The organism is Klebsiella sp. JB_Kp031 (assembly GCF_040064295.1).
Taxonomy (GTDB): domain Bacteria; phylum Pseudomonadota; class Gammaproteobacteria; order Enterobacterales; family Enterobacteriaceae; genus Klebsiella; species Klebsiella quasipneumoniae.
On record NZ_JBEAJW010000039.1, the window covers coordinates 230,687 to 279,863 of the forward strand.

47 protein-coding genes and 1 other annotated feature (1 of these 48 only partly in view) are annotated in these 49,177 nt (G+C 57.8%); of the genes, 12 read left to right on the forward strand and 35 right to left on the reverse strand.

Annotated elements, in window-relative coordinates; all coding sequences use genetic code 11:
• The 3 genes from nhaA to dnaK all read right to left on the reverse strand — a co-directional run.
• Positions 1-748, reverse strand: the 5' portion of a protein-coding gene (gene nhaA, locus ABLV64_RS19595; RefSeq protein WP_017901221.1) for a Na+/H+ antiporter NhaA. The gene continues 428 nt to the left of window position 1, outside the view; only the first 748 of its 1,176 coding nucleotides appear in the window; the start codon lies at positions 746-748; its stop codon lies beyond the left edge, outside the window.
• 176 nt (positions 749-924) lie between these two features.
• On the reverse strand, positions 925-2,058 hold the full coding sequence (gene dnaJ / locus ABLV64_RS19600) for a molecular chaperone DnaJ (protein ID WP_002887955.1): 1,134 nt from the start codon (positions 2,056-2,058) through the stop codon (positions 925-927).
• 87 nt (positions 2,059-2,145) lie between these two features.
• Entirely contained in the window at positions 2,146-4,062 is a 1,917-nt protein-coding gene (gene dnaK, locus ABLV64_RS19605) for a molecular chaperone DnaK (protein ID WP_004204234.1), read from the reverse strand.
• 396 nt (positions 4,063-4,458) lie between these two features.
• Here dnaK and ABLV64_RS19610 point away from each other — a divergent pair, with 396 nt between their 5' ends.
• The 3 genes from ABLV64_RS19610 to satP all read left to right on the forward strand — a co-directional run bounded on the left by ABLV64_RS19610 (position 4,459) and on the right by satP (position 6,296).
• Positions 4,459-4,863, forward strand: coding sequence for a DUF2541 family protein (locus ABLV64_RS19610; protein WP_049093221.1), 405 nt, complete (start codon positions 4,459-4,461; stop codon positions 4,861-4,863).
• A gap of 28 nt (positions 4,864-4,891) precedes the next feature.
• Complete coding sequence (gene msyB / locus ABLV64_RS19615; RefSeq protein ID WP_004204232.1) at positions 4,892-5,641, forward strand: acidic protein MsyB; 750 nt, start codon at positions 4,892-4,894, stop codon at positions 5,639-5,641.
• Positions 5,642-5,729: 88 nt separating this feature from the next.
• Entirely contained in the window at positions 5,730-6,296 is a 567-nt protein-coding gene (satP, locus tag ABLV64_RS19620) for an acetate uptake transporter (RefSeq protein WP_004204231.1), read from the forward strand.
• Positions 6,297-6,352: 56 nt separating this feature from the next.
• Here satP and ABLV64_RS19625 read toward each other — a convergent pair whose 3' ends face one another.
• The 3 genes from ABLV64_RS19625 to tal all read right to left on the reverse strand — a co-directional run bounded on the left by ABLV64_RS19625 (position 6,353) and on the right by tal (position 9,414).
• The gene (locus ABLV64_RS19625; RefSeq protein ID WP_004204230.1) at positions 6,353-7,654 is read right to left on the reverse strand and encodes an MFS transporter; all 1,302 of its coding nucleotides are present in this window, start codon (positions 7,652-7,654) and stop codon (positions 6,353-6,355) included.
• Between the two features lie 119 nt (positions 7,655-7,773).
• On the reverse strand, positions 7,774-8,361 hold the full coding sequence (gene mog / locus ABLV64_RS19630; protein ID WP_004204229.1) for a molybdopterin adenylyltransferase: 588 nt from the start codon (positions 8,359-8,361) through the stop codon (positions 7,774-7,776).
• Positions 8,362-8,460: 99 nt separating this feature from the next.
• Positions 8,461-9,414, reverse strand: coding sequence for a transaldolase (gene tal, locus ABLV64_RS19635; protein WP_004204228.1), 954 nt, complete (start codon positions 9,412-9,414; stop codon positions 8,461-8,463).
• 202 nt (positions 9,415-9,616) lie between these two features.
• Between tal and ABLV64_RS19640 the strand changes: the two genes are divergently transcribed.
• The gene (locus ABLV64_RS19640; RefSeq protein WP_004204227.1) at positions 9,617-11,047 is read left to right on the forward strand and encodes a sodium:alanine symporter family protein; all 1,431 of its coding nucleotides are present in this window, start codon (positions 9,617-9,619) and stop codon (positions 11,045-11,047) included.
• 77 nt (positions 11,048-11,124) lie between these two features.
• Positions 11,125-11,898, forward strand: coding sequence for a peroxide stress protein YaaA (gene yaaA / locus ABLV64_RS19645; RefSeq protein WP_009309177.1), 774 nt, complete (start codon positions 11,125-11,127; stop codon positions 11,896-11,898).
• A 48-nt stretch (positions 11,899-11,946) separates the two neighbouring features.
• Here the strand turns inward: yaaA and thrC are convergent, their stop codons facing one another.
• The 6 genes from thrC to yjjY form a co-directional block, all read right to left on the reverse strand.
• A complete protein-coding gene (gene thrC / locus ABLV64_RS19650; protein ID WP_217325121.1) occupies positions 11,947-13,227 on the reverse strand; it encodes a threonine synthase in 1,281 nt (426 codons plus the stop codon).
• A gap of 3 nt (positions 13,228-13,230) precedes the next feature.
• A complete protein-coding gene (gene thrB / locus ABLV64_RS19655) occupies positions 13,231-14,160 on the reverse strand; it encodes a homoserine kinase (RefSeq protein ID WP_002887853.1) in 930 nt (309 codons plus the stop codon).
• Between the two features lies 1 nt (position 14,161).
• Positions 14,162-16,624, reverse strand: a complete 2,463-nt coding sequence (gene thrA / locus ABLV64_RS19660) for a bifunctional aspartate kinase/homoserine dehydrogenase I (RefSeq protein WP_004204224.1) — start codon at positions 16,622-16,624, stop codon at positions 14,162-14,164.
• 25 nt (positions 16,625-16,649) lie between these two features.
• Positions 16,650-16,767 (reverse strand) — a sequence feature (Thr leader region).
• Positions 16,706-16,774, reverse strand: coding sequence for a thr operon leader peptide (gene thrL / locus ABLV64_RS19665; protein WP_004222578.1), 69 nt, complete (start codon positions 16,772-16,774; stop codon positions 16,706-16,708). Its footprint overlaps the feature before it by 62 nt.
• 211 nt (positions 16,775-16,985) lie before the next feature.
• On the reverse strand, positions 16,986-17,672 hold the full coding sequence (locus tag ABLV64_RS19670; protein ID WP_004204223.1) for a tRNA/rRNA methyltransferase: 687 nt from the start codon (positions 17,670-17,672) through the stop codon (positions 16,986-16,988).
• Between the two features lie 397 nt (positions 17,673-18,069).
• Positions 18,070-18,210, reverse strand: coding sequence for a protein YjjY (yjjY, locus tag ABLV64_RS19675; RefSeq protein WP_004146984.1), 141 nt, complete (start codon positions 18,208-18,210; stop codon positions 18,070-18,072).
• A 95-nt stretch (positions 18,211-18,305) separates the two neighbouring features.
• On the opposite strand from yjjY, the gene arcA reads away from it, so the two are divergent.
• On the forward strand, positions 18,306-19,022 hold the full coding sequence (gene arcA, locus ABLV64_RS19680; protein WP_002887843.1) for a two-component system response regulator ArcA: 717 nt from the start codon (positions 18,306-18,308) through the stop codon (positions 19,020-19,022).
• A gap of 63 nt (positions 19,023-19,085) precedes the next feature.
• Here arcA and creD read toward each other — a convergent pair whose 3' ends face one another.
• The 4 genes from creD to creA are packed head-to-tail and all read right to left on the reverse strand — an operon-like array spanning position 19,086 to position 23,097.
• A complete protein-coding gene (gene creD, locus ABLV64_RS19685) occupies positions 19,086-20,438 on the reverse strand; it encodes a cell envelope integrity protein CreD (protein ID WP_217325122.1) in 1,353 nt (450 codons plus the stop codon).
• A gap of 59 nt (positions 20,439-20,497) precedes the next feature.
• On the reverse strand, positions 20,498-21,922 hold the full coding sequence (gene creC / locus ABLV64_RS19690; RefSeq protein ID WP_017901225.1) for a two-component system sensor histidine kinase CreC: 1,425 nt from the start codon (positions 21,920-21,922) through the stop codon (positions 20,498-20,500).
• A complete protein-coding gene (creB, locus tag ABLV64_RS19695; protein ID WP_217325124.1) occupies positions 21,922-22,611 on the reverse strand; it encodes a two-component system response regulator CreB in 690 nt (229 codons plus the stop codon). The genes creC and creB overlap by 1 nt, the downstream gene beginning before the upstream one ends.
• 12 nt (positions 22,612-22,623) lie before the next feature.
• A complete protein-coding gene (gene creA / locus ABLV64_RS19700; protein ID WP_004204218.1) occupies positions 22,624-23,097 on the reverse strand; it encodes a protein CreA in 474 nt (157 codons plus the stop codon).
• 209 nt (positions 23,098-23,306) lie between these two features.
• On the opposite strand from creA, the gene robA reads away from it, so the two are divergent.
• Positions 23,307-24,176: an MDR efflux pump AcrAB transcriptional activator RobA gene (gene robA / locus ABLV64_RS19705; RefSeq protein ID WP_004204217.1), complete on the forward strand. Its 870-nt coding sequence runs from the start codon at positions 23,307-23,309 to the stop codon at positions 24,174-24,176.
• On the opposite strand, the gene gpmB is transcribed toward robA, so the two are convergent.
• Complete coding sequence (gene gpmB / locus ABLV64_RS19710; protein ID WP_004204216.1) at positions 24,173-24,820, reverse strand: 2,3-diphosphoglycerate-dependent phosphoglycerate mutase GpmB; 648 nt, start codon at positions 24,818-24,820, stop codon at positions 24,173-24,175. The two genes, robA and gpmB, sit on opposite strands and share 4 nt — an antisense overlap.
• 113 nt (positions 24,821-24,933) lie before the next feature.
• Here gpmB and yjjX point away from each other — a divergent pair, with 113 nt between their 5' ends.
• Complete coding sequence (gene yjjX, locus ABLV64_RS19715; protein ID WP_004204215.1) at positions 24,934-25,449, forward strand: inosine/xanthosine triphosphatase; 516 nt, start codon at positions 24,934-24,936, stop codon at positions 25,447-25,449.
• Here the strand turns inward: yjjX and trpR are convergent.
• A complete protein-coding gene (gene trpR / locus ABLV64_RS19720; RefSeq protein ID WP_004204213.1) occupies positions 25,436-25,765 on the reverse strand; it encodes a trp operon repressor in 330 nt (109 codons plus the stop codon). The genes yjjX and trpR overlap by 14 nt on opposite strands.
• Positions 25,766-25,853: 88 nt before the next feature.
• Positions 25,854-27,791 carry a murein transglycosylase gene (gene sltY / locus ABLV64_RS19725; protein ID WP_004204212.1) on the reverse strand — a complete coding sequence of 646 codons (1,938 nt, stop codon included), beginning with the start codon at positions 27,789-27,791 and terminating at the stop codon, positions 25,854-25,856.
• A 228-nt stretch (positions 27,792-28,019) separates the two neighbouring features.
• On the opposite strand from sltY, the gene ettA reads away from it, so the two are divergent.
• The gene (ettA, locus tag ABLV64_RS19730; RefSeq protein WP_004204211.1) at positions 28,020-29,687 is read left to right on the forward strand and encodes an energy-dependent translational throttle protein EttA; all 1,668 of its coding nucleotides are present in this window, start codon (positions 28,020-28,022) and stop codon (positions 29,685-29,687) included.
• Positions 29,688-29,862: 175 nt separating this feature from the next.
• On the opposite strand, the gene nadR is transcribed toward ettA, so the two are convergent.
• From nadR to serB, 3 genes are read right to left on the reverse strand one after another with little or no spacing between them, the layout of a single operon-like run.
• Positions 29,863-31,095: a multifunctional transcriptional regulator/nicotinamide-nucleotide adenylyltransferase/ribosylnicotinamide kinase NadR gene (gene nadR, locus ABLV64_RS19735; RefSeq protein WP_004886547.1), complete on the reverse strand. Its 1,233-nt coding sequence runs from the start codon at positions 31,093-31,095 to the stop codon at positions 29,863-29,865.
• A gap of 21 nt (positions 31,096-31,116) precedes the next feature.
• Positions 31,117-32,499, reverse strand: a complete 1,383-nt coding sequence (gene radA / locus ABLV64_RS19740) for a DNA repair protein RadA (protein WP_002887800.1) — start codon at positions 32,497-32,499, stop codon at positions 31,117-31,119.
• A gap of 9 nt (positions 32,500-32,508) precedes the next feature.
• Positions 32,509-33,480: a phosphoserine phosphatase gene (gene serB / locus ABLV64_RS19745; protein ID WP_004886545.1), complete on the reverse strand. Its 972-nt coding sequence runs from the start codon at positions 33,478-33,480 to the stop codon at positions 32,509-32,511.
• A gap of 104 nt (positions 33,481-33,584) precedes the next feature.
• Here serB and ABLV64_RS19750 point away from each other — a divergent pair, with 104 nt between their 5' ends.
• Positions 33,585-34,232 (forward strand): YtjB family periplasmic protein, encoded by a 648-nt coding sequence (locus tag ABLV64_RS19750; protein ID WP_017901229.1) that lies wholly within the window; start codon positions 33,585-33,587, stop codon positions 34,230-34,232.
• On the forward strand, positions 34,232-35,248 hold the full coding sequence (lplA, locus tag ABLV64_RS19755) for a lipoate--protein ligase LplA (RefSeq protein WP_043522288.1): 1,017 nt from the start codon (positions 34,232-34,234) through the stop codon (positions 35,246-35,248). Before ABLV64_RS19750 ends, lplA begins: the two co-directional genes overlap by 1 nt.
• A 90-nt stretch (positions 35,249-35,338) precedes the next feature.
• Here lplA and deoD read toward each other — a convergent pair whose 3' ends face one another.
• The 13 genes from deoD to ABLV64_RS19820 all read right to left on the reverse strand — a co-directional run bounded on the left by deoD (position 35,339) and on the right by ABLV64_RS19820 (position 47,821).
• Positions 35,339-36,058, reverse strand: coding sequence for a purine-nucleoside phosphorylase (gene deoD, locus ABLV64_RS19760; protein WP_004886539.1), 720 nt, complete (start codon positions 36,056-36,058; stop codon positions 35,339-35,341).
• A 103-nt stretch (positions 36,059-36,161) separates the two neighbouring features.
• Positions 36,162-37,385: a phosphopentomutase gene (deoB, locus tag ABLV64_RS19765; RefSeq protein ID WP_004886536.1), complete on the reverse strand. Its 1,224-nt coding sequence runs from the start codon at positions 37,383-37,385 to the stop codon at positions 36,162-36,164.
• A 52-nt stretch (positions 37,386-37,437) separates the two neighbouring features.
• Positions 37,438-38,760 carry a thymidine phosphorylase gene (gene deoA, locus ABLV64_RS19770; RefSeq protein WP_032455525.1) on the reverse strand — a complete coding sequence of 441 codons (1,323 nt, stop codon included), beginning with the start codon at positions 38,758-38,760 and terminating at the stop codon, positions 37,438-37,440.
• A 109-nt stretch (positions 38,761-38,869) separates the two neighbouring features.
• Complete coding sequence (deoC, locus tag ABLV64_RS19775; RefSeq protein ID WP_017901231.1) at positions 38,870-39,649, reverse strand: deoxyribose-phosphate aldolase; 780 nt, start codon at positions 39,647-39,649, stop codon at positions 38,870-38,872.
• Positions 39,650-40,064: 415 nt separating this feature from the next.
• Entirely contained in the window at positions 40,065-41,342 is a 1,278-nt protein-coding gene (locus tag ABLV64_RS19780; RefSeq protein ID WP_004886527.1) for a NupC/NupG family nucleoside CNT transporter, read from the reverse strand.
• A 129-nt stretch (positions 41,343-41,471) separates the two neighbouring features.
• Positions 41,472-42,266: a metal-dependent hydrolase gene (locus ABLV64_RS19785; protein ID WP_017901233.1), complete on the reverse strand. Its 795-nt coding sequence runs from the start codon at positions 42,264-42,266 to the stop codon at positions 41,472-41,474.
• Complete coding sequence (locus tag ABLV64_RS19790; RefSeq protein ID WP_004886521.1) at positions 42,263-43,336, reverse strand: patatin family protein; 1,074 nt, start codon at positions 43,334-43,336, stop codon at positions 42,263-42,265. Before ABLV64_RS19790 ends, ABLV64_RS19785 begins: the two co-directional genes overlap by 4 nt.
• 153 nt (positions 43,337-43,489) lie before the next feature.
• Positions 43,490-43,651: a DUF1328 family protein gene (locus ABLV64_RS19795; protein WP_002887716.1), complete on the reverse strand. Its 162-nt coding sequence runs from the start codon at positions 43,649-43,651 to the stop codon at positions 43,490-43,492.
• 129 nt (positions 43,652-43,780) lie between these two features.
• Positions 43,781-44,401 carry a molecular chaperone OsmY gene (osmY, locus tag ABLV64_RS19800; protein ID WP_017901234.1) on the reverse strand — a complete coding sequence of 207 codons (621 nt, stop codon included), beginning with the start codon at positions 44,399-44,401 and terminating at the stop codon, positions 43,781-43,783.
• Positions 44,402-44,620: 219 nt separating this feature from the next.
• Positions 44,621-46,210 (reverse strand): peptide chain release factor 3, encoded by a 1,590-nt coding sequence (gene prfC, locus ABLV64_RS19805; RefSeq protein ID WP_004886513.1) that lies wholly within the window; start codon positions 46,208-46,210, stop codon positions 44,621-44,623.
• A gap of 90 nt (positions 46,211-46,300) precedes the next feature.
• On the reverse strand, positions 46,301-46,978 hold the full coding sequence (yjjG, locus tag ABLV64_RS19810) for a pyrimidine 5'-nucleotidase (protein ID WP_004886511.1): 678 nt from the start codon (positions 46,976-46,978) through the stop codon (positions 46,301-46,303).
• A 14-nt stretch (positions 46,979-46,992) separates the two neighbouring features.
• Positions 46,993-47,439, reverse strand: coding sequence for a ribosomal protein S18-alanine N-acetyltransferase (rimI, locus tag ABLV64_RS19815; protein ID WP_004886508.1), 447 nt, complete (start codon positions 47,437-47,439; stop codon positions 46,993-46,995).
• Positions 47,408-47,821, reverse strand: a complete 414-nt coding sequence (locus ABLV64_RS19820) for a DNA polymerase III subunit psi (RefSeq protein ID WP_004886506.1) — start codon at positions 47,819-47,821, stop codon at positions 47,408-47,410. The genes rimI and ABLV64_RS19820 overlap by 32 nt, the downstream gene beginning before the upstream one ends.
• A gap of 102 nt (positions 47,822-47,923) precedes the next feature.
• Here ABLV64_RS19820 and rsmC point away from each other — a divergent pair, with 102 nt between their 5' ends.
• On the forward strand, positions 47,924-48,952 hold the full coding sequence (rsmC, locus tag ABLV64_RS19825) for a 16S rRNA (guanine(1207)-N(2))-methyltransferase RsmC (RefSeq protein ID WP_032455519.1): 1,029 nt from the start codon (positions 47,924-47,926) through the stop codon (positions 48,950-48,952).
• Positions 48,953-49,177: the final 225 nt, after the last annotated feature.

Sequence of the window (49,177 nt, forward strand, 5' to 3'; positions counted from 1 at the left end):
CTTTGGCCGGGGATTTACCCTGCTTTTCCTGTAACGGAATCATAAAGCCGACGATGACTCCGGCAAGCGTCGCGTGAACGCCGGACTTCAGCACCGCCGTCCACAGCACCGCGCCGACCAGAATATAGATCCCAGTGCGCCGCACGCCGCTCAGATTCAGGGCCACCAGCACCGCAATCGCCGCCGCCGCCACGCCCAGCGAGAGCATTGACAGGTCGTGGGTATAAAACAGCGCGATAATCACGATAGCCCCCAGGTCATCAATGATCGCCAGCGCCATCAGGAAAATCTTTAGCGCCGTCGGGACGCGGCTGCCTAACAGCGCCAGCACGCCAAGGGCAAAGGCAATATCCGTCGCTGCCGGGATCGCCCATCCCTCTCTGGCGACAGGATCCTGAGCGTTAAAGGCCAGATAGACCAGCGCCGGGACGATCATCCCGCCGAGCGCGGCAATCACTGGAAAGACCGCCTGACGACGACTCGCCAGCGAGCCCTGAATCAGCTCGCGTTTGACCTCGAGGCCAATCAGCAAGAAGAACACCGCCATCAGGGCATCATTGATCCAGAGCAGCATATTCTTGTTGATCTCCAGCGCCCCCACCCGCAGCTGTACAGGCGTATCAAGGAAGGAGTGATACAGACCGCTGGTCACGCTGGTATTGGCCATGACCATCGCCAGCACCGCGGCGATGATTAAGACAATGCCGCCGGAAGCATCGCTACTGAAGAATCGTTGCAGATGTTTCACTTTTACTTTCATCCTGTTGGTGAATAACTCGATAAAAGCATAATACACAAACTGATAACTCGAAAAAATCAGATTTAAGTTGAGTAAACATTCGATTTTTACGAATCAAAGAGGAGCGATAAGACAAAAAAAGCCCGGGCAGCAAAGGCCCGGGCCAGGAGTCAGCGAAAGCGGAATTAGCGGGTCAAATCGTCGAAGAACTTCTTCACACCGTCGAAGAAGCTTTTCGAACGCGGGCTGTTGTTTTCCCCGGTCGGGCCGCCGAAGCTTTCCTGCAGCTCTTTCAGCAGCTGCTTCTGCTTCTCGTTCAGCCCCACCGGCGTCTCCACCACCACCCGGCACAGCAGATCGCCCTGCGCGCCGCCGCGAACGGATTTCACGCCTTTGCCGCGCATGCGGAACAGTTTGCCGGTCTGGGTTTCGCCCGGAATCTTGAGATTGACGCGGCCGTCGAGCGTCGGGACCTCAATCTCGCCGCCCAGCGCTGCCATGGTGAAGTTGATCGGCACTTCGCAGTACAGGTTATTGCCTTCACGCTCAAAGATAGCGTGCTGCTTCACCTGAACCTGAACGTACAGATCGCCTGCCGGTGCGCCATGCTCGCCGGCTTCACCTTCACCCGCCAGACGGATCCGGTCCCCGGTATCCACGCCCGCCGGGATTTTAACCGACAGGGTTTTGGTCTTCTCAACGCGGCCGTGACCATGACATTTATTGCACGGATCTTTAATCAGCGTACCGCGTCCCTGACAGTGCGGACAGGTCTGCTGTACCGCAAAGAAGCCCTGACGCATCTGGACCTGGCCTGCGCCATGACAGGTCGGACAGGTTTGCGGTTTGCTGCCAGCTTTGGCGCCGCTGCCGTGGCAGACGTCGCACTCTTCCAGCGTCGGAATACGGATCTCTTTGGTGACGCCACGTACCGCTTCTTCCAGCGTCAGCTCCATGTTGTAACGGAGATCGGCGCCGCGCGCCGCGCGCTGCCGGCCACGTCCGCCGCCAAAGATATCGCCGAAAACATCGCCAAAGATATCGCTGAAGTCCGCACCGCCGCCAAAACCGCCGCCGCCGCCCATGCCGCCCTGCTCAAAGGCCGCGTGGCCGTACTGATCGTAGGCCGCACGCTTCTGGGCATCAGTCAGGATTTCATACGCTTCTTTGATTTCTTTAAATTTGGCTTCGGCCTCTTTATCACCCTGGTTGCGGTCCGGGTGATACTTCATGGCCAGGCGCTTATAAGCCTTTTTGATTTCACGCTCTTCCGCTGTTTTGGAGACGCCTAAAATCTCGTAGTAATCTTGCTTTGCCATCGGTGTTTTTCAGCCCCTTAACATGCGTGCACGGGCGGAGAGGAAACCTCTTCGCCCGTGCCAGTGTTTTACCCGTTCAAAGGGCGATTATTTTTTATCTTTCACTTCTTCGAACTCAGCGTCGACAACATCGTCGTCTTTCGCGTTGCTCGCCTGAGCGTCAGCGGAACCCGCCTGCTGCTGAGCATGCTGCTGCTGGGCGATTTCCATCAGCTTCTGGGAAGCCTGCGCCAGCGCCTGCATTTTCGCTTCGATGTCCGCTTTGTCTTCACCTTTCAGCGAAGTTTCCAGCGCGGTCAGCGCAGACTCGATGGCAGTTTTGTCGTCAGCCGGCAGTTTATCGCCTGCTTCTTCAACCTGCTTGCGAGTGCTGTGCAGCAGATGGTCGCCCTGGTTGCGGGTCTGTACCAGCTCTTCGAACTTACGGTCAGATTCGGCGTTAGCTTCCGCTTCGCGAACCATTTTCTGAATTTCTTCTTCATTCAGACCGGAAGAGGCTTTGATGGTGATCTTCTGCTCTTTACCGCTGTTTTTGTCTTTCGCGGAGACGTGCAGGATACCGTCAGCATCGATGTCAAAGGTCACTTCGATCTGCGGCATGCCGCGCGGCGCCGGGTTGATACCATCCAGGTTAAACTGACCCAGAGATTTGTTATCAGACGCGCGTTTACGCTCACCCTGCAGCACATGGATGGTGACCGCAGACTGGTTGTCTTCAGCGGTAGAGAACACCTGGCTGTGCTTGGTCGGGATGGTGGTGTTTTTGCTGATCAGCGCAGTCATCACGCCGCCCATGGTTTCGATACCCAGCGACAGCGGGGTCACGTCGAGCAGCAGAACGTCTTTCACATCACCAGTCAGTACACCGCCCTGAACGGCAGCACCGATCGCCACGGCTTCATCCGGGTTAACGTCTTTACGCGGTTCTTTACCAAAGAACTCGGCCACTTTCTTCTGCACCATCGGCATACGAGTCTGACCACCAACGAGGATCACGTCGTTGATATCGGAAACGGACAGACCGGCATCCTGCAGGGCTACTTTCAGCGGCTCGATGGAACGGTTAACCAAGTCTTCTACCAGGCTTTCCAGTTTCGCGCGAGTCACTTTGATGTTCATGTGTTTCGGACCGGTCGCATCTGCAGTGATGTACGGCAGGTTAACGTCGGTCTGCTGAGCAGAAGACAGTTCAATCTTCGCTTTCTCAGCGGCTTCTTTCAGACGCTGCATCGCCAGCGGGTCGTTGCGCAGGTCAATGCCCTGATCTTTCTTAAATTCATCAACGAGGTAGTTGATCAGACGGGTATCGAAGTCTTCGCCGCCCAGGTGGGTGTCACCGTTGGTCGCCAGTACTTCGAAGGTTTTTTCGCCATCCACTTCGTCGATTTCGATAATAGAGATATCGAAAGTACCACCACCGAGGTCGTAAACCGCGATAGTACGGTTGCCCACTTCTTTATCCAGACCGTACGCCAGCGCGGCCGCGGTCGGTTCGTTGATGATACGTTTGACTTCCAGACCGGCGATACGGCCAGCATCTTTGGTGGCCTGACGTTGCGCATCGTTGAAGTAAGCCGGTACGGTGATAACCGCTTCAGTTACCGGTTCACCCAGGTAATCTTCAGCCGTTTTCTTCATTTTTTTCAGCACTTCAGCAGAGATCTGCGGCGGTGCAGTTTTGGTGCCTTTCACATCCAGCCATGCGTCGCCATTGTCTGCGGCAACAATTTTGTATGGCATGATAGAAACGTCACGCTGAACTTCTTCGTCCTGGAAGCGGCGGCCAATCAGGCGTTTAATCGCAAACAGGGTGTTTTGCGGGTTTGTCACTGCCTGACGTTTAGCCGGCTGACCAACCAGAGTTTCACCATCCTGGGTATAGGCAATGATAGAAGGCGTGGTGCGATCGCCTTCGGCGTTCTCCAGCACGCGTGCAGTAGTGCCATCCATAATCGCTACACAAGAGTTGGTAGTACCCAGGTCGATACCAATAATTTTACCCATCTAAACGTCTCCACTAAAAATTCGATCAACATGTGGTTGTGAACCTGTAATAAGGGCGAAACCTGCGGTTTCAACTGCCCAGACATCATTTTTTTTCAGGTTCTTCACTGCGGTTGACTACAAGATGGGGTCGCCCACTCCGGCATCAAGGGGCAAGTAGAAAAATTTTTTGCCGGGGACCAGCCGACGCCCTCGCCCCCTGTCGCCGATGGCTCAGCAAAGGATATTGCCGGGCGGCAAAAAAGATGGCGAATCACCCATACAAATAGCGAATAAAAAAACCAAATATATTCATAATATCATTGACATAAAACGCAATACTTGTGCGCTAAAAGCCCCGTTTTCGCAGTGATAAGATCCCCGCCCTCGCACTTTACTTATTCAGGGGACAGATTAATGAAATCACTATTCCGGCTTTCAGCGGGGCTTATCCTTAGCGTGTCAGTTATCACCTCGGCGGCCGCCAACGACCATAAGATCCTCGGCGTGATCGCCATGCCGCGCAATGAGACCAACGATCTGACGCTGAAGCTCCCCGTCTGCCGGGTGGTCAAACGTATTCAGCTCAGCGCCGAGCGCGGCGATATACAGCTCTTCGGAGCAACCGTCTACTTTAAGGCCAGCCACGGCGCCAGCCACACGCTGAACGTACCCGCCGGGATCAAAGAGGGCAACACCACCGGCTGGATCACCCTCAACAGCGATAACGACAACAAGCGCTGTGTGAAAAAAATCGCCTTCTCAGGCCACACGGTCAATTCCTCAGATATGGCCTCACTGAAAATTATCGGCGACGACTAACGTCGTCCCCTGCCCGAGAGAAAACGTTATGCGTATTAATTATCTGGATGATGACGATCTCGCCTTTCTGCCTGAGTGCAGCGAGGCGCATCTGGAAGCGTTTACCCGTATTCTGACCCACGGGGAAAATGGCAAACCCCGTCTCTCCAGTACGCTGCTGCGCAACGAAACCTTTCTGTCTATGGAGGGCCACCCGGAGCGCTATCGCCGCAACTGGCAGTTGATCGCCGGCGAGCTACAGCATTTCGGCGGCGACAGCATCGCCAATACGCTGCGCCGCCATGGCAAATTTTATCGCGCCATCCTGCTGGATGTGTGTAAGAGGCTGAAGGCAAAGGTCGATAAACAGATGACGACGCCGCAGATCGAGCAACAGTTGTTGACGCATTTTCTGCAGCACAGCTGGAATAAGCTGGATGCGGAACAAAAAACGCAGTTTCTCGCCGCGGTGGAGTGCCGGAGTCTTGAGCTGGAAAGCCTGCTGCCCCATCTGTTGAGACGCCGCAAGCTGAGTGAAGGCGTTGCCCTGCTACTGGATGAGCGGTTAACCGCCATCCTGCGCACGCACGCCGCCGTGAGCGTCATCGGTCATGGCCTGGTACGCGGCGCCGGGCTGGGGGGGCCGCTTGGCGCCGCGCTGAACAGCGTGAAAGCGGTGAGCGGCAGCGCTTATCGGGTCACCATCCCCGCGGTCCTGCAAATTGCCTGTTTACGACAAATGCTCCACTCGTCGTCGGGCGCAACTGAAATTGGTGAAAAATACCCCGCCAGATCATAGACAGCCTTTACGCGCCTCATTATTATGCCGCGCCCCGCCGCCAAGTCGCGGGGTAATGCTTCCCTTTTAATGATAATTTTGAGGAATTATGGGCAACACTAAGTTGGCTAATCCGGCACCGCTGGGCCTTATGGGCTTCGGCATGACCACTATTCTGCTTAATCTGGCGAATAGCGGCCTCTTCGCATTCGATGTAGCTATCCTGGCGATGGGCATTTTTTACGGTGGCATTGCGCAAATTTTTGCCGGCCTGCTGGAATACAAAAAAGGCAACACCTTTGGCTTGACCGCTTTTACCTCCTACGGCAGCTTCTGGCTGACGCTGGTTGCTATCCTTCTGATGCCGAAAATGGGCCTGGCTGATGCGCCGAACGCGCACTTCCTCGGCATGTATCTCGGCCTGTGGGGTATTTTTACGTTGTTCATGTTCTTCGGCACGCTGAAAGCCGCACGTATGCTGCAGTTCGTGTTCCTGAGCCTGACGGTGCTGTTCGCGCTGCTGGCGATTGGGCATCTGGTAGATAACGAAGGCATCGTGAAAGTAGCCGGCTGGATCGGCCTGATCTGCGGCGCCAGCGCCATTTACCTGGCGATGGGCGAAGTGCTGAACGAGCAGTTCGGCCGCACCGTGTTGCCGATCGGCGAACCGCGTTAATCTTCCGCCGCCGCCCTGTGACAGGGCGGCGGCTGGTCATCATCGGTAAACCCTGCTTAGCGCTGCAGCTCCCCTTCCGGCAACCTCGCCGCCGTCAGCCCCTGACGCAGCCAGATACCTAATCCCAAGCCCATCAGCGACAAGGCCAGAACATACCAGGCCGGGGCCATCGGCGACACCCCCATCAGCATCGTGACGGCAATCGGCGTCAGGCCGCCAAAAATCGCGTACGACAGGTTGTAGGAAAAGGAAATGCCGGTGAAGCGCACTTCCGCCGGGAAGGCCCGCACCATGACATAAGGCACCGCCCCCACCACGCCCACGCAGAGTCCCACCGTACCGTACAGCAGAAACAGCCGCTGCGGGCTGGCGCCGGACAGGTGATAAAATGCCCAGCTGGCAACCGCCAGCAGCAGGCTGCCGACGATAAAGGTGCGGCTGGCGCCGAAGCGGTCCGCCGCCAGCCCGGCGAGCAGACAGCCGATGCACAACATAATCGTGGCAATGCTGTTGGCCTGCAGGGTCATCGCCGGGGCGAAGCCATAGTGTTTCTGTAGCCAGACCGGCGACATCAGGATCACCACCACCACGCCTGCCGACAGCAGCCAGGTCAGCAGCATAGAGACCGCCACCGCCTTCTGGTGCTTGAGGACGACCGCCTTTACCGGCAGTTCCTGCGCCAGCGCTTTGCGCTGCTGCATCTCAAGAAAAATCGGCGTCTCCTGCAGCCAGCGGCGCAGATACATCGCCACCAGGCCAAATACGCCCCCCAGCAGGAAGGGGATCCGCCAGCCGCCGTCGTGGATCCCCTGCGGCGTCAGGCTGGTGTTGATAAGCGTCGCCACCACCGATCCCAGCAGGATGCCTACGGTCAGGCCGGCCGTCAGCGTGCCGCAGGCGATACCAATGCGTTTTTCCGGAACATGCTCGGCGACAAACACCCAGGCGCCAGGCACCTCGCCGCCGATCGCCGCCCCCTGCAGAATACGCATCAGCAGCAACAGCAGCGGCGCGACGATACCCACCGAGCTGTAGGTCGGCAGCAGACCAATCGCCAGGGTCGGCACCGCCATCAGCAGAATGCTGAGGGTAAACATTTTCTTACGCCCTACCAGATCGCCAAAGTGGGCCATGATGATCCCCCCCAGCGGACGCGCCAGGTAACCGGCGGCGAAAATGCCAAAGGTCTGTACCTGGCGCAGCCATTCCGGAATATCCGCGGGGAAGAAGAGCTCGCCGACGACGGCGGCGAAGAAAACGAAGATGATAAAATCATAAAACTCCAGCGCGCCGCCAAGGGCGGCCAGCGTTAGCGTTTTATAATCCTGGCGGTTGAGCGGTCGGTTTGCATATGACATAACGCGATTTCATCCTGAGGTGTGCAGCGTATTTTATAGTGTGTAAAGTAAACAGCACTATATCGTAAATAAAACGGCACACCATCAGCGATGCAGGTTATGTCACAAATGCATCAAATTCAGGATAAAGTTTCGCGTCTGGCGCTTTTTGGACGAAATGCTTCTACCACACGGCCATCGGTTTCCACATAAGGCCCCTCCAGCAACTGTACACAATAAGGTACACTTGCGAAAATACCGTGCACCAGCACGTTGCCGTCAGCATCTTTCACCCCTTCCAGGGTCTCCTGAATCGCTTTCGGTTGTCCGGGTAGATTGAGGATCAGCGCCTGCTTGCGGATCACCCCGACCTGCCGGGAAAGGATCGCCGTCGGCACAAAGTGTAGGCTAACCTGGCGCATTTGCTCGCCGAAGCCCGGCATCTCGCGATCGGCAATCGCCAGCGTGGCGTCGGGCGTCACATCGCGACGCGCAGGGCCGGTTCCGCCGGTGGTCAGCACCAGGTGGCACCCCATCTCGTCAACCAGTTCGCACAGCGTTTGCTCAATAATGACCTGCTCATCCGGAATCAGGCGAGTCTGCAGTTCAAAAGGGGTAGTGAGGGCACGCGCCAGCCACTCTTCCAGTGCCGGGATGCCTTTGTCCTGATAGACGCCGCTGGAGGCGCGATCGGAAATGGAAACTAAGCCGATTCGTAAGGTATTCATGGTTATTCCGTTCAAACTGTAGCGTTAAACGAAATGATACACTGCTGCTGGCGGGACAGACAGTGTAATGTGGCCGACGGGCGTCGGCCACTTGCGGGATTACAGCAGTTCGCCGATCATTTTTTCCAGTTTTTCCTGGTCGATCGCAAACTTACGGATACCTTCCGCCAGTTTGTCTACCGCCATCGGATCCTGGTTATGCTGCCACAGGAACTCAGATTCGGTAATACGCTCCGGACGCGCTTTCACTTCACCGGTATACACCAGTTTACGCTCAACGGCGCCTTCGCTCTCGGACAGCTCTTTCAGCAGCGCCGGGGCGATGGTCAGGCGGTCACAGCCAGCCAGTTCGAGAATTTCACCAACGTTACGGAAGCTGGCGCCCATCACTACGGTTTCATAACCGTGCTGCTTGTAGTACTCGTAGATTTCGCTGACGGAAACCACGCCCGGATCTTCTGCCGGCGCGTACTCCTTCTTGTCGGTGTTGGCTTTGTACCAGTCGAGGATACGACCAACGAACGGCGAAATCAGGAAGACGCCCGCTTCGGCGCAAGCACGAGCCTGAGCGAAGGAGAACAGCAGGGTCAGGTTGCAGTTGATGCCTTCTTTTTCCAGCTGCTCAGCGGCGCGAATGCCCTGCCAGGTGGAAGCCAGCTTGATCAGAATACGATCGTTGCTGATGCCCGCGTCGTTATACAGCTTGATAATGCGCTTGGCTTTGGCGATAGACGCTTCAGTATCATAGGAGAGACGCGCATCCACTTCGGTGGAGATACGGCCCGGGATCAGTTTCAGGATTTCGAGACCGATGTTCACCGCCAGCTTATCGGAAGCATCAAGGATCTGCTGTGCGCGATCGCTGCTCTGGCTACGAGCCCAGGCCACAGCGTCGTCAATCAGCTTACGGTACTCAGGGATCTGAGCCGCGCCGAGGATCAGGGAAGGGTTGGTGGTGGCATCCTGAGGCTGATACAGCTTCATTGCCGCAATATCTCCGGTGTCAGCGACGACAGTAGTGTACTGACGCAGAGAAGTTAATTTATCCGTCATGATATATTTCTCTTAAACAGCAGTTAAGGGGATGTAACCGGTCTGCCCAGATGATAACACGCTGCCGGGTCAGCGCAACCGCCGACGAGAGAAGAGCGCAGAGTGTGATAAACTATGCAGATTAATTTGCTGAAAGCGCAAGGATTGTCACTTAATTGGTAACGCTTACACTGGCGTGCCGGCATGGACAAGAGGATGTTTAATGCCTGATTTTCTCTCATTTATCAATGAAATACTCTGGGGCTCAGTGATGATTTATCTGCTACTGGGCGCCGGCATCTGGTTTAGCTGGCAAACCCGGGGTATTCAGTTCCGTTACGTGCGCAAATTTAGCCGCAGTCTGAAAAAAAGCCTGCACCCGCAGCCGGGCGGTTTAACCTCTTTTCAGGCGTTATGTACCAGTCTTGCCGCCCGGGTTGGCAGCGGTAATCTTGCCGGCGTCACGCTGGCCATCGCCGCCGGCGGACCAGGAGCGGTATTCTGGATGTGGGTCTCCGCCCTGCTCGGCATGGCCAGCAGCTTCGCCGAATGTTCCCTTGCCCAGTTGTATAAAGAACGCGATAGCCGCGGCCAGTTTCGCGGCGGCCCGGCCTGGTATATGGCGCGCGGGCTCGGCATGCGCTGGATGGGCGTGCTGTTTTCGATCCTCCTGCTGCTGGCCTATGGTTTTATCTTCAATACCGTGCAGGCTAACTCCGTGGCCCATGCCCTGCGCTATGCGTTCGATCTGCCGGCGGCGGTCAGCGGCGGCGTGCTGGCCGTTGTCGTTCTGCTGGCCATCCTCCGCGGTTTACGCGGCGTGGCGCGCCTGATGCAGTGGATAGTGCCCATCATGGCGCTGCTGTGGATCGCCACCAGCCTGCTTATCGGCCTGTGGCATATCACCGCCCTGCCGACGATTTTCGCCACCATCTTTCGCTGCGCCTTCGGCTGGCAGGAAGCCGCCGCCGGCGCGGTGGGCTACACCATCAGCCAGGCGCTGACCAGCGGCTTTCAGCGCGGCATGTTCTCCAATGAAGCAGGGATGGGCTCTTCGCCTAACGCCGCCGCAGCCGCCGCCTCATGGCCGCCGCACCCGGCGGCGCAGGGTATCGTGCAGATGATAGGCGTGTTTATCGATACCATCGTGATCTGTACCGCCAGCGCGATTATCGTCATGCTGGCGCCGCGGCCCGACAATGAATATACGCTCAATGGTATTCAGGACTTGCAACACGCGATGAGTGTGCTGGTCGGCGGCTGGGGAGCGGATTTTATCGCCCTCATCGTGCTGCTGTTCGCTTTTAGCTCTATCGTGGCCAACTACGTGTATGCGGAAAATAATCTGATCTTTCTGCATCTGGATAAGCCGCGTTATATCTGGGGTCTGCGAATACTCACCGTCCTGATGGTGCTGTTGGGGACCCTGGTTAGCCTGCCGGTCGTCTGGCAGAGCGCGGATATCATTATGGCGCTGATGGCGATGACCAACCTGACGGCCATCCTGCTGCTCTCCCCGACGGTGCGAATTATCGCCAGTGATTATCTGCGTCAGCGCCAGCTGGGCATCCAGCCCACTTTTGATGCATCGCGCTATCCCGAGATTCACCAGCAGCTGGCCCCGGGCGCGTGGAATGAACTGCCGCGCGAATAACGCGGCAATCGCAGCTATCGATCCCACCATGCACTTTTTTTGTTAAAATTCGTCGAAATTACCTGCAAGGACTGGATATGCTGATTCTGATTTCACCTGCTAAAACGCTCGATTATCAAAGCCCGCTGGCAACGACTCGCTATACCCAGCCCGAACTCCTCGAGTATTCTCAAGAGCTTATCAGCATCGCCCGTCAGCTGACCGCGCCGCAAATCGGCAAGCTGATGAGCATCAGCGACAAGCTGGCGGATCTGAACGCCACCCGTTTCCACGACTGGCACCCTGACTTCACGCCGCAAAACGCCCGCCAGGCGATCCTCGCCTTTAAGGGCGATGTCTACACCGGCCTGCAGGCAGAGACGCTCACTGAGGACGACTTTGACTTCGCCCAGCGACACCTGCGCATGCTCTCCGGCCTGTATGGCGTGCTGCGCCCGCTGGACCTGATGCAGCCCTACCGCCTGGAGATGGGGATCCGTCTGGAAAACCCGCGCGGTAAAGATCTGTACCAGTTCTGGGGCGATACCATTACCGAGAAGCTGAATCAGGCGCTGCAGGCTCAGGGCGACGATATCGTCATCAACCTGGCTTCCGATGAGTATTTTAAATCGGTGAAAACGCAAAAATTGCAGGGCCAGCTGATCAAGCCGGTCTTCCTAGATGAGAAGAACGGCAAATTCAAAGTGATCAGCTTCTATGCCAAGAAAGCCCGTGGCCTGATGAGCCGCTACATTATTGAAAATCGCTTAACCCAGCCGGAGCAGCTGAAATCCTTTAATAGCGAAGGCTATTTCTTTGATGCGGAGGCTTCGGAGAAAGGCGAACTGGTGTTTAAACGCCACGAGCAGTAAGTAAGCGTCCCCCTGCGGCGTTCGACGCGACAGGGGGACGGTAAGGATTTAGCCCATCATCAGCTTACGCAGCGCGGCGAAATCCGCCGGCAGGTTGTGAGACAGCAGCGGCAGGTCGGCGCGGTCGGCCAGCTCTTTCGGCAGCGGCAGGGTCTCCTGCAGGATCTCCTCCACGCTCTCTTTGAACTTCGCCGGATGCGCAGTACCGAGGAAGAGACCGTACTCTCCCGGCTGCAGCTGATCGCGCAGCGCGCGCCAGGCAATCGCCGCGTGCGGCTCAGAGATGTAGCCGATGGCCTTCAGCTCGCGCATTGCCGCTTTGGTGGTCTCATTATCGACCGCGGCATAGCCCAGCTCGCTGAGACGCCAGATTTTACGGCGGAACAGCTCTTCGACACGCGGCCAGTTGTTCGGCTGGCTGACGTCCATGGCGTTGGACAGCGTCGCCTGGGTGGCTTTTGGCGCCCACTCGCCGCCCTGCAGATAGCGCGGAACAGTGTCGTTGGCGTTGGTGGCAGCGATAAAGCGTTTGATCGGCAGACCCAGCGACTTCGCCAGCAGACCGGCGGTCAGATCGCCGAAGTTGCCGCTCGGCACAGAAATCACCAGCTGATTGCGGGCTTCCTGCGGCAGCTGCGCCGCCGCTTCGAAGTAGTAGCAGATCTGCGCCAGCAGGCGGCTGATGTTAATGGAGTTAGCCGAGTTCAGCCCCAGCGTCGCCTTCAGTTCTTCATCGTCAAACGCCTGCTTCACCAGCGCCTGGCAGGCGTCGAAGTCGCCGTCAATCGCCACGGTTTCGATGTTGCCGCCGAGAGTACAGAACAGCTTCTCCTGCAGCGGGCTGATCTTGCCGCGCGGATAGAGGATCACCACCTTAACGTTCGGCAGACCATAGAAAGCATGCGCCACCGCCGCCCCGGTATCGCCAGAGGTCGCCGTGAGGATGGTGACCGGCTTGTCGCCCGCAATGTGGGTCAGCATCTGCGCCATAAAGCGGCCGCCGAAATCCTTGAACGCCAGCGTGGGGCCATGGAACAGTTCCAGACAGCCGACATCCTCCTGAACCTTGCTCACCGGCGCCGGAAACGCAAACGCCGCGCGGACCCGCTGCTGCAGGACATCCTGCGGGATCTCATCGCCGATAAAGGCGGATAAAATTTTGGCGCTGCGGGTGACAAAGTCCTGCGCCAGCATATCGTCGATTTCAGTCAGGCTGAATTCCGGCAGATCGTGCGGAAAGAACAGGCCCTGATGCTTGCCAAGTCCCTGGGTAACGGCCTGCGCAAAGCTGACCTGCTCATTGTGATCTTTTAAGTTATACAGTTTCATTGGTTATCCCACTACGCGTGCGCCCGCCGTATCCAGCCGGCAAATATGAACAAAGCCTTCCTGATTCTGTAGATAGTGCGCGCCAAGCCAGTCGGCGACGCGCTGTGCGGTGTCCGGCTTATCGCACAACGCGAACAGCGTTGGGCCAGAGCCGGAGATGCCGCAAGCCTGGGCGCCCATCTCCATGGCCGCCTGACGCGCTTCGCTAAAGCCCGGCAGCAGTTTGGTTCGGTACGGTTCGGCAATCACATCTTTCATCAATTTTGCCGCCAGCTGCGGCTGGCGGGTGTAGCAGGCATGAATAAAGCCCGCGAGGTGGCGACCATGGGCTATACAATCCTGACGGCGGTACTGCGCCGGCAGAATCGCCCGCGCTTCGGCGGTGGAGACTTTAATCCCCGGATAGGCCAGCACCCACAGCCACTCATCAAACCCGGGCACCTGCTGGCTGATAATCCCATTCTCTTCGATCATCAACTGCATGCCGCCAAGATAGCACGGCGCCACGTTGTCGTAGTGAATGCTGCCGGAGATACGCCCTTCCATCTCCCCCATCAGCGCCAGCATGCGCGTCTCGTTCAGCGGCTTACCGCAAAACTCGTTCATCGCCACCAGCGCGGCGACCACCGAGCAGGCGCTGGAACCCAGCCCGGAACCAATCGGCATGTTTTTTTCCAGCGTCATCGCCACCGGCACCGTCTTACCGATCTCCCGGCAAAAGCTTTCCCAGCACTGGTAAACAATGTTCTCTTGCGGCGCCGTCGGCAGTTTGCTGGCGAAGCGTCCCAGATTCTGCAGGCTAAATTGCTCCGCCGCTTCGACAGTGACATTGTCGCCAAGCAGCGTGCCATCGACCGGCGTGACCGCCGCGCCCAACACATCAAACCCGACGCTCATATTGGCACTGGAAGCCGGGGCATATACTTTGACCATCTTAAACTCCTAACTTCCAGGAAAGGGTGCGCAGCAGGTCGGCGAATACGCCGGCCGCCGTGACGTCGTTCCCGGCACCATAGCCGCGCAGCACCAGCGGCAATGGCTGATAATAGTGGCTGTAAAAGGCCAGCGCGTTCTCGCCATTTTTGACTTTGTACAGCGGATCGTTGCCGTCAACGGCGGCAATTTTCACCCGGCAGGTACCATCCTCTTCGATGTTACCGACATAGCGCAAGACTTTACCTTCATCGCGCGCCTTAGCGATCCGCGAAGCGAACTCATCATCCAGCGACGGCAGGCGGGCCATAAAGGTCTCGACATCACCGCTGGCGTCGAAGTCCGCCGGCAGCGCCGACTCGACGATAATGTCCGACAGCTCCAGTTCACGCCCGGTCTCACGGGCCAGAATCAGCAGCTTACGCGCGACGTCCACCCCGGATAAATCGTCGCGCGGATCCGGCTCGGTATACCCCATCTCACGGGCCATTGCCGTCGCCGCCGAGAAACTCACGCCCTCATCCAGCTTGCCGAAGATAAACGACAGCGAACCGGAAAGGATCCCGGAGAAATGGCGCAGTTCATCGCCGGCGTTGAGCAGGTTCTGCAGGTTCTCAATCACCGGCAGGCCAGCGCCAACGTTCGTGTCATAGAGGAACTTGCGGCGCGAGCTGCTCGCCGCGTGGCGCAGCTGATGATAGTAATCCAGTGAAGAGGTATTGGCCTTTTTATTCGGCGTGACCACATGGAAACCTTCGCGCAGGAAGTCGGCGTACTGATCGGCGACCGCCTGGCTGGAGGTACAGTCGACGATCACCGGATTCAGCAGGTGGTACTCTTTTACCAGGCGGATCAGGCGGCCAAGATTAAAGGGTTCTTTCGCCTCCGCCAGCGCTTCACTCCAGTTTTCCAGATTCAGACCATGCACGCTGGTCAGCAGCGCCTGAGAGTTGGCCACGCCGCAAACGCGCAGATCGATATGTTTGCTCTTCAGCCAACTCTGCTGGCGTTTGATCTGCTCCAGCAGCGCGCCGCCGACGCCGCCGACGCCGATGACGAACACTTCGATCACCTGGTCGGTGTTGAACAGCATCTGATGGGTCACGCGCACGCCGGTGGTAGCGTCGTCATTGCTGACCACCACCGAAATGGAGCGTTCGGAAGAACCCTGAGCAATCGCCACGATATTGATATTGGCGCGGGCCAGCGCGGCAAAAAATTTCGCCGAGATACCGCGCAGGGTGCGCATCCCATCGCCCACCACCGAGATAATAGCCAGACGCTCCATAATGGCCAGCGGCTCCAGCAGCCCCTCTTTCAGCTCGAGGTAAAACTCATCTTCCATCGCCCGTTTGGCTCGCGCGCAGTCGCTCTGCGGCACGCAGAAACTGATGCTGTACTCGGAGGAGGATTGGGTGATCAGCACTACCGAGATGCCAGCGCGGGACATGGTGGCGAAGACGCGGGCGGCCATGCCGACCATGCCTTTCATCCCCGGCCCGGAAACGTTGAACATCGCCATGTTGTTGAGGTTAGAGATGCCTTTAACCGGCAGATCGTCCTCGTCGCGGCTGGCGCCGATGAGCGTTCCCGGCGCCTGCGGGTTGCCAGTATTTTTAATCAGACATGGGATTTGGAATTGGGCGATAGGGGCGATGGTGCGCGGGTGCAGCACTTTCGCGCCAAAATAGGAGAGCTCCATCGCCTCCTGATAAGACATCGATTTCAGCAGACGCGCATCCGGCACCTGGCGCGGGTCGCAAGTGTACACTCCGTCGACATCGGTCCAGATTTCGCAGCAATCGGCGCGCAGGCAGGCGGCCAGCACCGCAGCCGAATAGTCGGAGCCGTTGCGCCCCAGCACCACCAGCTCCCCCTTCTCATTGCCAGCGGTAAACCCGGCCATCAGGATCATATGGTCTGCCGGGATCTGGCTGGCGGCGATGCGGCGGGTGGATTCGGCGATATCGACCGTGGACTCCATGTAGTGACCAACGGCAAGCAGTTTTTCCACCGGGTTAATGACACTGACTTTATGACCACGGGCTTCCAGCAGACCCGCCATGATGGCGATGGAGAGCTTTTCGCCTCGGCAGATCAGCGCGGCATTGACGCTATCCGGGCACTGACCCAGCAGGCTAATACCGTGCAGGACATGCTTAATCTGAGCAAACTCCTGCTCAACAAAGGCTTTCAACTGGGCGAGCGGGAAAGCGGGCTGGGCGTCGGCAAGGCCCTGAAGAAGTTCGGCAAAAATGCGTTCAGCGTCGGCAATATTGGGGAGGGCATCCTGGCCGCCAATGGTCTTTTCAATCATCGCTACCAGATGGTTAGTGATCTTCGCCGGGGCAGACAGGACGGTCGCTACCTGCCCCTGCCTGGCATTACTCTCCAGAATATCGGCAACCCGCAGAAACCGTTCCGCATTTGCCACTGATGTACCGCCGAACTTCAACACTCGCATGGTTCTTACCCCTTGATCTCTTGTCAAAAAAAAAGCCCGCACTGTTCAGGTGCGGGCTTTTTTCTGTGTTTCCTGTACGCGTCAGCCCGCACCGTTACCTGTGGTAATGGTGGTGGTGATAATGGTGGTAATCATGCCGATGCGATTCATGGATGTTGTGTACTCTGTATTTTTATCTGTCTGTGTGTCCTGCCTATATTGGTTAAAGTATCTGCCGTCTTAAGTCAATGAATTTCTCAATTAACCCCATTTCAGCCGGCTTACGTATTGCGCCACCCCGACAAGAAAAAACACCCAGATTGGCGGAACACCTCCCGCAAAAACAGTAAATGCAACCATAAATAAAAAATATGACAGAACTTTATTCTGGTAGGTTTTTTTCAATATCATGCAGCAAACGATGCAACATTGCCGTGTCTCGCTGCTGCAGCAGCCCCAATCGTTGCGACAGCCAGTCGGCCAGTTTGGCATCGTCCTCCACGCCCAGACGCGAAAGCAAGGCCATGGTGCGGAGGCGCAACGCCTGCAGCTGATGATGGTCTGCCGCGGCAGCGGCGGGAGCCGATTGTTGCATAAGCGATGCTAATTGATAGCAGTAAACCATCACCGACTGACCGAGGTTCAGCGACGGATAATCCGCGACCATCGGCACGCCGGTCAGCACATCGGCCAGGGCCAGCTCCTCATTGGTCAATCCGGCGTCTTCACGGCCAAATACCAGCGCGGTATGGGTCATCCAGTTCGCCTTCTCCTCCAGCAGCGGCAACAACTGCTGCGGCGTGGCGTAATAGTGAAACCGCGCGCGACTGCGGGCGGTGGTGGCGACGGTAAAATCGACGTCGTGCAGCGCCTCAGCAAGGGTGGAATAGGTGGTGATGCCATCGAGGATGTCGCCTGAGCCGTGCGCCACCCAGCGTGCCGCCGGCGCCAGATGGGCTTCACTGTCCACGATCCGCAGATCGCGAAATCCCATGGTTTTCATCGCCCTGGCGGCGGCACCGACGTTCTCGGCCCGGGCAGGACCGACCAAAATAATCGTTAAACGCATTGCGGTTTCATTCTCTCTCTCAGGCGTTGTCTGAGGCGCGGAGCCCCCCATTTTACGCGGTGAAAATTTACAAATTTGCAACAAAAATCACTAAAATTGCGTTTTCTTACCCATAAAAAAATCTAAACTGTTCTCAGGAGGCCATGACAAGGAGTATGTTAACAGAACCCATTTATCCATATGATGGGCAATGAAATTTCATCTGACGCATCGTTCCAGACATTGGATTCACTGTATTTATTAATTTATCCACGCAACTAGTTGAGCCGGGTAAAGATTGTGACTATAAAGAGCATGGCGATGCAATGATTTCACAAGACTGTTAACGTGCTACAATTGAACTTGATATATGTCAACGAAGCGTAGTTTTATTGGGTGTTCGGCCTCTCTTAGCCTGTTATGTTGCTGTTAAAATGGTTAGGATGTCAGCCGTTTTTGACACCGTCGGGTCCAGAGGGAAAGTACCCACGACCAAGCTAATGATGTTGTTGACGTTGATGGAAAGTGCATCAAGAACGCAATTACGTACTTTAGTCATGTTACGCCGCGCATGTTAATTTGCGACATGCACCAGGCAGGTCAGGGACTTTGGTACTTCCTGTTTCGATTTAGTTGGCAATTTAGGTAGCAAACATGCAGACCCCGCACATTCTTATCGTTGAAGACGAGTTGGTAACACGCAACACGTTAAAAAGTATTTTCGAAGCAGAAGGTTACGATGTATTCGAAGCGACCGATGGCGCGGAAATGCATCAGATCCTGTCTGAAAATGATATCAACCTGGTGATCATGGATATCAACCTGCCGGGTAAAAATGGTCTTCTGCTGGCGCGCGAGCTGCGCGAGCAGGCCGACGTCGCGCTGATGTTCTTAACCGGCCGCGACAACGAAGTGGATAAGATCCTTGGCCTCGAAATCGGCGCTGACGACTATATCACTAAACCGTTTAACCCGCGTGAACTGACTATCCGCGCGCGCAACCTGCTCTCCCGTACCATGAACCTCGGTACCGTGAGCGAAGAGCGTCGCAGCGTGGAAAGCTACAAGTTCAACGGCTGGGAACTCGATATCAACAGCCGTTCCCTGGTTAGCCCGAACGGCGAACAGTACAAGCTGCCGCGCAGTGAATTCCGCGCGATGCTGCACTTCTGCGAAAACCCGGGCAAAATTCAGTCTCGTGCCGAGCTGCTGAAGAAAATGACCGGTCGCGAGCTGAAGCCGCATGACCGTACCGTTGACGTGACCATTCGTCGGATTCGTAAACACTTCGAATCCACTCCGGATACTCCGGAAATCATCGCTACCATTCACGGTGAAGGTTACCGTTTCTGTGGCGATCTGCAGGAATAATGCGAGTTATTCCGCAGCTATGATGTGAAAACGGCGCCCCGAGGGCGCCGTTTTTTTATGCCGTCACTCTTTCCACAGGCGCAGTTTGTCGTCATCGGCAGACGGCGGCGCACTGCCTTTCGGTAACGATAACGCATACCAGTCCACTCGCCGGGTCAAAAACATCAGAATGCTCAGCGCCAGCGCCAGCACACCGGTCCCTAACAGCAGCGCGCTGTCCTCGGAGTGCAGCAGAAACCACATCACCCCATCCAGCAGCAGCAGCGCGGCGACAAACAGCAGGCTGTTGCGCCATCCCCTGAGCACCGCCTGGAGGTAGATCCCATTCATCACCGCGCCGCACAGACTGGCGGCCAGCCAGGCGGCGGTAAAGCCAATGTGCTCCGAAAGCGCCAGCAGCACCAGGTAAAACAGCACCAGCGATAAGCCCACCAGCAAATATTGCATCGGATGCAGGGGTCGATGGGTCAGGCTCTCGAAAGCGAAAAAGGCCATAAACGTCAGCCCGATTAACAGGATGGCATATTTTGTCGCCCGATCGGTTAGCTGGTACTGGTCGGCAAGCGACATGACATCGGCACTGAACGCCGGTAAGCGCGACCACGGGATCTCCATATCATCCTTGAAATAGCTGCCCATATCATTGGCGAACCAGCTGCTTTGCCAGTGGGCGCGATAGCCGGCAGCATTCACTTCGCGTTTCGTTGGCAGGAAGCTGCCGAGAAAGCCGGGATGCGGCCAGTTACTGGTCAGCTGCAGCTCGCTGTTGCGCCCGAGCGGCGCCAGTGAAAATGCGCCCGTCCCGTTCAGATCGAGCGAAAAAGCAATCTCAAGCGGCTTGTTGTCCTCCGCCAGCGCAGGCATCGGCATATGGATGCCCGCCCCATCGCCGCTGATCCCCAGCCCTGGTTCCACGCTTAATACGCTGCCGTTAACCTTCGGGGCGTGGATGGCGCCAATGCCGCGGGCATCGCCGACGCTCACCACCAGCCGCGGTTGGCCCAGGGTGATATGCGTTTTTCGCAGCGACGCCAGACGCAGCGGATCGAAGGTGGCCTTAATCTGCAGGGCGTTATGCCATACCTGCCCGCTGTAGATGCCCACCCTTCTCGACTCCACGGTCTGTTTGCCGGTGACCGCCAGCGACTCCGGCAGCCAGTAGTACACCCAGCTACGCTGATAGGCGACCTCTTTTTGGTTCTCCCTGCGGGTCAGCGTCTCGGTTACCGGAATAGCGATCAGCGGCCCGGCGAGTTTTTGCGAACCGCTGGTGCTCTGCTCAATGGCGTCCACTACCTCGCTGCGATAATCAGCCCGCTCATTGATGAGCTCCCTGACCATCATTAAAGGTAGAGATAACAGCACAATACAGCCTATTAGCGTGGTGATTTTCCAGAATAACGGTGATTTCAACATAGCTTTCTCCCTATCGTGATGGCCTCACCATAGGGCGGCTGTGTGGGGAGAATTTGAAGCTATGTGAAGGGACGGTGAAGTCTCAGCGTAGCGACCACGCCGCCTTCGGGCCGATTGCGCAGACGGATATCGCCATGATGCAGGCGCGCCACTTCACGAACGAAGGCCAGCCCAAGGCCGCTGCTCTTGTGGCCGTCTTCACGCGGCAGCGAGTAGAACCGCTCAAAGATCCGCGTCAGGGCATAGTCCGGAATACCGCATCCGTTATCCGTTACGCTCAGTTGCACCTCTGCATTTCGTTTCTCTACCCCCAGGGCGATCTCGCCGCCCTGGGGGGTAAAATCAATCGCGTTGTCGAGCAGATTACCCAGCGCCTGGGCCAGCAGTTCGCCATCGCCATTGACCAGCATCCCACTCGCCTGCCAGCGCAGAGTAATGGCTTTCGCCGCCAGGGCGATGTCGCGCTCCTCCGCCAGGCGTTGGTATAGCGCATCTATCGACACCGGCTGTAGCTTTATCTCCAGCCGGCTTTCCAGTCGCGCCTGCTGGAGTAACCGCTCCACCAGCAGCTGCATGCGGGTGTTCTGCGCAAGGATATTCTCAGTAAACCGCGCCGCCACCGCAGGCGGCGGCCCTTCGCGCAGAATCTCCGCCGCACCGCGAATAGCCGCCAGCGGACTTTTCAGCTCGTGCGTCAGGTCATAGACATAGTTTTCGATGGCGTTTTTGCCTTCGAGCTTCACCCGCATGCTCTCCAGCGCCTGGGCCAGCTTACGCAGTTCGCTGCTGCCGACCTCCGGCAACGGCAGCGGGCGGTCAGCGGTCACGGAGTCCGCATAGCGCACCAGCTTACCGATAGAGAAATTGATCCACCAGACGACGCCGCAGCCGATCAACAGCGCAATGCCCAGCAGGGCGCCGCCGGCCCAGAGGATCCGCCGCTCGCTGCGCTTAATGACCGGCGTCATCGCCAGGTTGGGTTTACCGACGCTCAGCACGCCGATAATCCGCCCCTTATCCATCACCGGCGCGGCGATATACATCACCGAGCTGGCTTCATCATGCGGATCGCTGCGCGAACTGCGCGCGCCGTACTGCCCGCGCAGGGTGAGCCAGACGTCGTTCCAGCGTGAATAGTCCTGCCCTGTCGCCTCTCCACTGGAGTCAAACACGACCTTGCCCCGGGCATCGGTCAGATAGACGCGGTACTCATTACGCACCTTTTTAATTCCGCCAATGTTGGCGTTTAGCCGCTGCTGGTTGAGCTGTTGAAAGGCCTGCGCCAGCCTGCCCTGCTGCGGGTTTGCCGCCAGCAGGTCCTCACGCGCCAGCGCCGCCAGCAGGGTGGCGGTATCGTTGAGGGTCCCCTCCGTCGCCCGGCGCACGCCCGGCTTCACTTCCTGGACAAAGATCGACAGTACAAACCACGCGGCGATCGCGACGATAAGGAAATAGCCCAGCAGCAGGCGCATGCCGATGCGCATCAGCTGCGCCCCAGGCTGTAGCCCATCCCGCGATGGGTATTGATTGGCGACAAATCAGGATTCACGGCCCGCAGTTTAGCGCGCAGGGTTTTGATGTGGGTGTCGACGGTGCGGTCGAGGCTTTCCCAGGCATCGCTCCATACCCGCTCCATCAGCTGCTGACGGGAGAAAACGCGACCGGGCGCGTGAAGCAAAGTTTTCAACAGCAGAAATTCATAGCGCGTCAGGTTCAGGGGCTGGCCGAACCAGCTTATCGACGCCGCCTGCTCGTCAAGCACAAACTCGCCGACGCGAACTACCGACGAAGGCGCGGCAAATTTTTGCAGCCGTCGCAGCACGCTGCGCACCCGCGCGCAAACTTCGCGCGGCGAAAACGGCTTGGCGATGTAATCGTCAGCGCCGATTTCCAGCCCCAGCAGCTTATCGACCTCATCGCTCCGCGCCGTGAGAAACAGCACCGGCAGCGCCGGAAAGCGCGTCAGCAGGCGCCGACAGAGCTCGAAGCCGCTGATATCCGGCAAGCCAACGTCGAGGATGGCGACATCGGGCGCCAGATGCGCCGCCGCCTCCAGCGCGGGCAACCCGCGGTCGAAGACGGTGACCTGGAAGCCCTCCTGCTGGAGCATATAAACCAGGGTATCGGCAATACTCTGTTCATCCTCAACTAACCAAATCCGTGGCTGCTGCATGCGCGCTCCCGTTTATTTATTCCAGGGCATAATCGGCACGGCGCTGATGGCGTTCTTCGGCGAACCATCAACTACTTTATCCGAATAGGTCAGGTAGACCAGCGCATTGCGTTTCGCATCATAGAAGCGAACGACCTGTAGCTTTTTAAATACTAACGAGGTGCGCTTCTGGAACACCACGTCACCCTGGCTTTTGCCATTTTTGATTTTGTCCGTCAGCTCAATCGGCCCGACCTGCTGGCAGGAGATGGCCGCGTCGGAGGTATCCTCCGCCAGCCCCAGGCCGCCTTTGATCCCGCCGGTTTTCGCCCGGCTGATATAGCAGGTCACGTTCTGTACATCCGGATCGTCAAAGGCTTCGACGACAATTTTGTGATCCGGTCCTAACCATTTGAAGACCGTATCCACGGAACCAATCTGCTCCGCCTGAGCAATCTGACAGCCGGCCAGCAACAGCAGGCCCATCGCAAACTTCTTGTATTTCATATTGTTACCATTATTAAAAAATATAGCTAAGTGATTATCACGGACCTAGCAGAAAAGGTTTATAGATCACAGCTTTACAAAATTATCGTTCAGATCCACTGACCTACCGCATTTAAAAGCAAAAAAAACACTGAATGCTAAAACATCAAAAAATGCTATTATCCGCTACTTTAATATCAGGCACCTGTGTTTAAGGATGGGGACATTTTATGGATCAAGCAGGGATTATTCGCGATCTCCTTAGCTGGCTGGAAGGTCACCTGGATCAGCCGCTTTCTCTGGACAATGTGGCGGCGAAGGCAGGTTATTCCAAGTGGCATCTGCAGCGAATGTTTAAGGATGTCACCGGCCACGCTATCGGTGCCTATATTCGCGCGCGCCGGTTGTCGAAATCAGCTGTCGCATTACGCCTTACCGCCCGTCCAATCCTTGATATTGCGCTGCAGTACCGTTTCGACTCCCAGCAGACCTTCACCCGTGCGTTCAAGAAGCAATTCTCGCTGACGCCGGCTCTCTACCGCCGCTCGCCGGACTGGAGCTCGTTCGGTATGCGTCCGCCGCTACGTCTTGGCGAGTTTACCCTGCCGAAACATGAATTTGTCGCCCTACCCACGACTCAACTGCTCGGTGTGACTCAGAGCTATACCTGTAAGCTGGAGGAAATCTCCGACTTCCGCAACCAGATGCGGGTCCAGTTCTGGCGAGATTTCCTCGGCAACTCGCCGTCGATCCCCCCGGTGCTCTACGGGCTGCATGAACCGCGTCCGAGCCTGGAGAAAGACGATGAGCAGGAAGTGTTCTATACCACCGCGCTGACGCCGGAGATGGCTAACGGCCACCTGCAGAACGCCCATCCGGTGACGCTGGAGGGCGGCGAGTATGTCATGTTTACGTATGAAGGGCTGGGTACCGGCCTGCAGGAATTCATCCTGACGGTCTACGGCACCTGCATGCCGATGCTGAACCTGACGCGCCGCAAGGGGCTGGATATTGAACGCTTCTATCCTGAAGATGAAAGCCGGGATCAGGCCACGCCGATTCAGTTGCGCTGCGAGTATCTGATCCCGATCCGCCGTTAACGCTGCAGCTCGTCCATCGCGGGGGCGTCAAGATGCGAGACGTCGCCCGCCGTTTCCACCACCCAGCCGGAAGCCAGCCACGGGCTTTGCTGATAATCGACGCGCGAGATCGAGCAGTTGCGCAGGCGCAGACGACGCTCTGCGTATGCCGGCAGCCCTAAAATCGTACTCACCAGGCAGCCCAGCGCGATACCATGACTCACCAGCAGCGGTCGACTACCGGCCGGTAATTCCAGACAGGCGGCCAGCGCCGCATGCATACGTTCGCTAAGCTCCTGCATCGATTCGCCCTGCGGAATGCGACCATCCGGCGTGCCGTTGACCAACTGGCGGCGCCAGCCCTCTTCTTCTTCGCTGAGCGAGTCAATATGGCGCTTCTCCAGCACTCCCATATCCAGCTCGCGCAGGCGCGCATCAGCGATCACGCTGCAGCCGCAGGCTTCGGCGATAATCTCTGCTGTGCGACGGGTTCGCCCCAGATCGCTGGTAATGATATGGGTGATCCCCAGCGTTCTGGCGCGCTCGCCAACCTGCCAGGCCTGGCGCTCACCGTGTGCGGTCAGCGGGCTGTCGGACTGACCCTGAATACGTCGCTCGGCGTTCCACTGCGTTTCACCGTGGCGAACAAGGTATACCTGTAACATGCTTTTTTTCCGTTCTGAACTCGTTATCGACCGCTTGCGGGCATTACCGACTGCCCTGGGGGTGATTTAGAGTATACTGCGATGACGTTAGTTTATTCTGAGTTGTTTTGATTATGCACCATGTTGTCTCAGCGACCACTAATCCCGCCAAAATTCAGGCAATTCTGCAGGCTTTTGACGAGATTTTCGGCGAAGGATCCTGCCACATTGAGTCCGTCTCCGTCGAGAGCGGCGTGCCGGAACAGCCCTTCGGCAGCGAGGAAACGCGCGCTGGCGCACGAAATCGCGTCGCCAATGCGCGCCTTGCCCAGCCCCATGCCGATTTCTGGGTCGCCATCGAAGCCGGAATTGACGATGACAGTACCTTTAGCTGGGTGGTCATCGAAAGCGCCAGCCAGCGCGGAGAAGCGCGCTCAGCCACGCTGCCGTTGCCTGACGTTATTCTTGAGCAGGTTCGCGCTGGCGAAGCCCTCGGGCCGGTCATGTCGCAGTATACCGGCATCGATCAGATTGGTCGTAAAGAGGGAGCGATTGGGGTTTTCACCGGCGGCAAATTAACCCGCAGCAGCGTTTACCATCAGGCGGTCGTGCTGGCGTTAAGCCCGTTCCACAACGCTATTTATCGCTAGCCAACAGCGTCTGCTCCAGCCACTGGCGCAGCTCAACCGGCGCCGACTTCAGGCTGTTGGACCCGCGGGTAATGGTCGCAATGCCGGCACCGAGCTCATTTTTCAGCTCGCGCTGGCTCATCTCACCGCGCAGCAGCTCTTCGATAATGCGCACCCGAGTCCCCAGCGCTTCACGCTCATCAGGGGTCAGCATGAGCTGCAGCAACGGTAGATGCAGATCCTGCGCATAGGCCTGCTGTAGCAGCGCCACAAAGCGCAGCCACTCCTGATGACGTTGTTCGGCAACGGCCGCGGAATAGGGAGATTGTTGGGTCATATCGCGCCACCATATTGAGACGGGCAGCTTACGCTGCCCGTCGAATGTACTCATCAACGAGTACAAAGCATAACATACTTCCCGGCGATCAGTAACGCTGCCGCCACTCCGCATCGCTGAAGAGCTTATCCTGCTGACCCATAAAGTAGCGATAGTAGGCGTCATAGGAGAGGACATTCTTCACGTAGCCGCGTGTTTCCGAGAACGGAATACTCTCGACAAACGCCACGGCGTCGATCCGTCCGGCGCTGTTCCCCTGCCAGGTGCGTACCCGACCCGGCCCGGCGTTATAGGCCGCCGAGGCGTAGATGCGGTTATTACCGAACTGCTGGTAAACGTACTGCAGATAGCTGGTGCCGATGTTGATGTTGGTTTCCGGATCCAACAGCTGCGACGGGCCGCTGTAGCCGGGAATGCTGAACATGCTGACGGTATGCGTCGCGGTGCCCGGCATAATCTGCATCAGCCCGCTGGCGCCGACCGGCGAGCGCACTTTCGGGTTCCAGGCGCTCTCCTGGCGGGCAATCGCCATCGCGTAGCTCTGCGGAATATCTTTACCGCTGATATAGCGGGCAAACAGATCGTTATAGGCCAGCGGAAAGCGCTCCTCCAGCTGATCCCACAGTTTTCCGGCGATCGTCGCCTGCACGCTCAGATCCCACCAGTGTTGATCAAAAGCGTAACGCGCGAGCTGCGCCTGCTGGGATTTACTACGGCTGGTGACCAGGTTCGCCCATTCAGTGCGCGCGGTGTTATCCATATTCCAGTACATCAGCTCACGCACCCGGGCCATCTCCGGACCGGAGGCCAGCGCCGGATCGAGCGTGCCAATCGCTTTATCAATGCGGAAGGTATACTCCTCGCCGAGACGCTGCGCAGCAACCATCGGGTAGAAACCCCGCTGCTGCATCAACGACCGGAGGATCGCCTGCGCCTCCTCGTCCCTGCCGCGCTCCAGCAACAGGTCCGCCTGCCAGTAGCGCCATTCGTCTTTCTCTTTCGCCTCCATCGGCAGGCGCGCCAGCCAGGTATTCAGACCATGGCGATCGCCCGTCCCCAGCGCCATCCGTACCCGCCGCTCCACCAGCGGCGTGGACTGCGAGCGCATAATCGCATCGTCGCGCCAGATGGCCTGCTCTTCGGTCACATCGTTCCCCATCAGGCGCCAGGCGACAATATCGCGTAGCTCCTGGGTCTGATCCTCATTGAGCTGCTGGGCCTGCACCAGCGAAGGGATCATCAAACGGGCATTTTCCACATCCTGACGGGCGACGCTGGCGAAAGCGACGGCGGCCATCTGGCGGGTAAAGTCCGTCGCCCCGGTGGTGCGGGCAAAGGTCAGAACGCTGTTAGGATCGTTAGCCAGGGCGACCACGGCGCTGGCGATGCTCTGGTAGTTGGCAGGCATCTGCTGGGCCAGCGATTTCACCAACCCAATATTGCCGGCCTTCATCGCCAGGCGGATCCGTTCGAGATAGGCCAGCGGATCCTGTTGGCCGGAGTCGCGCCAGGCGCTGAACAGCGGTTCACAGGCGCCGGGCTGGTTCTTGCCCGTCAGCCAGAGCGCTTTCGCTCCGCTCCAGGCCTCCTGCGACTGACCCACGCTCAGTTTGGCGTAGTAGTAGTTGCACTGCGCCTCGGTGCTGGTCGGCTTATCGGGGCTAAACGCCAGCAAGCCGCGCCAGTCGCTGCGCCGGGCCAGTTCATTCACGAAACGCGAACGTAATGAACGCGCCGGGGGCAGCGTCGGGTTGGCGTCAATAAAGTTTTTCACCACCAGCGCCGGCTGGTTCATCAGATCGTCGGTAATCTGCCGGTACTGCAAATAGGGATACAGGGGATAGGTGCTTAACGTGGGCATCAGCTGGTCAACCACATCCATCTGCCGGTTATCCCACGCCTGCTTAATTTGTGCGTAGCGGCTGCGCTGTTCATCCAGTGAATCCGCATGCGCCAGCTGACTCAACGCCAACAGACCAACGCTGGCAGCCAAAAGATGCCACGCCATTTTTTTGGCTTTTTCCACAAGCTCTTCCTCTTTCAGGTGCATTTTCGCAGCATCGTGCCGCTTAAAAGCCCCTGCCGGTTCGGCAGGCGGCTTTACTTATGCTAATCAGACAACGCTAAACGCGCCATGTCCTGAACATTTTTTTACGCTTCTGTGAATCCTGTCGCCTCGCTGGGATTAGCGCGCGAAAAAGGCTACACTTCGGCTTTGAACTATCTATCAAAATAGAAAGAGGCGAAGTCCAACGTGGCTCAATTCGTTTATACCATGCATCGTGTCGGCAAAGTGGTTCCGCCGAAACGTCATATTTTGAAAAATATCTCCCTCAGCTTTTTCCCTGGCGCGAAAATCGGTGTGCTCGGTCTGAACGGCGCCGGTAAATCTACCCTGCTGCGCATCATGGCCGGTATCGACACCGAGATCGAAGGTGAAGCGCGTCCGCAGCCCGGCATTAAAATTGGCTACCTGCCGCAGGAGCCGCAGCTCAACCCGGAGCACACCGTGCGCGAGTCCGTGGAAGAAGCGGTCGCCGAAGTGGTTAACGCGCTGAAGGGTCTGGACGAAGTCTATGCCAAATACGCCGAGCCGGATGCGGACTTCGATAAGCTTGCCGCACAGCAAGGCAAGTTCGAAGAGATTATCCAGGCGCACGACGGCCACAACCTGAACGTGCAGCTGGAGCGCGCGGCCGACGCCCTGCGCCTGCCGGACTGGGATGCGAAAATCGCTAATCTTTCCGGTGGTGAACGCCGCCGCGTCGCGCTGTGCCGCCTGCTGCTGGAAAAACCGGATATGCTGCTGCTCGACGAACCGACTAACCACCTCGACGCCGAGTCCGTCGCCTGGCTGGAACGCTTCCTGCACGACTTCGAAGGCACCGTGGTGGCGATTACCCACGACCGTTACTTCCTCGATAACGTCGCCGGCTGGATCCTCGAACTTGACCGCGGCGAAGGTATTCCGTGGGAAGGCAACTACTCCTCCTGGCTGGAGCAGAAAGATCAGCGTCTGGCGCAGGAAGCTTCTCAGGAAGCCGCACGTCGCAAATCCATCGAGAAAGAGCTCGAGTGGGTACGCCAGGGCGCGAAAGGCCGTCAGTCTAAGGGCAAAGCCCGTCTGGCGCGCTTTGAAGAGCTTAACAACGTTGAATACCAGAAACGTAACGAGACCAACGAACTGTTCATTCCGCCAGGCCCGCGTCTGGGCGATAAAGTTCTGGAAGTCAGCCATCTGCGCAAATCCTACGGCGACCGCGTGCTGATCGACGATCTGAGCTTCTCGGTACCGAAAGGCGCTATCGTCGGCATCATCGGTCCGAACGGCGCGGGTAAATCCACCCTCTTCCGCATGATGTCTGGCCAGGAACAGCCAGATTCCGGCACCATCACCCTGGGTGAAACCGTTAAGCTGGCTTCCGTCGATCAGTTCCGCGACGCGATGGACAACAGCAAAACCGTGTGGGAAGAAGTGTCCGGCGGCCTGGATATCATGAAGATCGGCAACACCGAAATGCCGAGCCGCGCCTACGTGGGCCGCTTTAACTTCAAAGGCGTCGACCAGGGTAAACGCGTTGGCGAGCTGTCCGGCGGTGAACGCGGTCGTCTGCACCTGGCGAAGCTGCTGCAGGTCGGCGGTAACGTCCTGCTGCTCGATGAACCGACCAACGACCTGGATATCGAAACCCTGCGCGCGCTGGAAAACGCCCTGCTGGAGTTCCCGGGCTGCGCGATGGTTATCTCGCACGACCGCTGGTTCCTTGACCGTATTGCCACCCACATTCTGGATTACCAGGATGAAGGTAAGGTGGAGTTCTTCGAAGGTAACTTTACCGAGTACGAAGAGTACAAGAAACGTACTCTCGGCGCCGACGCGCTGGAGCCGAAGCGAATCAAGTACAAACGTATCTCAAAATAAAATGCAAAAAGGCAACGCAAGTTGCCTTTTTTAATGTTTGTTCCCTCTCCCTGTGGGAGAGGGCCGGGGTGAGGGCAAGGTAAAAGTAAAAAGGCAACGCAAGTTGCCTTTTTTAGGGTTTGCTCCCTCTCCCACCGGGAGAGGGCCGGGGTGAGGGCAACAGCCCGCAGAGGATCTACCCCTGCTCCCCCATCAGCTGCTTCACCAGCTCGACGCAGCGCAGGAAGCGCGTATCATAGTCCGACTCCTTAACATGGACGAACTCGATCTCATTCTCTTTCAGCAGCGACACCAGCAGCGACTGAAACTCTTTACGATCCACCGAACTCCCAAGACTGCGTAACCCATCAGCCACCCACGGGGTGTTGTTCTCCAGCAGGATCACCAGGTCAAAGCGGTATTCATCAATCAGCGCCTGCACGAACGGGTGCTCACGCCCCTCGTACTTCAGACAGAACGCCTGAGTACTGACGAAGTCGGTATCGATAAATGCCACCTTGTTGGCATATTTCACTGCGAAATCAATATACTGGGCATGCCCGAGGGCAATTTTATCGTAATCAGAATACTGGAGCGCCATCTCATCGCCGCCGAGATGCGAAAAGACATAATCCCGGCCATATTCCCAGGCGCTGGTAGTATTGAAGATATTGGCGAGCTTATTGACCAGCGTTGATTTACCGCTCGACTCGCCGCCGAGGATCGCCACCGTCCGCACAAAGAACGGTTTCACTTCCGTCGGAATATATTCCCAGTAGCGGAACGGGTTCTCGCGGATCTGGCCGCCGCTAATATTCATAAAGGTCCGCTTAGGATCGATAAGCACCGTCTCGATCCCCAGATGCTCAAGGTACTGCGGCGCATCGGCCTCTTCCGAGGTATAGATCCGGTTCGGCTCGATCCCTTTTTCGCTCATAAAAGCGCGGATCCCATGACTCCACACATCCCAGCCGTGCGGATAGGGCTCCATCCCCTCTTCATTGAACGCATGGATGCGAATATTCTTCTGATATTTAAAGGTCTGTAGCAGCCAGCGCAGGCGGTCAGGCACCGTTGGCTGCTGCGACATGGCGCTCTCTTCAAACAGCTCGCGGTCGCGAGTATCGTCGTAGCCCATGATGATATGCAGCTCATCGACCTGGCTACAGGCGCGTTGAATCAAATAGATGTGCCCGGTATGCAGCGGGTAAAACTTACCAAACACCACGCCGACGCTTTTCTGTCGGCGGGGAAACTCCAGCCCGAGGAAGCGATGCAGCGCTTCAAGCTTCTGCGCGCTCGGGCTTTTGATTTTGGCGTTCAACAGCTGGCTGAGATACCCCTTGGTCATCCCGCTGGCTTCCGCCACCTGCTGCAGGGTACAGCCTTTCTGCTTTATGGCGCTTTTTAAATAGTCAAATGACGACATCGCTAATCTCCTTTTAACTTATTATAAGTCGTCAAAAACGCTTAGCGCGTCTGAAAGCTTTTTCACACCAAAGATTTGCATGCCTTCCGGCACTTTTTTCGGCACATTGGCCGCCGGGACGATGGCGCGGCGGAAGCCATGCTTCGCTGCTTCGGAGATACGCTCCTGACCGCTCGGCACCGGGCGAATTTCGCCGGCCAGCCCCACTTCGCCAAAGACCACCAGGTCCTGCGGCAGCGGGCGATCGCGCAGGCTGGAGACCATCGCCAGCAGTAGCGCCAGATCGGCGCTGGTTTCCGTGACCTTCACCCCGCCGACCACGTTGACGAAAACGTCCTGATCGGCCATCTGCAGGCCGCCGTGGCGATGCAGCACCGCCAGCAGGATCGCCAGACGGTTCTGTTCCAGCCCCACCGCCACACGGCGCGGGTTGGACATCATCGAGTGATCCACCAGCGCCTGGATCTCCACCAGCAGCGGGCGGGTCCCTTCCCAGACCACCATCACCGAGCTGCCGGAGGTGATTTCATCTCCCCGGCTGAGGAAGATAGCGGACGGGTTGCTGACTTCGCGCAGCCCCTGCTCGGTCATGGCGAAAACGCCCAGCTCATTCACCGCGCCAAAGCGGTTTTTGTGGCTGCGCAGAGTGCGGAAACGGGAGTCGGCATCACCGTCCAGCAGCACCGAGCAGTCAATACAGTGCTCCAGCACCTTCGGGCCGGCCAGCGAACCGTCTTTGGTGACGTGGCCGACCATAACGATCGCCACGCCGCGAGTTTTGGCAAAGCGCGTCAGATAGGCCGCCGTTTCACGTACCTGGGCGACGCTGCCCGGCGACGACTGAACGTCGGCCATATGCATCACCTGGATTGAGTCGATCACCATCAGCTGCGGTTTTTCTTCATCGGCAATCTGACAGATCTGCTCAATGCTGGTTTCCGAGAGCATGTTCAGGTTCGCCGTCGGCAGCCCAAGGCGATGGGCGCGCATCGCCACCTGCTGAAGGGACTCCTCCCCGGTGACGTACAGCGTTTTCATCCCTTCCGCCAGCTTGCACAAAGTCTGCAGCAGCAGGGTCGATTTCCCCGCGCCGGGGTTGCCGCCAATCAGGATCGCGCTGCCCGGCACCACGCCGCCGCCGAGTACGCGATCGAACTCTTTAAACCCGGTGGAGAAACGCGGCAGCGCTTCCAGGCTGATGTCTGACAGCTTCTGCACCTTCGAGACGCCGGCGTTACCGGCGTAGCCTGACAAACGCTCGTTTCTCGCCACCTGCGGCGACGCGGCGATGCGCATCTCGGTGATGGTATTCCAGGCATGGCAGGCGCTGCATTGCCCCTGCCACCGCGGATAATCCGCACCACATTCATTACAGACAAATGCGCGTTTTGGAGCTTTCGCCACGTTTACCTCTTACTTTTGGTTCATGCTGCCCGAGAGAATACAGAATACCCCCATCAGGTCAGCGTGGCGGATAGTCACTTCCGCCTGTTCATTCACTTTAGGCTTCGCATGATACGCGATGCCAAGCCCGGCAGCCTTAATCATCGGCAGGTCGTTGGCGCCATCGCCGATGGCCACGGTCTGCGCCGTTGGGATCTCATACTTTTCCGCCAGCTTGCGCAGCGTATTGGCTTTGTATTTGGCATCGACGATATCGCCGAGCACGTTGCCGGTAAGCTTACCGTCGCGGATCTCCAGTTCGTTGGCGAACACCGCGTCGAGATGCAGTTTGTCGCGCAGATACTCCGCAAAGAAGGTAAAGCCGCCGGAGGCGATCGCCACCTTCCAGCCCAGCGTTTCCAGCTTGAGCACCAGCTGCGCCAGGCCCGGCATCAGCGGTAGCGCGTCGCGAACCTGCAGCAGAATGTTGGCATCGGCGTCTTTTAGTGTCGCCACGCGCTGGCGCAGGCTGGCGGTGAAGTCCAGCTCGCCACGCATCGCCCGCTCGGTCACTTCTGACACCAGCTCGCCGGTGCCGGCCAGTTTCGCGATCTCATCGATGCATTCAATTTGGATCGCCGTGGAGTCCATATCCATCACCAGCAGCCCTGGGGTGCGCAGATGGGGAATTTTACCCAATGGCGCGACGTCCAGCCCCGCCTCATGCGCCAGTCGCGTCGCACGCGGGGTAAGCGAGCCCGCCAGGCGGATCACCTGGTAATCCTCGACCACCCAGGAGGCGACGATCACTAACGCGGCGCCCAGCTCGCGCTGCCACGCCGTCAGACGGCGTTTATCCAGCCCACGTCCGTACAGCAGCCAACCGCTGCGCCCGGCGTGATAATCCAGCGGCATGACCTCGTCACCGCTCAGGGAAAGCGGCAACCCAGGCCACAGGGAAACGTCTTCAGGCAGGTCGCACCAGGTCAAACTGTTAGGCATTACGGCTCCACATCTCTTCATTCAGGCGAGGAAAATAACGCATGAGGCTACCTTGTAACCAGCGCTTCTGGCAACATTAAGCTGCAAATTTTCAAAGGTGGAATATGGTTCGCGCAAAACTGAAATTCCGGCTGCATCGTGCGGTCATTGTCCTTATCTGTCTCGCCCTGCTCGTCGCGCTGATGCAGGGCGCCTCGTGGTTCAGTCAGAACAGTCAGAAACAACGCAATCCGCAGCTGGAAGAGCTGGCCCGCACGCTGGCGCAGCAGGTGGTGCTGAATCTCGCGCCGCTGATGCGCAGCGAGACGCCTGACGAGAAGCGCATCCATCAGCTGTTGACGCAGCTCACCCACAACAGCCGCGTACTTGACGCCGGGGTATATGACGAACAGGGCGACCTGGTGGCGCGCTCTGGCGAAAGCGTCGAGGTTCGCGACCGGCTGGCGCTGGATGGTAAGAAAGCCGGCGGCTACTTCAACCAGCAGATTGTCGAACCGGTGCCGGGAAAAAATGGCCCGCTGGGCTATCTGCGTCTGACCCTCGATACCCATACTCTGGCGACCGAGGCGAAGCAGGTGGATAATACCACCAATATCTTACGCCTGATGCTGTTGCTGTCCCTGGCCATCGGCGTGGTACTGACCCGCACGCTGCTGCAGGGCAAACGCACCCGCTGGCAGCAATCGCCCTTCCTGCTCACCGCCAACAAGCCGGTTGAGGATGAAGACGATGAAAAGAAAGGAAATCTATAATGTCCACACTGCGCCTCCTGCTTTCTGACTCTTACGACCCGTGGTTCAACCTGGCGGTCGAGGAGTGCATTTTCCGCCAGATGCCCGCCACCCAGCGGGTGCTGTTCCTGTGGCGCAATGCCGATACCGTGGTCATCGGCCGCGCGCAGAACCCGTGGAAGGAGTGTAATACCCGCCGAATGGAAGAAGATCATGTGCGGCTGGCCCGTCGCAGCAGCGGCGGCGGCGCGGTGTTCCACGACCTCGGCAATACCTGCTTTACCTTTATGGCTGGCAAACCGGAGTACGACAAAACCGTCTCCACCGCTATTGTGCTGGCGGCGCTCAATTCACTCGGCGTAACCGCCGAAGCCTCCGGGCGCAACGATCTGGTGGTCAAAACCGACAGCGGCGACCGCAAAGTCTCCGGCTCCGCCTATCGTGAAACCATGGACCGCGGTTTTCACCACGGCACCCTGCTGCTCAACGCCGATTTAAGCCGTCTTGCCAACTACCTCAACCCGGACCAGAAAAAGCTGCAGGCTAAAGGCATTACCTCGGTGCGCGGGCGAGTGGCGAATCTGGTTGAGCTACTGCCGGGCATTACCCATCAGCAAGTTTGCGAGGCGATCCAGGAGGCGTTCTTCAGCCATTACGGCGAACGGGTAGACGCCGAGGTGATCTCCCCGGACAACACGCCGGACCTGCCGAACTTTGCCGACACTTTCGCTCGCCAGAGCAGCTGGGAGTGGAACTTCGGCCAGGCGCCCGCCTTTTCCCACCTGCTGGACGAGCGCTTCCCCTGGGGCGGCGTCGAGCTGCATTTTGACGTTGAGAAAGGACATATCACCCGCGCGCAGGCCTTTACCGATAGCCTGAATCCGGCGCCGCTGGAGGCGCTGGCGGCACGCTTAGTCGGCTGTCAGTATCGGGCTGAGGTTTTGCAGCAGCAGTGTGAGGCGCTGGTCGGCGATTTCCCGGAGCAAGAAGCGGAACTGAAAGAACTGTCGGCATGGATTGCCGGCGCGGTGCGCTGATAAAAAAAGCCGGATGGCGGTTACGCCTTATCCGGCCTACAGATTTGACTCAAGCCCGGTAAACAAAGCGCTACCGGGGCTATACCACGCTTACTCCTGGTCGCCCAGCAGTACCGATTCCAGCGCGATTTTAATCATGTCGTTGAACGTGGTCTGACGCTCCGCGGCAGTGGTCTGCTCGTGGGTACGAATATGGTCAGACACGGTGCAGATGGTCAGCGCTTTCGCCCCGAACTCCGCCGCCACGCCGTAGATACCCGCCGCTTCCATTTCCACGCCCAGGATGCCGTATTTTTCCATCACGTCGAACATGGACGGGTCCGGGGTATAGAACAGGTCTGCGGAGAAGATGTTGCCGACGCGCGCGTCAACGCCCAACGCTTTCGCCGCGTCTACCGCGTTACGCACCATGCCGAAATCGGCAATCGCCGCGAAGTCATGGTCTTTAAAACGCAGACGGTTCACTTTGGAGTCGGTGCAAGCGCCCATGCCGATCACCACGTCGCGCAGTTTGACGTCTTCGCGCACTGCGCCGCAGGAGCCAACGCGGATGATTTTCTTAACGCCGAAATCGGTGATCAGCTCTTTGGTGTAGATAGAGCAGGACGGGATACCCATCCCGTGGCCCATTACGGAGATTTTGCGGCCTTTATAGGTGCCGGTGAAGCCCAGCATGCCGCGCACGTTATTCACTTCACGCACGTCTTCGAGGAAGGTTTCGGCAATGTGCTTGGCGCGCAGCGGGTCGCCCGGCATCAAAACTACGTCAGCGAAATCGCCCATTTCTGCGTTAATGTGAGGAGTTGCCATCTTCAGTTCCTTTTATATTGTTGTTTTTGCCGGGTGGCGGCTACGCCTTACCCGGCCTACAAAATAGTAGGCCCGGATCGCTGTGCGCCACCGGGCAATGACCTCAGAACATGGCTTTGCCATATTCCATGTCAGACGTACCAAAGTATTTCGCGATAGTCTGGCCGATGTCCGCGAAGGTTTCACGGTGACCGAGCGAACCTGGTTTCACTTTCGGGCCGTACACCAGCACCGGAATATGCTCGCGGGTGTGGTCGGTACCGGTCCAGGTCGGGTCGCAGCCGTGGTCGGCGGTGAGGATCAGAATGTCGTCTTCCCCTACCAGCTCCATCAGCTCCGGCAGACGACGGTCGAACAGTTCCAGACCCGCCGCGTAGCCGGCGACATCGCGACGGTGGCCCCAGGAGGAGTCAAAGTCGACGAAGTTGGTGAAGACGATAGTCTCGTCGCCAGCTTCCTTCATCTCTTTAATGGTTGCGTCGAACAGCGCGTCCAGCCCGGTGGCTTTCACTTTTTTGGTGATGCCGCAGTTGGCGTAGATATCCGCTATCTTACCGACAGACACCACGTGGCCGTTCTTCTCGTCAACCAGCTTCTGCAGCACGGTCGGCGCCGGCGGTTCGACCGCCAGATCGTGACGGTTGCCAGTACGCTGGAAGTTACCGGCTTTATCGCCGATAAACGGACGGGCGATGACGCGGCCAATGTTGTAGCCGCCTTCGGTCAGCTCTTCACGAGCGATTTCGCACAGCTCATACAGTTTGTCGAGGCCAAAGGTCTCTTCATGACAGGCGATCTGGAATACGGAGTCAGCGGAGGTATAGAAAATCGGTTTCCCGGTTTTCATATGCTCTTCGCCGAGCTGATCGAGGATCACCGTCCCCGAAGAGTGGCAATTGCCGAGGTAGCCCGGCAGGTTGGCGCGTTTCACCAGCTTATCCAGCAGCTCCTGCGGGAAGCTGTTTTCGTGATCGCTGAAGTAGCCCCAGTCAAACAGTACCGGCACGCCAGCGATTTCCCAGTGGCCGGACGGCGTATCTTTACCAGAAGAGAGTTCATGCGCCCAGGCATAGGCGCCAATCACTTCGGCATTGCCATCCATTCCGGCGGCAATTTTACCGGTGGAGCCTTCATGCGCTTTCACCAGCCCCAGACGGGTCAGGTTCGGTAAATTCAGCGGGCCTTTGCGGCCGTGGTCAGCTTCGCCTTTGGCGCAGGCTTCCGCAATGTGGCCCAGCGTATCGGCGCCGACGTCGCCAAAGCGGTCTGCGTCTTCCGTTGCGCCAATCCCAAAGGAGTCCAGCACCATGATAAATGCACGTTTCATCTTGTTCTCCATACATCTTGCGCTGCAAAAAAGCGATCAGATCAGTATATCGCTATTCAGTGATACGGCGATAGACTGTCGGTGTAATTTCCGGAGCTTTATCGTCCAGTTTAATGGCCGCTTTGACCGCTTTCGCGGCCTCCTGCCAGCTGTTCTCGTCTTTGGCATGGATCATCGCCAGCGGACGCTGTCCGTCCACGCGGTCACCCAGACGCGCCATCTCGGTAAAGCCAACGCTATAGTCAATGGTGTCTGATGCCTGACGGCGGCCGCCGCCCATAGAAACCACTGCCATGCCCAGCGCGCGAGTGTCCATCGCGCTGATAAAACCTTCGGTATCAGCATAGACTGCTTTGCTCAGCATCGCCGTCGGCAGATAATGATCATAATTCTCGACAAAGTCGCTCGGTCCTTTCTGCGCCGCGACCATGCGACCAAAGACTTCCGCTGCTTTACCGTTATCCAGCACCGCCTGCAGCTTCGCGCGCGCATCGGTATCGTCCGCCGCCAGCTTGCCGGAAATCAGCATCTCCACACACAGCGCCATCGTCACGTCGAACAGGCGTGGGTTGCGGTATTCGCCGGTCAGGAACTGAACCGCTTCGCGAACTTCAACGGCGTTCCCGGCGCTGGAGGCCAGCACCTGGTTCATATCGGTCAGCAGCGCGGTGGTGCGCACGCCGGCGCCGTTGGCGACCCCGACGATCGCTTCCGCCAGCGCGGCGGAAAGCTCATAAGTCGGCATAAACGCGCCGCTGCCGACTTTAACGTCCATCACCAGCGCATCCAGCCCTTCCGCCAGCTTTTTGGCAAGGATCGAGGCGGTGATCAGCGGGATGGAGTCCACCGTCGCGGTAATATCGCGGGTGGCATAGAAACGTTTGTCCGCCGGAGCGAGGGAGCTGGTCTGCCCGATAATCGCCACGCCGACATCTTTAATAATCTCGCGGAAGCGGTTGTCGTCCGGGAAGATATCGAAGCCCGGGATGGCTTCCAGTTTATCCAGGGTACCGCCGGTATGGCCGAGGCCGCGGCCGGAAATCATCGGCACATAGCCGCCGCAGGCGGCCACCATCGGCCCCAGCATCAGCGAAGTGACATCCCCGACGCCGCCGGTGGAGTGTTTATCGACGATGGGGCCGTTAAGGTTGAGGCTTTTCCAGTCCAGAACGGTACCGGAATCCCGCATCGCCATGGTCAGCGAAACGCGCTCCGGCATAGACATATCATGGAAGAAGATGGTCATCGCCAGCGCGGCGATCTGCCCTTCTGAGATAGTATTGTCGCGGATGCCGTTGATGAAAAAGCGGATCTCTTCATCGCTTAATGCCTGACCATCACGTTTTTTACGAATAATTTCTTGTGCGAGAAACACGGTAACCCCCATGAGGAATCGGGTGAATGGTGGCGGGTGGCGCTACGCTTACCCGCCCTACGATCCTGTAGGCCGGATAAGTGAAGCCTCATCCGGCAATGTCTGACAATCAGTAGCTGCTGGTGCTCTTGCCGTCGCCGTGACCCAAGGCTTTCAACAGGCTGGCCAGCAGGCTGGAGGCGCCAAAGCGGTAGTGACGAGCATCGGCCCAGTCGGCGCCAAACAGCTCATCGGCGATCGCCAGGAACTGCTGCGCATCTTCCGCGCTGCGCACGCCGCCCGCCGGTTTGAAGCCAACGGTTTTCTCAACGCCCATATCACGAATGACTTCCATCATGATGCGCGCGCTTTCTGGCGTGGCATTCACCGGCACTTTACCGGTCGAGGTTTTGATGAAATCGGCCCCGGCTTTGATAGAGATTTCAGACGCTTTACGGATCAGCGCTTCTTCTTTCAGCTCACCGGTTTCGATGATCACTTTCAGCAGCACGTTGGCCGCCGCGCAGGCCTCTTTACAGGCTTTCACCAGCTCGAAGCCGACCTGTTCGTTACCGGCAATCAGCGCGCGGTACGGGAAAACCACGTCCACTTCATCAGCACCGTAAGCGATCGCCGCGCGGGTTTCCGCCAGAGCAATGTCGATATCGTCATTACCGTGCGGGAAGTTGGTGACCGTGGCGATGCGGATATCCGGCGTTCCCTGCTCGTTCAGCGTCTTACGGGCAATCGGGATGAAGCGCGGATAGATACAGACCGCCGCGGTGTTACCCACCGGGGTTTTCGCCTGATGACACAGGGCAATCACCTTCTCATTGGTGTCGTCGTCGTTCAGGGTGGTCAGGTCCATCAGTTTTAACGCGCGCAGGCTGCTTGCTTTTAAATCAGTCATTTCATACTCCGCCGGCGCAGTGCCGGTTCAATAGTTTGTTCACCTTGCGAGTCTGTTACTATTGTAACATTCACTCGCTGTTACACTTCGACATTCATCACAGTTAATGAAAACTACTTACTAATTTGCATTACTGTAATGTGATTTTAATCACGAAACATCGGTGCATACCGCGACAATTATCATCACGCCCCTCTTAAGCATAATCAAAACTCTGCAACCAATGGGGATGTGACAATTCTAACACATAATAACAGCGCCACTCGACAACGTGGCGCACATTTTGTCCGTACTGCCGGTGATAAAATGATTATCATTTGAAATGTAAATGGTTTTTCTGAAAACCAGAAATGATGGAATTTTCACAAACTCAATAAAACCAGCGACGCGACGGCCGCTGGTTCAGGTAACAGGTTTAGAGGGCGAGGAAAACCCCGGCGATGGTGGCGCTCATCAGGTTAGACAGCGTCCCCGCCGCCACCGCACGCAGCCCAAGCTGGGCGATATCCTGACGCCGGTTGGGTGCCATCCCCCCGAGGCCGCCAATCAGGATGGCGATCGATGACAGATTGGCGAATCCGCATAGCGCGAAAGAGATAATGGCTTTGGTGTGATCTGAAATGACCTGCAGCCCGGCCGCCGCCACCTCAGCGTCCGCCTTCAGATACTCGCCAAAGTTCATATAGGCCACGAACTCGTTAATGATCAGCTTCTGGCCGATAAACGACCCCGCTACCGTCGCTTCGTGCCACGGCACGCCGATCACCCACGCCAGCGGTGAGAAGACCCAGCCGAGGATCATCTGCAGCGACAGCTCCGGATGGTTAAACCAGCCGCCGAGGCCGGACAGAATGCCGTTCAGCAGAGCGATCAGCGCAATAAACGCCAGCAGCATCGCGCCGACGTTGAGCGCCAGCTGCATACCAGACGCGGCGCCGGAGGCGGCGGCGTCCAGCACGTTGGCCGGTTTATCCGCATCCGCGCTCTGGCGGTCATGAGCTGGGTTATCGTCCGGTTTCTCCGTTTCCGGTACGATAATTTTGGCAAACAGCAGTCCACCCGGCGCCGCCATAAACGACGCGGCAATCAGGTACTCCAGCGGAACGCCCATCTGCGCATAGCCCGCCAGCACGGAACCCGCCACCGAGGCCAGGCCGCCGCACATGACCGCAAACAGCTCCGAGCGGGTCATGGTGGCGATATAAGGACGCACCACCAGCGGCGCTTCGGTCTGACCAACGAAGATGTTCGCCGTGGCCGACAGCGACTCGGTACGCGAGGTCTTCAGAACCGCCCGCAGCGCGCCGCCGAGAATGCGAATGACCAGCTGCATAATGCCAAGGTAGTAAAGCACGGCAATCAGCGACGAGAAGAAAACGATCACCGGCAGCACGCGCAGGGCAAAGACGAAGCCGCCGCCGCCAAATACCTCGAACATTTTATCGGAAACCAGCCCGCCGAAGATGAAACTAATCCCTTCATTGCCGTAGGCAATAACGCTGGCGACGCCGTTCGACATCGCTAACAGCGCCGAGCGCCCGGCCGGTACATACAATATTAACGCGCCGATACCCACCTGGATTATCCAGGCGCCGAGCACGGTACGCAGGTTAATGGCTTTTCGATTATTGGAGAGCAGCACAGCAATGGCCAACAGCGCCACCATGCCGATAAGTCCCATGAGGATTTGCATACAGATTCCCTGTGTTTTGATAGTCCAGCACTAACGGCGTGATTATATCGGCCCGAAACTATCCTGCCCGCCTGGCTTCACACATTTTAAGCAAATCAATGATATGGATGGACAATTATGAGAATTCGATCACCATACAGTGGCTGAGGGTAAGGAAAACAAGGCGAGTGTGTTGCGCATTATCCCTTCGGCTATGGCTGCCGGAGGCTCAGGGCGCAGTTCGCACAGGGCCTCAAATACCCGCGCAGCTTGCTCCGGGCGATTGGGCAGTCCCTGAAAGCCATTGAGCGGCATATCCGGGGCATCGGTCTCCAGCAGCAGGGCTGAAAGCGGCAGACGCGCCATCACCTCGCGGGTTTTGCTGGCGCGGGGATAGGTAATGGTGCCGCCAACGCCGATCTTATAGCCAAGCTGCACAAAGCGCTCGGCCTGCTGCAGACTGCCGGCGAAGCCATGTACCACCCCGGTACGCGGCAGGGCATGTTTTTTCAGCAGCATCGCCAGCTTATCGTGGGTGCGTCGGGAGTGGAGAATCACCGGCAGATCGTAACGCTTCGCCAGACGCAGCTGCGCTTCCAGCAGCGCCTGCTGACGATCGAACTGCGGCTCGTCGCGATAGAGATCGAGACCAATCTCCCCCACCGCCACCAGTTTTGGCGGGCGCTGCGCCAGCGACGCCTCCAGTTGCGCCAGCCCCTCATCGGTATGCTGCTCAATGACAATCGGATGCAGGCCCAGCGCGGCATACAGCGCCTCGTGCTGCGCCGCCAGCGCCAGCACGCGGCTAAAACGCTCAGCGGAGATGGCCGGAACGATAATTCGCCCGACGCCGGCCTGCGCCGCACGCGCCAGGCTGGCGACCTCATCTTCCGCGAAGGGGGGAAAATCGAAGTGGCAGTGGGTATCGATAAAACGGTGCGTCACGCCAGATCCTCATGATTAAAGCTTGCGTCATTGGCCTGCGGCGCAGCGATGATGGTCGCCTGCGGCGCTTCATTGGCCACCGGCACCGGCGGCACCACCACCGGCGAGGGCCGGGCAACACGCGGCGCGTGGCGCAACAGCGGCGGCCGGTCGGCCAGCAGTTTACCCACGGTGGCCAGGAAATAACGGCCGCACTGGCGTCCGGTTTTGTAGTCCTCCAGCAGCGCCGGCAGTCGGCTGCCAAGCGCCATGCTGCGCAGCGGCCGCTGGGGATAGATTTCGAAGATCCGCAGCTTACCGGGCGGTTTCTCGATGAACTGCTGGATGGCGCGATAGGTGGTTTCGTGATGATGCACCAGATTGACCAGCGGCTGCAGGCTGCTCTCCCCCAGCCAGCGCTCCATCCGCTTAAACCACTCCGGGGTATAAAACATCTGCGAGGGGACGGTGCGGATCACCACGATGGTCTGAGCGCCGCGGCGGGCCGCCTCCTGAACCGGGATCGCATCGCTGACGCCGCCGTCAAGGTAGCTGACGCCGTCAAGCAATACGCCGCTGCGATAAAATCCAGGGATGGCGCTGGAGGCGCGGATCAGATCCAGCCAGGTTTGCGGCGTTGGTGAAAAATAGCTGGCGGAGTAATCGTCGCCGCGACAGGCGCACATCCACAGCTCTTTTCCCTGCGCGAACTGCGTTTCAGCATAGTTCATGGCCAGCGGCATCTGCTGCGAGGTGGCCTCGACCAGCCAGTCGAGATCGATAAGGTTGCCGCCGCGCACAAAGCGCATCGGATCGAAAAACTGGCGTGAGGTGGTGTAGCGGGTGATGACTTTGCGGGCATAGCCTTGCTGATTACACATGTAGGCGGAGAGGTTTTGCGCCCCCGCGGAAGTCCCCAGCATCAGGTCAAAGGGGTTAAATCCGGCGCGCATGAATTCGTCCAGAACCCCGGCGGTGAAAATCCCTCGCTGTCCCCCGCCTTCACACACCAGCGCCAGCTTGCCTGGTCGGAAGGGTTTAACCGCCAGCGGGGCGATATTGCCCAGCGTGACGGGAATGCGTTGCCCCACCCTGCTTTCCTGTTCGATTGGTCTTCTCCTGACAAGGTAACGCAATTTGCCCGCCGCTTAAACCGCGAAAGCCAGTCCGCAGGACTGGCTTTGTGTAAGACGACGTGTCAGTAAAAATGCTCAGGCTTCAGCATCGCCCGCATCGCGGGCCACCTAAGGACGTCTGCGTCCAGTAAACAGGCTCACCAGGAACAGGATAATCCCGACGACAAAGACGATTTTCGCGGCGCCAGCGGCAGTACCCGCCAGACCACCGAAGCCCAGGGCCGCAGCAATTAATGCAATGACCAGAAAAATAATTCCCCATCGAAACATACTTTTCTCCTTACCATAATGGACGGTGAACAGCGGTTTGCGCACCCTTTCTGTCTAGCTCATCGCTCAGTGGATGCTGCTATTCGTTCGGCAACCTTGGCCAGACAACACTTTTGTTAATAACTCGATTTACTTCACGCTAAGATCGTTGCGGACGCTTTTCACACCGGAGACCGCTTTCGCAATCTCTGCGGCGCGCTCAGCCTGCGCAGCGGAAGCCACCGTACCGGTCAGATGCACGGCGCCGGCGTTAGTTTCTACTTTCACATTGCGCGAAGGGACAATGTCATCCGCCAGCAGCTTGGCTTTCACTTCGCTGGTAATAGCGGTATCCCCGGCATAGCCTTTCAGCGTCGCCGTCTCGCTCGACGATTTGTGCTGCACCGTCAGTTTGTCGTTAACCTGAGAGACGCCTTCGACCGCTTTTGCCACGCTCAGCGCCTGACTTTTCTGTTCAGCACTGGTGACGTCGCCGCTGAGGGTGACCACTTTGTTTTCCGTTTTCACCGAAATATCGCCGGAGTTAATATCCTTATGGTCGATCAGCGCCGCCTTTACCCGCGCGGTAATGGTGCTGTCGTCCATAAAATCGCCGACTTTATTAATCGAATTGTCTACCGCCTCTCCCGCATTGCTGGCAGCTGACTTCGCACTGTCTACCGTTGTTTTTTCCGTCTCTGCCGAGGCGTTCAACGCGGCTAAGCCTAAGAAGAGCGCCAGCAACATATTGGCATTCTTTAGTCTGGTCATCGTGATGTCCTCGTTTTTTCACCAGCGCTGGCGTCTTATCGCAGTGAATTACGCCAGCATTTTTAAAAACACGAATTAAATATAGTAGACAGGCGAAGGGGTTGCGGAGGATATGGATAAAAAACAGACGAATTAGCGGCGTTTTAAGAACTTTCCAGAAGGAAGGAAGCGCGGGCAGAAGAAGAAAAAAGCGCGGCCTGCGCCGCGCTTCGTCAGGGATTAGTGCTCGCGCGTTTTGCGGAACACCACGTCAGGATAACGCTCCTGCGTCAGGTTCAGGTTGACCATCGTCGGAGCGATGTAGGTCAGGTTATCGCCGCCATCCAGTGCCAGCTGAACTTCGTTTTTGCGCTTGAACTCTTCGAATTTCTTCACGTCAGTGGATTCAACCCAGCGCGCGGTGGCCACGTTGACCGATTCGTAAATCGCTTCCACGTTGTATTCGCTTTTCAGGCGCGCCACGACGACGTCAAACTGCAGCACCCCCACGGCGCCGACGATCAGATCGTTATTGGCGATCGGACGGAAGACCTGCACCGCGCCCTCTTCAGAGAGCTGAACCAGCCCTTTCAGCAGCTGTTTCTGCTTCAGCGGATCCTTCAGGCGAATACGACGGAACAGTTCCGGTGCGAAGTTCGGAATACCGGTGAACTTCATCATCTCGCCCTGGGTGAAGGTATCGCCAATCTGAATGGTGCCGTGGTTATGCAGGCCGATAATATCCCCAGGATAGGCTTCCTCGACGTGTGAACGGTCGCCGGCCATAAAGGTCAGCGCGTCGGAGATCACCACGTCTTTACCGATGCGCACCTGACGCAGCTTCATGCCTTTCTCATATTTACCGGACACCACGCGCATGAAAGCCACGCGGTCGCGGTGTTTCGGGTCCATATTGGCCTGAATTTTAAACACGAAGCCAGTGAACTTCTCTTCCGTGGCGTTGACTTCACGGGTGTCGGTGTTACGCGGCATCGGCGCCGGCGCCCACTCCACCAGGCCATCCAGCATATGGTCAACGCCGAAGTTACCTAATGCGGTCCCGAAGAACACTGGGGTGATTTCCCCGGCCAGGAACAGATCTTTATCGAACTCGTTCGACGCGCCCTGCACCAGCTCCAGCTCGTCACGCAGCTGCTGCGCGAGATCTTCCCCCACCGCCGCGTCAAGATCCGGGTTGTTGAGCCCCTTCACGATGCGCACTTCCTGGATGGTATGGCCTTTACCGGTCTGATACAGGTAGGTTTCATCTTTGTAGAGATGATAGACGCCCTTGAACAACTTACCGCAGCCGATAGGCCAGGTAATCGGCGCGCAGCCAATTTTCAGCTCGTTCTCGACTTCATCCAGCAGCTCCATCGGATCGCGGATATCACGGTCGAGTTTGTTCATAAAAGTGAGGATCGGCGTATCGCGCAGACGGGTGACTTCCATCAGCTTACGGGTCCGATCTTCGACGCCTTTTGCCGCGTCAATCACCATCAGGCAGCAGTCCACCGCCGTCAGGGTACGGTAGGTATCTTCGGAGAAGTCTTCGTGCCCCGGGGTATCCAGCAGGTTCACCAGACAGTCATGATACGGGAACTGCATTACCGAGGTGGTGATCGAGATACCACGCTGCTTTTCCATCTCCATCCAGTCGGATTTCGCGTGCTGGCTGGAGCCACGGCCTTTTACGGTACCGGCGGTCTGAATCGCCTGTCCGAACAGCAGCACCTTTTCGGTGATGGTGGTCTTACCGGCATCCGGGTGAGAGATAATGGCAAAAGTGCGGCGTTTGGCCACCTCTTGCAGATAAGGAGACAACGTCATAATTAATCTTCTAAGTAAACGCGGCCATGGGCCACGCATGTGGAATACGAAAAATTGCGGCTATTTTACCCATCAACGGGGGGGAGGCAATCAGTGTTTACACAGGAGCTGCTCCAGTTCGCTTAACGAGGTCACCGTCCAGTCCGGCTCGAGGTCCGCCGGCAGCTCGCGCTGATGCGCATTGAGCCAGCAGGTCGCCAGTCCGGCGTTCACGCCGCCGCGAATATCCGACTCGGCGGTATCGCCGACCATCAGCACCCGCGAGCGCGGTGGGTTACCCGCCTTCGCCAGCGCGTAATCGAAAATGCGCGCGTCCGGTTTAGCGACGCCCACTTCTTCAGAAATAATTAGCAAATCAAAGTGATCGCGTAAACCGGTCCGCTCCAGACGAGTCTGCTGCAGCGAGGTAAAGCCGTTGGTGATGATGCCCATTTTGACCTTGCCCTGCAGCGCGTTGAGCAGAGAGACCGCACCCGGCAGCGGCGCACAGATTTCCGCCATCGCATTCATAAACGCGTCGTTGAGCTCCCCCGGCGGCACATTCAAACGTTGCGCCCAGTTGTCAAAACGCTGGTGCTGCAGCTGCAGCGAGGTGATGGCGCCGTTTTGGTAATCCACCCATAGCGGCTTATTCACGGCCTGATAGTCCTGAAAATCTTCGGCGGTAAAGGTCACGCTGTAGTCGAGAAACATCCGCTGTAAGCCGCTGAAAGAATCAAACGTAAACAGCGTTTCATCGGCATCAAAGAAAATCCAGTCCCATTTCATCGTATCACCTTGTCTTACATACTGATTGGCAGAGCCATAACAATGGCGTCTTCGCGCCCGTCGGCCGTCGGGTAGTAGTTGCGGCGAATCGTCGCTTCATTGAAGCCTAAGCTTTCATACAGCGCGAGGGCGGCAACGTTGGAGGCGCGCACCTCCAGCCATAGCGTGACGACGCCGAGCTTTTCGACTTCATCAATGACATGTTCCAGCAGCGCTCGCCCCAGGCCACGGCGCTGGTAAGCGGGATCGACAGCGATATTGAACAGCGTCGCCTCATCCAGCACCACTTGCGTAATGGCGAAAGCCGCCATTTCGCCATCCACCGACAGCTGATAGTTGCGATAGCGTTCCCCCTGGTTACTGGCCAGGGTCTGTTCGCTCCACGGGAAAGCGTGGGCGCGGGTTTCGATTTGCCAGGCTCGGGTTAAATCAGCCGTGCTGAGGGTAGAAATCGTGTTCATGTGCGCAGATTTGTTGCCAGAGCGCCCTGCGAGCCGGCGCGCTGGTCTGGAGTTCATCAAAAGCGGGGGTGGACACCTGGGCGCCCGCCAGCGGCAGCGACGCCTCTGTGCCCAACCGCCAGCTGTTACAGCGGCTGTCCTGCGGCAGCATCGCCACCCGCTCCGGGGTCAGCTGCAGGACCTGATCTGGCGTTACGGCCAGCGCGCGCAATACGTCGCCAATCAGCGGCTCTGTCAGCGACGGCGGGGTTTCCGCCACCATCACCAGACGAATATGTTCAGGAAGCGAGATAGCGATTTCGCCCTGTAACGCCCCCGGTCGGCGCAGCGACCACTGGGTAATGCCCAGCTGCTGTAGTTGCCAGTCTCGTCGGGATGTCATAGCGAAACACTCCTGTTAAACAAGCGCGCAATATAGCAAATCCGTCGTATCTGCGCCAACAAACTACTATAATCGGCGCCAGTCTTAATGAAGGAGTGTTTCATGTCCGCTTTTACCCCGGCAAGTGAAGTCTTGCTGCGCCACAGTGATGATTTCGAGTCCGCCCGCGTTCTGTTTGCCGGTGACCTGCAGGATGACCTGCCTGCGCGTCTGGATACCGCGGCCAGCCGCGCCCACACCCAGCAGTTCCACCACTGGCAGGTCCTCAGCCGCCAGATGGGTGACACCGTCCGTTTTAGCTTAGTGGCTGAGGCGGCTGACGTCGCCGAGTGCGACACCCTGATCTACTACTGGCCAAAGAACAAACCAGAGGCGCAGTTCCAGCTGATGAACCTGCTCTCTCTGCTGCCGGTGGGAAGCGACATTTTCGTCGTCGGTGAAAACCGCAGCGGCGTCCGCAGCGCGGAGCAGATGCTGGCTGAATACGCGCCATTAAACAAAGTGGATAGCGCTCGCCGCTGTGGCCTCTATCATGGCCGTCTGGAAAAGCAGCCCGCCTTCGACGCCGAAGCTTTCTGGGGCGAATACACACTGGATAATCTGACGATTAAAACCCTACCGGGCGTCTTCAGCCGCGACGGTCTGGACGTCGGCAGCCAGCTGCTGCTCTCCACCCTCGAGCCGCATACCAAAGGGAAAGTGCTGGACGTCGGCTGCGGCGCGGGTGTGCTGGCCGCCGCGCTGGCCAGCCATTCGCCGAAAGTGCGCCTCACCCTGTGCGACGTCAGCGCCCCGGCGGTTGAAGCCAGCCGCGCGACGCTTGCCGCCAACGGCCTGGCTGGCGATGTGTTTGCCAGCAACGTCTTCTCCGAGGTCAATGGTCGCTTCGACATGATCATCTCCAACCCGCCATTCCATGACGGCCTGCAGACCAGCCTCGAAGCCGCCCAGGCGCTGATCCGCGGCGCGGTTCGCCATCTCAACAGCGGCGGCGAGCTGCGCATTGTCGCCAACGCCTTCCTGCCGTATCCGCAGGTGCTGGATGAGACGTTCGGCTTCCATGAGGTGATCGCCCAGACCGGACGTTTTAAGGTCTATCGCACCATCATGACCCGTCAGGCGAAAAAATAATCGTCTTTTCACGCCGGCGGCCCGCTCCTGGTGCCGCTGGCGCTTCCCGCGGGCAAATCCGCCCATTTTTGCAGCAATCGATACAACCTGCATAATTAACTATTGACGTGTCGCCGAAAACCACTAGAATGCGCCTCCGTGGTAACGATACTTTCATAGTGTCGATGGTATGCGAAGGTGGCGGAATTGGTAGACGCGCTAGCTTCAGGTGTTAGTGTCCTTACG

Excerpts from the sequence above, each read along its gene's own strand:
- dnaJ (WP_002887955.1), bottom strand. The coding sequence starts at position 2,058 with ATGGCAAAGCAAGATTACTACGAGATTTTAGGCGTCTCCAAAACAGCG.
- dnaK (WP_004204234.1), bottom strand. The coding sequence starts at position 4,062 with ATGGGTAAAATTATTGGTATCGACCTGGGTACTACCAACTCTTGTGTA.
- ABLV64_RS19610 (WP_049093221.1), top strand. The coding sequence starts at position 4,459 with ATGAAATCACTATTCCGGCTTTCAGCGGGGCTTATCCTTAGCGTGTCA.
- msyB (WP_004204232.1), top strand. The coding sequence starts at position 4,892 with ATGCGTATTAATTATCTGGATGATGACGATCTCGCCTTTCTGCCTGAG.
- satP (WP_004204231.1), top strand. The coding sequence starts at position 5,730 with ATGGGCAACACTAAGTTGGCTAATCCGGCACCGCTGGGCCTTATGGGC.
- ABLV64_RS19625 (WP_004204230.1), bottom strand. The coding sequence starts at position 7,654 with ATGTCATATGCAAACCGACCGCTCAACCGCCAGGATTATAAAACGCTA.
- mog (WP_004204229.1), bottom strand. The coding sequence starts at position 8,361 with ATGAATACCTTACGAATCGGCTTAGTTTCCATTTCCGATCGCGCCTCC.
- tal (WP_004204228.1), bottom strand. The coding sequence starts at position 9,414 with ATGACGGATAAATTAACTTCTCTGCGTCAGTACACTACTGTCGTCGCT.
- ABLV64_RS19640 (WP_004204227.1), top strand. The coding sequence starts at position 9,617 with ATGCCTGATTTTCTCTCATTTATCAATGAAATACTCTGGGGCTCAGTG.
- yaaA (WP_009309177.1), top strand. The coding sequence starts at position 11,125 with ATGCTGATTCTGATTTCACCTGCTAAAACGCTCGATTATCAAAGCCCG.
- thrC (WP_217325121.1), bottom strand. The coding sequence starts at position 13,227 with ATGAAACTGTATAACTTAAAAGATCACAATGAGCAGGTCAGCTTTGCG.
- thrB (WP_002887853.1), bottom strand. The coding sequence starts at position 14,160 with ATGGTCAAAGTATATGCCCCGGCTTCCAGTGCCAATATGAGCGTCGGG.
- thrA (WP_004204224.1), bottom strand. The coding sequence starts at position 16,624 with ATGCGAGTGTTGAAGTTCGGCGGTACATCAGTGGCAAATGCGGAACGG.
- ABLV64_RS19670 (WP_004204223.1), bottom strand. The coding sequence starts at position 17,672 with ATGCGTTTAACGATTATTTTGGTCGGTCCTGCCCGGGCCGAGAACGTC.
- yjjY (WP_004146984.1), bottom strand. The coding sequence starts at position 18,210 with ATGACTAAAGTACGTAATTGCGTTCTTGATGCACTTTCCATCAACGTC.
- arcA (WP_002887843.1), top strand. The coding sequence starts at position 18,306 with ATGCAGACCCCGCACATTCTTATCGTTGAAGACGAGTTGGTAACACGC.
- creD (WP_217325122.1), bottom strand. The coding sequence starts at position 20,438 with ATGTTGAAATCACCGTTATTCTGGAAAATCACCACGCTAATAGGCTGT.
- creC (WP_017901225.1), bottom strand. The coding sequence starts at position 21,922 with ATGCGCATCGGCATGCGCCTGCTGCTGGGCTATTTCCTTATCGTCGCG.
- creB (WP_217325124.1), bottom strand. The coding sequence starts at position 22,611 with ATGCAGCAGCCACGGATTTGGTTAGTTGAGGATGAACAGAGTATTGCC.
- creA (WP_004204218.1), bottom strand. The coding sequence starts at position 23,097 with ATGAAATACAAGAAGTTTGCGATGGGCCTGCTGTTGCTGGCCGGCTGT.
- robA (WP_004204217.1), top strand. The coding sequence starts at position 23,307 with ATGGATCAAGCAGGGATTATTCGCGATCTCCTTAGCTGGCTGGAAGGT.
- gpmB (WP_004204216.1), bottom strand. The coding sequence starts at position 24,820 with ATGTTACAGGTATACCTTGTTCGCCACGGTGAAACGCAGTGGAACGCC.
- yjjX (WP_004204215.1), top strand. The coding sequence starts at position 24,934 with ATGCACCATGTTGTCTCAGCGACCACTAATCCCGCCAAAATTCAGGCA.
- trpR (WP_004204213.1), bottom strand. The coding sequence starts at position 25,765 with ATGACCCAACAATCTCCCTATTCCGCGGCCGTTGCCGAACAACGTCAT.
- nadR (WP_004886547.1), bottom strand. The coding sequence starts at position 31,095 with ATGTCGTCATTTGACTATTTAAAAAGCGCCATAAAGCAGAAAGGCTGT.
- serB (WP_004886545.1), bottom strand. The coding sequence starts at position 33,480 with ATGCCTAACAGTTTGACCTGGTGCGACCTGCCTGAAGACGTTTCCCTG.
- ABLV64_RS19750 (WP_017901229.1), top strand. The coding sequence starts at position 33,585 with ATGGTTCGCGCAAAACTGAAATTCCGGCTGCATCGTGCGGTCATTGTC.
- lplA (WP_043522288.1), top strand. The coding sequence starts at position 34,232 with ATGTCCACACTGCGCCTCCTGCTTTCTGACTCTTACGACCCGTGGTTC.
- deoD (WP_004886539.1), bottom strand. The coding sequence starts at position 36,058 with ATGGCAACTCCTCACATTAACGCAGAAATGGGCGATTTCGCTGACGTA.
- deoB (WP_004886536.1), bottom strand. The coding sequence starts at position 37,385 with ATGAAACGTGCATTTATCATGGTGCTGGACTCCTTTGGGATTGGCGCA.
- deoC (WP_017901231.1), bottom strand. The coding sequence starts at position 39,649 with ATGACTGATTTAAAAGCAAGCAGCCTGCGCGCGTTAAAACTGATGGAC.
- ABLV64_RS19780 (WP_004886527.1), bottom strand. The coding sequence starts at position 41,342 with ATGCAAATCCTCATGGGACTTATCGGCATGGTGGCGCTGTTGGCCATT.
- ABLV64_RS19795 (WP_002887716.1), bottom strand. The coding sequence starts at position 43,651 with ATGTTTCGATGGGGAATTATTTTTCTGGTCATTGCATTAATTGCTGCG.
- osmY (WP_017901234.1), bottom strand. The coding sequence starts at position 44,401 with ATGACCAGACTAAAGAATGCCAATATGTTGCTGGCGCTCTTCTTAGGC.
- prfC (WP_004886513.1), bottom strand. The coding sequence starts at position 46,210 with ATGACGTTGTCTCCTTATCTGCAAGAGGTGGCCAAACGCCGCACTTTT.
- yjjG (WP_004886511.1), bottom strand. The coding sequence starts at position 46,978 with ATGAAATGGGACTGGATTTTCTTTGATGCCGATGAAACGCTGTTTACG.
- rimI (WP_004886508.1), bottom strand. The coding sequence starts at position 47,439 with ATGAACACGATTTCTACCCTCAGCACGGCTGATTTAACCCGAGCCTGG.
- ABLV64_RS19820 (WP_004886506.1), bottom strand. The coding sequence starts at position 47,821 with ATGACATCCCGACGAGACTGGCAACTACAGCAGCTGGGCATTACCCAG.
- rsmC (WP_032455519.1), top strand. The coding sequence starts at position 47,924 with ATGTCCGCTTTTACCCCGGCAAGTGAAGTCTTGCTGCGCCACAGTGAT.